This window comes from Streptococcus sp. V728, assembly GCF_052077995.1.
GTDB classification, from domain to species: Bacteria; Bacillota; Bacilli; order Lactobacillales; family Streptococcaceae; genus Streptococcus; species Streptococcus infantis_B.
In genome coordinates this window covers 113,201-170,871 of record NZ_JBQJJH010000003.1, presented here as the reverse complement: position 1 = coordinate 170,871, position 57,671 = coordinate 113,201, and the positions used below count along the sequence as shown (strand labels likewise).

Annotated in this window: 47 protein-coding genes, 6 tRNA genes, 3 rRNA genes and 1 other RNA gene (2 of these 57 running past the window's edge); 33 read left to right on the top strand and 24 right to left on the bottom strand. The window is 37.3% G+C overall.

Going from position 1 to position 57,671, the window contains the following annotated elements:
* From ACTO1Y_RS06510 to yfmF, 15 genes are all read right to left on the bottom strand, one after another.
* On the bottom strand, window positions 1-3,646 hold the 5' portion of the coding sequence (locus ACTO1Y_RS06510; RefSeq protein WP_441348704.1) for a phosphoribosylformylglycinamidine synthase. 80 nt of this gene lie to the left of the window's left edge; the window shows 3,646 of its 3,726 coding nt (coding positions 1-3,646); it begins with the start codon at window positions 3,644-3,646; the stop codon falls past the left edge of the window.
* A 63-nt stretch (window positions 3,647-3,709) separates the two neighbouring features.
* On the bottom strand, window positions 3,710-4,417 hold the full coding sequence (gene purC / locus ACTO1Y_RS06505) for a phosphoribosylaminoimidazolesuccinocarboxamide synthase (RefSeq protein ID WP_441348703.1): 708 nt from the start codon (window positions 4,415-4,417) through the stop codon (window positions 3,710-3,712).
* A 449-nt stretch (window positions 4,418-4,866) separates the two neighbouring features.
* A complete protein-coding gene (gene tsf, locus ACTO1Y_RS06500) occupies window positions 4,867-5,907 on the bottom strand; it encodes a translation elongation factor Ts (RefSeq protein ID WP_441348702.1) in 1,041 nt (346 codons plus the stop codon).
* A gap of 79 nt (window positions 5,908-5,986) precedes the next feature.
* Window positions 5,987-6,766, bottom strand: a complete 780-nt coding sequence (rpsB, locus tag ACTO1Y_RS06495) for a 30S ribosomal protein S2 (RefSeq protein ID WP_006150920.1) — start codon at window positions 6,764-6,766, stop codon at window positions 5,987-5,989.
* Between the two features lie 270 nt (window positions 6,767-7,036).
* The gene (locus ACTO1Y_RS06490) at window positions 7,037-8,248 is read right to left on the bottom strand and encodes an aminoacyltransferase (protein ID WP_441348701.1); all 1,212 of its coding nucleotides are present in this window, start codon (window positions 8,246-8,248) and stop codon (window positions 7,037-7,039) included.
* A 212-nt stretch (window positions 8,249-8,460) separates the two neighbouring features.
* Window positions 8,461-9,678 (bottom strand): peptidoglycan hydrolase PcsB, encoded by a 1,218-nt coding sequence (gene pcsB / locus ACTO1Y_RS06485; RefSeq protein ID WP_441348700.1) that lies wholly within the window; start codon window positions 9,676-9,678, stop codon window positions 8,461-8,463.
* 93 nt (window positions 9,679-9,771) lie between these two features.
* Complete coding sequence (gene mreD / locus ACTO1Y_RS06480; RefSeq protein WP_441348699.1) at window positions 9,772-10,266, bottom strand: rod shape-determining protein MreD; 495 nt, start codon at window positions 10,264-10,266, stop codon at window positions 9,772-9,774.
* Window positions 10,263-11,084: a rod shape-determining protein MreC gene (gene mreC, locus ACTO1Y_RS06475; RefSeq protein ID WP_441348698.1), complete on the bottom strand. Its 822-nt coding sequence runs from the start codon at window positions 11,082-11,084 to the stop codon at window positions 10,263-10,265. Before mreC ends, mreD begins: the two co-directional genes overlap by 4 nt.
* Before the next feature lie 31 nt (window positions 11,085-11,115).
* Complete coding sequence (locus ACTO1Y_RS06470; protein ID WP_441348697.1) at window positions 11,116-11,910, bottom strand: energy-coupling factor transporter transmembrane component T family protein; 795 nt, start codon at window positions 11,908-11,910, stop codon at window positions 11,116-11,118.
* Window positions 11,903-12,742 (bottom strand): energy-coupling factor transporter ATPase, encoded by an 840-nt coding sequence (locus ACTO1Y_RS06465; RefSeq protein ID WP_441348696.1) that lies wholly within the window; start codon window positions 12,740-12,742, stop codon window positions 11,903-11,905. Before ACTO1Y_RS06465 ends, ACTO1Y_RS06470 begins: the two co-directional genes overlap by 8 nt.
* The gene (locus ACTO1Y_RS06460) at window positions 12,727-13,554 is read right to left on the bottom strand and encodes an energy-coupling factor ABC transporter ATP-binding protein (protein ID WP_235083577.1); all 828 of its coding nucleotides are present in this window, start codon (window positions 13,552-13,554) and stop codon (window positions 12,727-12,729) included. Before ACTO1Y_RS06460 ends, ACTO1Y_RS06465 begins: the two co-directional genes overlap by 16 nt.
* Before the next feature lie 2 nt (window positions 13,555-13,556).
* Complete coding sequence (pgsA, locus tag ACTO1Y_RS06455; RefSeq protein ID WP_006150908.1) at window positions 13,557-14,096, bottom strand: CDP-diacylglycerol--glycerol-3-phosphate 3-phosphatidyltransferase; 540 nt, start codon at window positions 14,094-14,096, stop codon at window positions 13,557-13,559.
* Between the two features lie 11 nt (window positions 14,097-14,107).
* Window positions 14,108-14,935 (bottom strand): cytoskeleton protein RodZ, encoded by an 828-nt coding sequence (gene rodZ, locus ACTO1Y_RS06450; RefSeq protein ID WP_235083578.1) that lies wholly within the window; start codon window positions 14,933-14,935, stop codon window positions 14,108-14,110.
* Window positions 14,936-14,975: 40 nt separating this feature from the next.
* Window positions 14,976-16,256: an EF-P 5-aminopentanol modification-associated protein YfmH gene (yfmH, locus tag ACTO1Y_RS06445; protein ID WP_441348695.1), complete on the bottom strand. Its 1,281-nt coding sequence runs from the start codon at window positions 16,254-16,256 to the stop codon at window positions 14,976-14,978.
* Entirely contained in the window at window positions 16,253-17,503 is a 1,251-nt protein-coding gene (yfmF, locus tag ACTO1Y_RS06440) for an EF-P 5-aminopentanol modification-associated protein YfmF (protein WP_441348694.1), read from the bottom strand. The genes yfmH and yfmF overlap by 4 nt, the downstream gene beginning before the upstream one ends.
* 159 nt (window positions 17,504-17,662) lie before the next feature.
* On the opposite strand from yfmF, the gene yaaA reads away from it, so the two are divergent.
* Both yaaA and recF read left to right on the top strand, forming a co-directional pair.
* Complete coding sequence (yaaA, locus tag ACTO1Y_RS06435; RefSeq protein WP_235083580.1) at window positions 17,663-18,031, top strand: S4 domain-containing protein YaaA; 369 nt, start codon at window positions 17,663-17,665, stop codon at window positions 18,029-18,031.
* A 2-nt stretch (window positions 18,032-18,033) separates the two neighbouring features.
* Window positions 18,034-19,125, top strand: coding sequence for a DNA replication/repair protein RecF (recF, locus tag ACTO1Y_RS06430; RefSeq protein WP_441348693.1), 1,092 nt, complete (start codon window positions 18,034-18,036; stop codon window positions 19,123-19,125).
* A gap of 55 nt (window positions 19,126-19,180) precedes the next feature.
* Here recF and guaB read toward each other — a convergent pair whose 3' ends face one another.
* Together guaB and trpS are read right to left on the bottom strand one after the other, a co-directional pair.
* The gene (guaB, locus tag ACTO1Y_RS06425; RefSeq protein WP_441348692.1) at window positions 19,181-20,659 is read right to left on the bottom strand and encodes an IMP dehydrogenase; all 1,479 of its coding nucleotides are present in this window, start codon (window positions 20,657-20,659) and stop codon (window positions 19,181-19,183) included.
* 162 nt (window positions 20,660-20,821) lie between these two features.
* Entirely contained in the window at window positions 20,822-21,847 is a 1,026-nt protein-coding gene (gene trpS, locus ACTO1Y_RS06420) for a tryptophan--tRNA ligase (RefSeq protein WP_441348691.1), read from the bottom strand.
* Window positions 21,848-22,052: 205 nt separating this feature from the next.
* Between trpS and ACTO1Y_RS06415 the strand changes: the two genes are divergently transcribed.
* Complete coding sequence (locus tag ACTO1Y_RS06415; RefSeq protein ID WP_441348690.1) at window positions 22,053-23,675, top strand: ATP-binding cassette domain-containing protein; 1,623 nt, start codon at window positions 22,053-22,055, stop codon at window positions 23,673-23,675.
* A gap of 90 nt (window positions 23,676-23,765) precedes the next feature.
* Here the strand turns inward: ACTO1Y_RS06415 and ACTO1Y_RS06410 are convergent, their stop codons facing one another.
* Window positions 23,766-26,408: a YhgE/Pip family protein gene (locus ACTO1Y_RS06410; protein WP_441348689.1), complete on the bottom strand. Its 2,643-nt coding sequence runs from the start codon at window positions 26,406-26,408 to the stop codon at window positions 23,766-23,768.
* A 128-nt stretch (window positions 26,409-26,536) separates the two neighbouring features.
* Between ACTO1Y_RS06410 and ACTO1Y_RS06405 the strand changes: the two genes are divergently transcribed.
* The gene (locus ACTO1Y_RS06405; RefSeq protein WP_303943431.1) at window positions 26,537-27,079 is read left to right on the top strand and encodes a TetR/AcrR family transcriptional regulator; all 543 of its coding nucleotides are present in this window, start codon (window positions 26,537-26,539) and stop codon (window positions 27,077-27,079) included.
* A gap of 39 nt (window positions 27,080-27,118) precedes the next feature.
* Here ACTO1Y_RS06405 and ACTO1Y_RS06400 read toward each other — a convergent pair.
* From ACTO1Y_RS06400 to rlmH, 6 genes are all read right to left on the bottom strand, one after another.
* Window positions 27,119-27,192: transfer RNA gene (locus ACTO1Y_RS06400), tRNA-Asn, on the bottom strand.
* A 5-nt stretch (window positions 27,193-27,197) separates the two neighbouring features.
* A tRNA-Glu gene (locus tag ACTO1Y_RS06395) sits at window positions 27,198-27,269 on the bottom strand.
* A gap of 51 nt (window positions 27,270-27,320) precedes the next feature.
* Window positions 27,321-28,073, bottom strand: coding sequence for a competence system response regulator transcription factor ComE (gene comE, locus ACTO1Y_RS06390; RefSeq protein ID WP_006150540.1), 753 nt, complete (start codon window positions 28,071-28,073; stop codon window positions 27,321-27,323).
* Window positions 28,070-29,389: a competence system sensor histidine kinase ComD gene (gene comD, locus ACTO1Y_RS06385; protein WP_303942965.1), complete on the bottom strand. Its 1,320-nt coding sequence runs from the start codon at window positions 29,387-29,389 to the stop codon at window positions 28,070-28,072. The genes comE and comD overlap by 4 nt, the downstream gene beginning before the upstream one ends.
* A gap of 169 nt (window positions 29,390-29,558) precedes the next feature.
* Window positions 29,559-29,632, bottom strand: a tRNA-Arg gene (locus tag ACTO1Y_RS06380).
* Between the two features lie 41 nt (window positions 29,633-29,673).
* On the bottom strand, window positions 29,674-30,153 hold the full coding sequence (gene rlmH, locus ACTO1Y_RS06375) for a 23S rRNA (pseudouridine(1915)-N(3))-methyltransferase RlmH (protein ID WP_006150541.1): 480 nt from the start codon (window positions 30,151-30,153) through the stop codon (window positions 29,674-29,676).
* A 183-nt stretch (window positions 30,154-30,336) separates the two neighbouring features.
* Between rlmH and ACTO1Y_RS06370 the strand changes: the two genes are divergently transcribed.
* The 29 genes from ACTO1Y_RS06370 to radA all read left to right on the top strand — a co-directional run.
* Window positions 30,337-31,512 carry a S1C family serine protease gene (locus tag ACTO1Y_RS06370; protein ID WP_006150556.1) on the top strand — a complete coding sequence of 392 codons (1,176 nt, stop codon included), beginning with the start codon at window positions 30,337-30,339 and terminating at the stop codon, window positions 31,510-31,512.
* 56 nt (window positions 31,513-31,568) lie between these two features.
* On the top strand, window positions 31,569-32,330 hold the full coding sequence (locus ACTO1Y_RS06365; RefSeq protein WP_441348688.1) for a ParB/RepB/Spo0J family partition protein: 762 nt from the start codon (window positions 31,569-31,571) through the stop codon (window positions 32,328-32,330).
* A gap of 211 nt (window positions 32,331-32,541) precedes the next feature.
* Window positions 32,542-33,900 (top strand): chromosomal replication initiator protein DnaA, encoded by a 1,359-nt coding sequence (gene dnaA, locus ACTO1Y_RS06360; protein ID WP_025170009.1) that lies wholly within the window; start codon window positions 32,542-32,544, stop codon window positions 33,898-33,900.
* Window positions 33,901-34,058: 158 nt separating this feature from the next.
* A complete protein-coding gene (dnaN, locus tag ACTO1Y_RS06355; RefSeq protein WP_006150546.1) occupies window positions 34,059-35,195 on the top strand; it encodes a DNA polymerase III subunit beta in 1,137 nt (378 codons plus the stop codon).
* 66 nt (window positions 35,196-35,261) lie between these two features.
* Window positions 35,262-35,456 carry a DUF951 domain-containing protein gene (locus ACTO1Y_RS06350; protein ID WP_006150549.1) on the top strand — a complete coding sequence of 65 codons (195 nt, stop codon included), beginning with the start codon at window positions 35,262-35,264 and terminating at the stop codon, window positions 35,454-35,456.
* A gap of 84 nt (window positions 35,457-35,540) precedes the next feature.
* Window positions 35,541-36,656, top strand: coding sequence for a redox-regulated ATPase YchF (gene ychF / locus ACTO1Y_RS06345; RefSeq protein ID WP_006150542.1), 1,116 nt, complete (start codon window positions 35,541-35,543; stop codon window positions 36,654-36,656).
* 72 nt (window positions 36,657-36,728) lie between these two features.
* Window positions 36,729-37,298 carry an aminoacyl-tRNA hydrolase gene (pth, locus tag ACTO1Y_RS06340; protein WP_006150544.1) on the top strand — a complete coding sequence of 190 codons (570 nt, stop codon included), beginning with the start codon at window positions 36,729-36,731 and terminating at the stop codon, window positions 37,296-37,298.
* A complete protein-coding gene (gene mfd / locus ACTO1Y_RS06335) occupies window positions 37,291-40,794 on the top strand; it encodes a transcription-repair coupling factor (RefSeq protein WP_441348687.1) in 3,504 nt (1,167 codons plus the stop codon). Before pth ends, mfd begins: the two co-directional genes overlap by 8 nt.
* 63 nt (window positions 40,795-40,857) lie before the next feature.
* On the top strand, window positions 40,858-41,124 hold the full coding sequence (locus ACTO1Y_RS06330) for an RNA-binding S4 domain-containing protein (RefSeq protein WP_006150557.1): 267 nt from the start codon (window positions 40,858-40,860) through the stop codon (window positions 41,122-41,124).
* Entirely contained in the window at window positions 41,117-41,485 is a 369-nt protein-coding gene (locus ACTO1Y_RS06325) for a septum formation initiator family protein (protein WP_006150553.1), read from the top strand. The genes ACTO1Y_RS06330 and ACTO1Y_RS06325 overlap by 8 nt, the downstream gene beginning before the upstream one ends.
* A gap of 6 nt (window positions 41,486-41,491) precedes the next feature.
* On the top strand, window positions 41,492-41,614 hold the full coding sequence (locus tag ACTO1Y_RS06320) for an SP_0009 family protein (RefSeq protein ID WP_006146040.1): 123 nt from the start codon (window positions 41,492-41,494) through the stop codon (window positions 41,612-41,614).
* Entirely contained in the window at window positions 41,607-42,875 is a 1,269-nt protein-coding gene (locus ACTO1Y_RS06315; protein ID WP_441348686.1) for a serine hydrolase, read from the top strand. The genes ACTO1Y_RS06320 and ACTO1Y_RS06315 overlap by 8 nt, the downstream gene beginning before the upstream one ends.
* The gene (gene tilS, locus ACTO1Y_RS06310; protein WP_441348685.1) at window positions 42,872-44,149 is read left to right on the top strand and encodes a tRNA lysidine(34) synthetase TilS; all 1,278 of its coding nucleotides are present in this window, start codon (window positions 42,872-42,874) and stop codon (window positions 44,147-44,149) included. The genes ACTO1Y_RS06315 and tilS overlap by 4 nt, the downstream gene beginning before the upstream one ends.
* Before the next feature lie 4 nt (window positions 44,150-44,153).
* Window positions 44,154-44,696 carry a hypoxanthine phosphoribosyltransferase gene (hpt, locus tag ACTO1Y_RS06305; RefSeq protein WP_006150551.1) on the top strand — a complete coding sequence of 181 codons (543 nt, stop codon included), beginning with the start codon at window positions 44,154-44,156 and terminating at the stop codon, window positions 44,694-44,696.
* A 16-nt stretch (window positions 44,697-44,712) separates the two neighbouring features.
* Window positions 44,713-46,671, top strand: coding sequence for an ATP-dependent zinc metalloprotease FtsH (ftsH, locus tag ACTO1Y_RS06300; RefSeq protein ID WP_441348684.1), 1,959 nt, complete (start codon window positions 44,713-44,715; stop codon window positions 46,669-46,671).
* 161 nt (window positions 46,672-46,832) lie between these two features.
* A tRNA-Glu gene (locus ACTO1Y_RS06295) sits at window positions 46,833-46,904 on the top strand.
* Between the two features lie 227 nt (window positions 46,905-47,131).
* Window positions 47,132-48,677 (top strand): 16S ribosomal RNA (locus ACTO1Y_RS06290).
* A gap of 50 nt (window positions 48,678-48,727) precedes the next feature.
* A tRNA-Ala gene (locus tag ACTO1Y_RS06285) sits at window positions 48,728-48,800 on the top strand.
* A 125-nt stretch (window positions 48,801-48,925) separates the two neighbouring features.
* Window positions 48,926-51,827 (top strand): 23S ribosomal RNA (locus ACTO1Y_RS06280).
* A gap of 77 nt (window positions 51,828-51,904) precedes the next feature.
* A 5S ribosomal RNA gene (rrf, locus tag ACTO1Y_RS06275) occupies window positions 51,905-52,020 on the top strand.
* The 16S, 23S and 5S rRNA genes sit together here with 3 tRNA genes alongside, the layout of an rRNA operon.
* A 5-nt stretch (window positions 52,021-52,025) precedes the next feature.
* Window positions 52,026-52,099 (top strand) — tRNA-Asn (locus tag ACTO1Y_RS06270).
* Window positions 52,100-52,294: 195 nt separating this feature from the next.
* Window positions 52,295-52,528 carry a sigma(X)-activator ComW gene (comW, locus tag ACTO1Y_RS06265; protein WP_303942261.1) on the top strand — a complete coding sequence of 78 codons (234 nt, stop codon included), beginning with the start codon at window positions 52,295-52,297 and terminating at the stop codon, window positions 52,526-52,528.
* Window positions 52,529-52,770: 242 nt separating this feature from the next.
* Window positions 52,771-54,057, top strand: coding sequence for an adenylosuccinate synthase (locus ACTO1Y_RS06260; protein ID WP_235083595.1), 1,287 nt, complete (start codon window positions 52,771-52,773; stop codon window positions 54,055-54,057).
* A gap of 199 nt (window positions 54,058-54,256) precedes the next feature.
* Window positions 54,257-54,724 (top strand): tRNA adenosine(34) deaminase TadA, encoded by a 468-nt coding sequence (gene tadA, locus ACTO1Y_RS06255; RefSeq protein ID WP_303942257.1) that lies wholly within the window; start codon window positions 54,257-54,259, stop codon window positions 54,722-54,724.
* A 32-nt stretch (window positions 54,725-54,756) separates the two neighbouring features.
* Window positions 54,757-54,855: signal recognition particle sRNA small type (ffs, locus tag ACTO1Y_RS06250), an RNA gene on the top strand.
* 54 nt (window positions 54,856-54,909) lie between these two features.
* A complete protein-coding gene (locus tag ACTO1Y_RS06245) occupies window positions 54,910-55,353 on the top strand; it encodes a dUTP diphosphatase (RefSeq protein WP_000701979.1) in 444 nt (147 codons plus the stop codon).
* Entirely contained in the window at window positions 55,304-55,870 is a 567-nt protein-coding gene (locus ACTO1Y_RS06240) for a histidine phosphatase family protein (protein WP_441348683.1), read from the top strand. The genes ACTO1Y_RS06245 and ACTO1Y_RS06240 overlap by 50 nt, the downstream gene beginning before the upstream one ends.
* A gap of 16 nt (window positions 55,871-55,886) precedes the next feature.
* Window positions 55,887-56,378 carry a hypothetical protein gene (locus ACTO1Y_RS06235; protein WP_441348682.1) on the top strand — a complete coding sequence of 164 codons (492 nt, stop codon included), beginning with the start codon at window positions 55,887-55,889 and terminating at the stop codon, window positions 56,376-56,378.
* Between the two features lie 40 nt (window positions 56,379-56,418).
* Window positions 56,419-57,671 carry the 5' portion of a DNA repair protein RadA gene (gene radA, locus ACTO1Y_RS06230; RefSeq protein ID WP_303942265.1) on the top strand. It continues 112 nt past the right edge of the window, so only the first 1,253 of its 1,365 coding nucleotides appear in the window; the start codon lies at window positions 56,419-56,421; the stop codon falls past the right edge of the window.

The window sequence follows — 57,671 nt, the reverse complement described above, 5'->3', positions numbered from 1 at the left end:
CTTCGAAACGTTCTGAGTGACCCATCTTACCAATAATTTGACCGTTCTTACTTGTGATACCTTCGATCGCATTAACAGAACCATTTGGATTGTATTTAGAATCCATGCTTGGTTTACCATCAAAGTCAACATATTGGGTAAAGATTTGACCATTGTCACGAAGCTCTGCAAATTCCTCAGCTGTCACGACAAACTTACCTTCACCGTGTGATACTGGGATAGCATGGATGTCACCAATTTCTACTCCCGCAAGCCATGGTGAGTTCGTGTTGGCAATACGTGTTTCCACCATCTTAGCCACGTGTTGGTTAGCATCATTGTAGAAGAGGGTTGGACTCGTGCTACTTGCATCTTCAAAGTTACCATATGGAAGAAGGCCTGATTTGACAAGAGCTTGGAATCCGTTACAGATACCGATGATCAAGCCACCACCTTCGATGAAGCTATCAATGGCTTCACGTACTTTTTCATTGAGCAAGATGTTAACGATAAATTTAGCGGATCCATCTGGTTCATCGGCTGCTGAGAATCCACCTGCAAAGAAGATAATGTTAGCTTTTTCAATATTGTCAACCATGGTGTCAACAGACTTGACAATCGCTTCTTCGTTGAGTGTTACAAATGGTACCAAGTTGACTTTGGCACCTTCTTTTTCAAAGGCCTTAGCTGAATCGTACTCAGAATTAGTACCTGGGAATACTGGGATGTAAACCACTGGTGTCTCAACTGTTTCTTTAGCTTTGATCACAGCATCTGATGCCACAGCAGGTACTTCTTCCAAATCAGTTGCTTGTGCAAATTCCGTTGGGTAAACTTCTTCCAATTCACCTTGGAAAGCATTGTCAAGTTTGTGTCCATCAAGCGTTACACCATTGACAGTAAGTGTAAAGTCAGCTACTGTTTGTCCGATCTTGGCAATCCCTGAAATTTCTTCAGGCGATGTGAAGACGAATCCACCCAATTGAGCTGTCAAGGCAGTCTCAAGATTTTCAAGGGTTACAGTGGCACCAATATGGTTACCAAATGTTGCAAGGGCAAGAGCTTCAACCACACCACCATATTTGACAGCCGATGCAGATGTGACTTTATGGTCAGCTTGGATGGCTTCAAATTGAGCAAAGTTAGATTTGATAAGATCGAAGTCAATTTCTTGTGCCAAAGCTTGACCAGGAATGTAGTAAATATTTTCACCAGCCGCTTTGAATTCTGGAGAAAGAACCTTACGGCTATCTGCAGTTGTTACCCCAAAAGCAACCAAGGTTGGGGGTACTGTCAATTCTTCAAAGGTACCAGACATCGAGTCTTTACCACCGATAGATGGCAACCCAAGTTGAATCTGAGCTTCGATTGATCCAAGGAGAGCTGCTACTGGTTGACCAAAACGCTCTGCTTGTTTATCCATACGCTCGAAGTATTCTTGATAAGAGAAACGAGCCTTAGACCAGTTGGCACCAGCAGCGACCAAACGAGCAGTTGCTTCAATGACCGCATAAGCCGCACCATGATATGGAGACCATTCTGCTACATAAGGGTTGAATCCTTGCGCCATGACAGAAGCAGTTGTAGTCACGCCATGTTGGACTGGCAATTTCTGTACAGAAGCTTCCGTTGGTGTGATTTGGTAGCGACCACCGAGTGGGTGATTGACTGTTGAACGACCAACTGAGCTATCAAAGATGGTTTGTAAACCTTTTTGACTGGTATGGTTAAGGTCAGCCAAAACTTCAAGAGTATCAGCTTCAAGGGTTTCAGCAGATGTTTGACGTTCTTCTGGAAGCTTGACATCCTTGTCAACCACCTTAGCATCTACAACCACACGTACACCGTTTGTATCAAGGAAACGACGTTCCAAATCAACGATTATTTCGCCATTCCAGTGCATGACAAGATTTGGTTTTTCAGTCACTGTAGCAACGACAACAGCATCAATATTTTCTTTATTACATGCTGCAATGAAGGCATCTACATCTTCTGGACGGACCACTACGGCCATACGTTCTTGAGATTCAGAGATAGCAATTTCTGTACCGTTCAAACCTTGGTATTTCAATGGTACTTTGTCTAGATCAATTTCAAGACCATCTGCCAATTCACCAATAGCTACACAGACACCACCGGCACCAAAGTCATTTGATTTCTTGATAAGACGTGTCACATCGCCATTACGGAAAAGACGTTGAATCTTCCGTTCTTCGATGGCATTCCCTTTTTGAACTTCAGCACCAGCTGTTTCAACAGATTCAACTGTTTGAACTTTAGATGAACCTGTCGCACCACCGACACCATCACGTCCAGTCTTACCACCGAGCAAGATAATCACATCACCTGCTTCAGGTTTTTCACGGACCACATTTTCCTTAGGAGCAGCACCGACAACGGCACCTAGCTCCATACGCTTAGCAACGAAACCTGGGTGGAAGTACTCACGAACATAAGTTGTCGCAAGACCAATTTGGTTCCCATATGAAGAATAACCATGAGCCGCTGTTTTAGAAATCACTTGTTGTGGCAATTTACCAGCGCGAGTTTCTGAAATTGGAGCTGTAATATCACCAGCACCTGAGATACGCATGGCTTGGTAAACGTAGGAACGACCTGACAATGGATCACGAATGGCACCACCGATACAAGTAGCCGCTCCACCAAATGGTTCGATTTCCGTTGGGTGGTTGTGGGTTTCATTTTTGAACATGAGAAGCCATGGTTCTTTGACACCATCGACATCTACTTCAATTTCAACAGAGCAGGCATTGATTTCATCAGACACTTCCATGTCATCCAAACGACCATTGGCACGCTCATAACGACCAAAAATAGTCGCCATATCCATCAAGGTTTGAGGTTTCTCGGTACGTCCCAACTCATCACGCATGGCAATATACTTGTCATAAGTCGTTTGCAATTGTTTTTCAAATTTAGAAGCTGAGAAGTCGATATTTTTCAACTCAGTCTCGAAAGTGGTATGACGGCAGTGGTCAGACCAGTAAGTATCCAACACCTTCAACTCAGTCTCAGTTGGCACACGTCCAATAGACTTGAAATAGTCTTGAATGAAGAGAAGGTCATCCACTTCCATGGCCAATCCTTGCTCCGCCTTATACTGTGCAAAATCTTCTGCCATATAAGTTTCAAAGAAATCCAAAGTCGGAATAGTTTTGTCGGACTCAGAGAAATCCTGTTTCGCAATGCCGACAGTGATATCTTTGAAACGAGAATCCACTGGGTTCAAAAGGTAGTTTTTGACAGCCGCCAACTCATTTGCATCAATATCCTTGTTAACCAAGTACAATTGTGCTGTGTTCACTGTTACATCATTTGAACTCCCAAGCAAAAGCAAAGCTTCTTGCGAAGATGCTGCACGTTGGTCAAATTGACCAGGCAAGCTTTCGATCGCAAAGAAAGCATACTTCTCAAGATCGGCCTTAACCGCAGCCTCGTCCAAAACAGTATCAGTCACTTGCTCAGAGAAGATATGTTTTTCCGCACGCGCAAACAAGTCCTCTGCCAAACCAAAAACATCGTAAACCTGAACAATACGAAGATCCTTCAACGTTTTCAACTGAAGATTATGCTGCAATTCTTTTACTAAAGAGTCAGATTTTACACGAAAATCAGCTTTTTTCTCAACGAAAATACGTTTATCCATTTTATTTCCTTTATTTCTATTCAAATAGGTTATCGAAGACGAAGGTTTTCCGTTTCAATCAAGTTACTTCAAGCCCTGCAATTTCTCCAACACAACCTGATATACATCCGTTAAACTGCCCAAATCTCTACGGAAAACATCCTTATCCATATGGTGCCCTTCCGCATCCCAAAGACGGCAGTTGTCTGGTGAAAATTCATCTGCCAAGATAATCTTACCGTCCTTATCAAAACCAAATTCCAATTTGAAGTCAATTAAGCGAAGACCAATTTGTGCAAACCAATCTTTCAGCAATTCATTGATACGACGCGTTTCTTCCTTTATATAAGCAATTTGCTCATCATTGGCAATATCCAAGAACTTCACATGCTCATCATTGATGAATGGATCATCCAAATCATCGTTCTTGTAGTAAAATTCAACGATTGGAGTTTTTAAGTCCAAACCTTCTTCAACGCCAAAACGTTTAGAAAAAGAACCCGCAGTCACATTACGGAGAACAACCTCCAAAGGAATAATTTTTACTTTCTTGTTGAGTTGTTCTGTATCAGAAATACGTTCGATAAAGTGAGTAGCTACACCAGCAGCATTCAATTTTTCAAAAATAAGAGACGAAATCTGATTATTCAGCACACCTTTCCCCTTAATAGTCTCTTTGCGAGCTCCATTCAGCATGGTGGCCTGGTCCTTGTAGACCGACTTAATCACATTTTCGTCTTCTGTAGTATAGATATCTTTAGCTTTTCCCGTATAAATAAGTTTACTGGACATTTTCTTGTTCGCCTTTCGTATTACTTTACATCATTCTAACATAACAAATACCAAAAATCAAATATTTCACGAACTATATTTGATACCATATTTGAAAAAGTACAGAAAAATCGCAAACGATTTTTCATTTGCGATTTTCTAATATTGATTTGAGTTAAAATGAGAACTTTATTCTTGTTTCAAAAAAACAAAATATGTATTCAAAATCACAACGTGGATATCAAGAAAATATTTTAACCTATTTTTCAATCCACTGCTTAATTCTTATAATTTCTTTTCGGTAGCGTATGTCAATCTCACCATTACTCACTATTAAAATCTAAATTGAAACAAATTACTACTAATCAATTTATCTTAATCAATTAAGGAAAAAATAAAAATTGCACTCTAAAAGTTAGATATAAAAATCTAATACTTAGAGTGCAATTCATTTACTTTGTTTTTAATTTTTAGTTATTCAAAGCTGCTGCCATTGTAGCTGCAACTTCTGCTTCAAAGTCATTTGCAGCTTTTTCGATACCTTCACCAACTTCAAAGCGAGCAAACTCAACTACTGTAGCGTTAACTGATTCAAGGTATGCTTCAACTGTCTTGCTGTCATCCATGATGTAAACTTGTGCAAGAAGTGTGTAAGCTTGGTCAACTTTAGTGTTGTCAAGCATGAAACGATCCATTTTACCAGGAATAATTTTATCCCAGATTTTTTCTGATTTACCTTCTGCAGCCAATTCAGCTTTAATATCTTCTTCAGCTTGAGCGATGACTTCATCAGTCAATTGAGCTTTAGAACCATATTTAAGGTGTGGAAGAGCTGGTTTACCAACCATTGCACGGCTTTCGTTATCTTGGTCGATAACGTGGTTCAATTGTGCCAACTCATCTTTAACAAATTGCTCATCCAATTCTTTATATGAAAGAACTGTTGGTTTCATTGCAGCGATGTGCATTGAGATTTGTTTAGCAAGCGCTTCGTCTCCACCTTCGATTACAGAGATAACACCGATACGTCCACCATTGTGTTGGTATGCTCCGAAGTGTTGTGCATCTGTTTTTTCAAGCAAAGCAAAACGACGGAATGAGATTTTTTCACCGATTGTAGCTGTTGCAGATACATATGCAGCTTCAAGAGTTTCACCTGAAGGCATTGTCAAAGCAAGTGCTTCTTCGTTGTTAGCTGGTTTACCTTCAGCGATTACTTTAGCTGTAGCATTTACCAACTCAACGAATTGAGCGTTTTTCGCAACGAAGTCAGTTTCAGCATTTACTTCAACTACTGCTGCAACGTTACCGTTAACAAATACACCAGTCAAACCTTCTGCAGCAACACGGTCTGCTTTTTTAGCTGCCTTAGCCATACCTTTTTCGCGGAGCAATTCGATCGCTTTTTCGATATCACCTTCAACTTCAACCAATGCTTTCTTAGCGTCCATAACACCAGCACCAGATTTTTCACGCAACTCTTTTACAAGTTTAGCTGTAATTTCTGCCATTTTGATTCTCCTATATTTTTTTAAAAATAGGAGAGCTGGGCTAAGCCCCGCCCTCCTAGGTAATAATTACTTATTTGAATTAAGCGTTGTCGCCTTCTACAACTTCAACGATTTCTTCGATTGAGTCTGCTTGAGCTTCTGAAGCTGCAAATTCAGCTTCAACTGCCGCTGCGTCTTCACCTTGACGACCTTCGATAACAGCGTCAGCCATTTTCGCAGTGATCAATTTAACAGCGCGGATAGCGTCATCGTTAGCTGGGATGATTACATCGATATCATCTGGATCAGTGTTTGTGTCGACCATCGCTACAACTGGGATACCCAATTTTTTAGCTTCTTTAACAGCGATTTGCTCTTTATGTGGATCAACTACGTACATTACGTCTGGGATACGAGGCATATCTTCGATACCACCCAAGAATTTTTCAAGACGTGCACGTTGTTTATTAAGAAGTGCAACTTCTTTCTTAGGAAGAACGTCGAAGATTCCTTCTTCTTCCATACGTTTGATTTCTTTCAAACGAGCGATACGTTTTTGGATAGTTCCCCAGTTAGTAAGAGTTCCACCCAACCAACGGTGGTTGATGTAGTATTGACCTGAACGTTCTGCTTCTTCTTTAACAGCGTCAGCAGCTTGTTTCTTAGTACCAACGAACAATACAACTGCATCGTTAGCTGCAGCATCACGCATAAAGTCGTATGCTTGGTCAGCGTATTTTACAGTTTGTTGCAAGTCGATAACGTGGATTCCGTTACGCTCAGTGAAGATGTACTTAGCCATCTTAGGGTTCCAGCGACGAGTTTGGTGACCAAAGTGTACACCAGCCTCAAGAAGTTGTTTCATTGAAATTACTGCCATGAGTATTTCTCCTTTTTTGTTTTTTCCTCTTCTTGATTTCAACTTGCAAAACAACCAAAAGGCAACAGTTTCACAATTCATCAAGAATGAGTATTATCGTTCACACGACAAGTTTCATTTTATCATAATTGGAGCTTTATTTCAAGTAATTTTGTTATTTTCTCCTTATTAAATTACTATTTAAAAGCTCTAAATTTAAAACATCTCAACATATACTGCTGAGATGTTCTAATAGATAATTTTTTAAAATTTAATGTAGGGGTGTTTATGCTATCTACTTCGAAGTTTCTTACGAATCTTATAAGCTAGATTAAACAAGAAATATAATGAACTAGTTGGATAGTTAAACTCACCAGCAAACTCCTCAATAGTGGGATTAAACTTAGATTTAAAATTAAATAACCCGCCTTCTAAGTTGTTTTCAATTCCACCCATATTATGAGTCTCTGCCCCACGTTCAAATGAATGTTGAGCTGTCTCAAACCATGTAGGAATAGCAGGTTGATAATGTCTAAATTCCTCATTCATTCCAGCATATAAGTTCTCAGAAGTTTTCCCAAATTCGATGGTTAAAGTTCCAGACAATGGAACGACACTGTACCCTCTATCAATATGGCTCTTAAGAAAAGAAATTTCTTCCTCTAATCGTTTTCTCTCTTGCTGATTCTCTGTTATTTTGCCTTCTTTCGTTTTATCAGTAAATTTCTGCGCTATTTTAAGATTCTTTTCGAGTTGCTGCTCAACTTCTTTCAGTCTATTAGGTAAATCTAAGTAGCTCAGTGTGATAAAAGAGTGATTAGGATAAGTAGTCAGTAACTTTTGATAATAATCTTTGCCTCGTAAACTGATATTCTTACGAGACTCTGTTTTCTTCATTAAAAATGAAAATTCATCTAATAAATCAATTCCACCGAATTTCACTTCCAATCCTTTATTCCTTGCAGTTCGGATTGCCTGTCTAGTGGACTTGGATAGTTGATCCAACGAGAAGTTCTCTTTGTGAATATTAGCTTGAAAACGTGGTTGTATATTTTCTGCCATATCCTTTGTTAAGCCTGTCCAATAAACTTTATTTTTTTTCAGTTCTTCAATAGTTTCTAAAGTCCTAGAATTTTGGACAGTTTCTTGCCCAATAAGGCCTCTACTGATAAATAAACTTGGATCAAATTTAACCATTATTGCATGGCTTTTTTTAGCAAGTTTTTTCAATGTTAAAAGCACAAATTTCAGAAGTTCTTTATCTTTATAATCAATAACTGGACCTCGTGGAATATAGAACATAGAAAGTCCTAATGGTAGTGGCTGAATTAAGATATTCGCCACTCCAACTAGTTGATCCTCTTTATAAAAGCCAACTCTTTCATTCCCCCAAGCATCCTTTATCTTGGACCAATCACTACTCTGCAATAAATTTCCTTGAGGATGATTTTGTAAAAATAAATCCCACTCTTTGACATCAACATTTGTTTTATAAGTAAACATAATTCCAGTACCAATTCCCTTTAGAAACCATTTTTTATTAACAAGCTACACTCGTACTAAATCTCTAAATTTCATCTAACTTTAACTAAATAATTATTAAGAATAGAATACAAAATAAGTTCAAGTAATTATATAATGAAATTTATTTTTCAGCACTATACAAAGGGTGAGATTAATAAAACCTCACCCTAAATTTAGTAATAATCAGTATATTAGTTTGGATAAATGTATCTTACTGTACCACGTGATGCTGTAGGATTAAACCATCCACGATAATTTCCAATTGGTTGAGTTCCACTACCATCATAGTTACACTCAGAAACTTGAATACGCGTTGTTGATTCAACAGCTGTAACAACCGCTACGTGCCCATAGCCACCATCATCCCAACAAGCAATCGCACCAACTTGTGGTGTAGAACCTGTACGGAAACCTGCTGCTGCTGCACTAGTAGCCCACTGACCACCATTACCCCAATAATCACCAGCCCATGGAGCCAAGGTCTTAGCACCCCATGTACATTGACCTGTAGGGTAACTTGAAGCATTTGAACTATAAGTTGGTCGTTGACTTACAGTAGTTACTGCAGGTGTGTAGCTTGAATCATCATCTGATGATGAAGCTGATGAAGAACTTGAAGTTGCTTGTACTTGTGCAGCAAAAGTTGTGTTGGCTGAAGCTGCAAGTGTTTGTTGTTGACTTGCTTGTTTAGCTTTATAAGCCGCCTCAGCTTCTGCTGCTGCTTTCGCTTCAGCTTCTGCTGCTGCTTTTTGTTCTAACAAAGTAACTTTTTCACTCTCTGCTGATGCTTTTTCAGCTGCAAGATTCAACTCAGCTACTTTCAATTCAGCTTGTTTTGTTGTCAAAGCTTGTGCATCGTCAGCAAGCGTTTGTTGATTCGCAATAACTGTGTTGATTGCATCATTGTTTGCAACTTGTTTTTCAGAAATAGCTTGCTTATCTTCTTTTTGTTGTTGCAACATTTTATTGTTTGCTGACACAATCTCACTCATAGCTGCTACACGAGAAATTGCTTCTGTGATTGAGTTAGAGTTAATAATTGTGTTAATGTAGCTTGTAGCAGTTCCGTTAGTTTGAGCACTACGCGCTTGATTTTCAAGTGATTCATTACGTGCTACGATATTTTTTGAAAGCTCTGCAATTTCACCTTCAAGTTTTTTAGATTCTTCTTGAAGTTTTTCGTTTTCAGATTGTAATTTTTCTTGTTCTGATTGAATAGCTGAAACTTTAGTTTGAATTTCATCTACTTGTTTTTGAGCTTCTTTCTGTTGAGCTGTCAAGTTACTAATTTTACTATCTTGAGCAGCAATTTTTTCATCTGTTGTATTGGCTTGAACACTTGAAAGAACAGCTCCTTGTGAAACTAATACTGTACTTAATAAAAGTGATGCTAGAATTTTTTTCTTCATAAGTGTAAATACTCCTTCTTTAAAAAGACAATACTAGTATATCAAAAAAAGGCCTAATAAATATTACGCCTTTATTACAGTTTTGTTTCTTTCTTATAGATATATTTTTTCAAAAATATATTGGAAAACCAACATCCATAAACAGTTCAATATCATAGTAGGCACAAGACTATAAACCATAAAAACGGATAGATTTTCAGCAGTTAGCCCGACCACCCCTGCCAACATAAAGCTACCAAACTCAAAAATGAAAGTCATCATTAAGACAGCTAGCGATCTGGTCCATCTATTTAACAAAATGACAGAGTTACTTTTATAGACAATTGCTCCAATAATCACAAAAAGGAGACTTGCTATTCCAATCAAATGGAAGAAGTAAATATCGTATACAAGTCCTAGAACCAAACAATAAGCTAAAAACAGATACTCAGATACTTCTATCGTTTCAAATAATAAGAAGATAAAGATAAAGTGGCTAACAATTTGTATATGTGGGAAAAAGCTATTTACAAGCTGCCCTAAATGGCTATCGATCAAGACAATCAAGGGTAAGAGTAAGAACATTCCTATCTGCTTAACAAGTCTCATGACGCATTCCCCACTAACTCTACAACCTTAAGATTCATTGGATCAGCGTGTAGCTTAACCATAACTTCTCTAGTTAGATAGTCAGTACTATGTGTCACTGATACGACTTCTCCTACAGGGATATCTGTAGCATTAAAGTTTCCCAAACCTCCAGTTACCACTTTGTCTCCCTGACTAATGTCGCCATTGCTATTTAATTGACTAATTTTTAGAAGATCCTTTTCCTTATCATAACCGATAATAATACCATAAATGCTACTAGAACCGTGCTGGATTTTAACGGAAATCTTCTCTGTATTCTCAGCGTTTGTCAATAAATTGACCACAGTTGAGTTGTCTTCTACTTTTTCAACACTTCCAACCAATCCTCCACCAGCAACAACAAGCATGCTTGTTGTTGCTCCTTGTTGAGAACCAATGTTAACTGTTAATTCTTGTTTCCAGGTTGATGGAGTTCTCATGATGACATCCGCAGCAATTAACTTGGTCGCATTTAATTTGGACTTCATATCTAATAACTTACGTAATTGCTCATTTTCTTCCTTCAGACTGTCTGCTTCATTCGTTTCTTTTTCCATTTGATAGAGTTCTTTTTTAAGAGTTTCATTCTCATTATAAGCTCTCGTCAAATTTCCTAAATCAGACTTTGTAGATTCTAACCATTGGAATGGCTTTTGAACAACTCTATCTATCAAAGAAATGCCATCTCCAACTTTTGTCACAACCGCACTTGATTTCGTCATCACTAAAAAAACTGAAACCACTAATACAACGACAAATAGAACAATGATATATTTTGATTTTTTAAAACGGTTCATACCTTTACCCTATCTTATTCTATACTTCACTCTAGGATTTTAACAAAAATAGAATACCGCCCAAGACACAAATAAGTAATAGAGCTACACTATCTTTATTCATCCATTTCAACTGTCGATACTGACTACGTCCATTTCCGCCTTGATACCCTCTAGCTTCCATAGCTGTAGCAAGAGAATCCGCTCTTTTCAAACTGGTAGCGAACAAAGGTATCAAAATAGGTATCATAGCCTTGACTTTTTGGATTACATTCCCTTCTCCAAAATCAACACCACGCGCCTTTTGAGCATTCATAATGCGAATCGTATCATCCATCAAGGTTGGTACAAAGCGCAAACTCATAGACAACATAAGCCCAATTTCATGAACAGGAACCTTGAATCTTTTCAAAGGTCCAAGCAAGGATTCAACTGCTGTTGCCAAACTTAGTGGCATGGTCGTCAAAGTAAGCAAGGTTGAGAAAAAGATAATCAACACAAAGCGACAAAAAATGATCCCTGCCTGTTCAATACCATGACTCGTGATTTTTATAAATCCCATCTCGAACAAGACATCTCCACCTGAGATAAAGAACAGTTGAAAAAGGGTTGTAAAAGCAATTAGAAAAAACATAGACCGCAAACCTTTTATGAAAAAGGATAAGGGAACCTCTGATAAAGCTACAAATATACCTGTTGCAACGAAAAGGATCAAGTTTGTTATTGGATTATTGGCCCAAAAAACAATCAGAATTAATAAAATCATTGCCACTAACTTACTACGAGGATCCAGACGATGAACAATCGAATTTCCTGGTATGTAACGACCTAAAATCATATTATCCATTGATGAACTCCTTAAACTCCTCTATCGTTATCGGCAATTGTTTAAAAGAAACTCCTCTGTTAGCTAGTCTTTGAGCAAATCTTGTAATTTTTGGAACACCCAATTGGATTTTTTCCATAAATTCGACATTTTGAAAGACAAGACTTGGTTTCCCACTCTTAACTAATTTCCCTTTTTCCATTACGTAAACTTGGTCAGCAAATTCTGCTACATCATCCATAAGGTGAGTCACCAAAACAATCGTGATACCATCTTGATGAAGCTTTTTAAACAAGGTCATCAACTCTTTTCGGCCAATTGGATCCAAGCCCGCGGTTGGCTCATCTAAAACCAAGATTTTAGGTTCCATTGCTAAAATCCCAGCAATAGCAACCCTTCTCATTTGTCCTCCTGAAAGTTCAAATGGACTACGTTCAAAAAGTGACTCGTCAATTCCCACTAAAGCTAGTTTTTCACGCGCGATAGCTTCTGCCTCTTCTACAGAAACTCCAAAATTTTGAGGTCCAAATGCTACATCTTTTAAGACTGTTTCCTCAAAAATTTGATTTTCAGCAAACTGAAAAACCAAGCCTACTTGTTTGCGAATTTGACGAATTTGCTTATTGACTGATGTTGATGTAATCAATGTATCAAAGACACGAACACTTCCCTCTGTAGGAACTAGCAAACCATTCAAAAGTTGAAGGATTGTAGACTTTCCGCTTCCTGTATGCCCAATAATCGCAGTATAAGAGCCATCCTCTATTGTCAAACTGACATCAGACAAGGCAACTGAGGCAAACGGCGTTCCTTCTTGATACGTATAACTAACATTGTCTAGAATAATTCCCATAAAGCCTCCTCAAGTTCCTCTTCTGTAAGATAGAACTCTGGCAAATTCAAACCACTAGTACGTAATGATTCTTTCAATTGGTTGACAAAGGGTTGATCTAAACCAATTTGATCTAAATCTGACCTAGAAAATAATTCTCTAGGAGTGCTTGTTGACTCGACTTTCCCTTTTTTCATTACTAAAACACGGTCACTCATAGCAACCTCATCTAAATCATGCGTAATAGAGATAACTGTCATCTGGTGGTCTTGGCGAATCTTCTGGACTATCTTAATCAACTCTAGTCGCCCTTCTGGATCCAACATACTTGTAGCCTCATCCAAGATTAAAATATCTGGTCGCAGAGCTACAACTCCTGCAATTGCCACTCTCTGTTTCTGACCTCCAGACAAGCGAGCTGGTTCTTTTTTTGTAAATTCCGCCATCCCAACTAATGACAGTGCTTCAGAGACTCGTTTCTTCATCTCTTCAAGTGGAATCCCTTGGTTTTCTAGGCCAAAAGCTACGTCATCTTCAACAGTTGCTCCTACGAACTGATTATCGGGATTTTGAAACACCATACCAATCTTACGTCTTTTCTCCCAGACATTTTCTGGTGTTAGGCAATCACCATCTATCCAAATTTCTCCAGATTCAGCCTCGAGTAAGCCATCAATCAAGCGAACTGTCGTTGATTTCCCACTCCCGTTGTGACCAACGATTGACAACCATTCTCCACGTTTCACGTGAAACGAAATGTTATGAACATCATAATGTTCTTGATCTGCCTGGTATCGAAATGACAGATCCTTAATTTCAATAATCGATTCCATATCTAGCGAAAGGTTCCTTTAAATAAATATGCGCTTCCCTTGAAGTAATCATAACCAGAATAAACTGTGAAGAACAAGGCAATATAAAGAGTTATCTGACCGAGCAAATTCCAATGGAATAACAAGAAGATAATCGCGAACATCTGACTAAATGTCTTGATTTTTCCTGGCATTGCTGCAGCTAAAACAGTACCTCCGGTTTCAACTAAAAGCAAGCGCAAACCAGTAACTGCAAGTTCACGACAAATGATAACAGCCACCACCCAAGCAGGAGCCATATCGAGGCCAACTAGCATAATAAAGGCCGACATTACCAATAGCTTATCCGCCATTGGATCAGCAAATTTCCCAAAATTGCTAACTACTTGCCACTTTCTAGCTAAATAACCGTCTAAATAGTCAGTGATACTTGCAATGGCAAAAATAATTGCTGCTATTTTATGTAACACAGGAGATGGGCCAAATGATAGAAGGAGAACAAAAATCGGAATAAATAAAATTCTACCAAGCGTAAGTATGTTAGGAATATTTTCTTTTTTCATATTATCCTTCCTTAGTTTGAACTCACTGTTAGTCTAATCCAACCAGTTTGACCAGTTAATTTTGCAGTGTCAATTTCTTGATTATCAATTTTAATTTTAACGCCTTTTACAACGCCTAATGTGATTGTTACCGGAGAGCCTTTAGAAATTGTTGTTTTAGCTGTTTTGTTATTTGGCTCGAGAGTAGTTCCTCCAGCTAGATCCGTATCTGATACACTTATCCAACTTGTTGCATCCGTCACAGATAATTGAAGTTCAGCAGTATCTTTAGAAGTTTTATACTCTACTGATATCACATCTCCCTGACCTGAAACAGTCACAGTTGATGCTTCACTCGAACTTGATGGACTAGTGGTTTGGTTGCTAGTTGTTGTTTCACTAGTTGTTGCATTTGTAGTAGTAGTTACAACATTATAGTTAGCTGAAGTTGTTTCTGTTGGTTGTGTTTGAATATAATTCCAAACATAATAGGTTACGAATACTAAAATTGATAAGGAGAATAAGACGAAGTAAAAAAGTGGAAGCAGGGAACGTTTCTTTCGATTAGAACGTCTACGACCTGATAATTCTATCTCATCAACATCAACTTCTTCATAGGTAATCATACTACCTGAATCATAAGCATCTAGAACTATACTTTCATCCAATTCAACTGCCCAAGCATACTTTCTCAAAAAAGAGCGAACATAAAAGGGACTAGGTAATTTATCAAAATCATCTGACTCTAAAGCTTCTAGCATATCCAGTTGAATATCTGTCTTGCGCTGCAACTCCTCTAAACTCAACCCCTGGTTTACTCTTGCTAAACGTAATACTTCACCGATTGTTTTTTTTCTCATACTTATCATTCCTTCTTTCTAGTCTCATTTTTTTCAATTATTATAGCGGAAAAATCGTAAACTCAACCATTTCACTATTATCAATAAAATGATGACCTACCTCAAGAACATCTTCTAAGGTCATTTCCTGTATAATCTTTGGCAAATCAAACAAGGTTGATTCATCAACGTTCGACTGATATTGAGTCGCAATAAATTCTAAAGAATTCAGATTATGGATAAACTCTCCATAAATTTCACTTTTTATTAAATCAAGATGCTCCTCTGACACATCCGGATCAGTTACAAAATTTTTTATTGCCTTTCGAAATTGGTGTGAAATGGCAACAGGTTCTTTTGTATCCATTGTCAGCATCAAAAAATTAAAACGATGATTGATTTCAACCTCCATAGATAATGAAGAATCTAGTTTCCCAGTTTCATACAAACTTTGAAATCTTTTTGAGGTCCATCCAAACATCATCGAAAACAAGGCCTTCAACAAAACACCGTATCGATAGCAGTCTTTACTCTCCATCTCAGCATTTGTTCGAACTCCAATAGCTAATTTAGGAGAAGCCACATCCATACGAATACTCTCAACCTTCTTTACAGGGTGTAAAGCAATTGTTTCTCGTGGATTTTGAACTATACAAACTCCAACATCCTTTTGCAAGAAATAATTCTGTATCAACTCTAAATCAAAATTTCCAACGAGAAAAATATGGCTATTGACAGGTGTGTAAAATTCATCAAAATTATCTCGTAAATCCTCTAAACGAATATCTTCTATCGAATTTTCAGTACCAACAATATCCGAAGCTAAAGGACTTTCTGGATAAAGATTTGCAAGAGTTTTAAAGAACAAGCAAGAATCAGGATCATCCTGATACATTTCGCGCTCTTGTTGAATGATGTCCTTTTCTCGTTCAATAGATTCTTCAGTAACGTTAAAGCAAGTAACAAGCTCGTCAAGCAAGTCTAAACACTCAGCGACATTGTCAGAGGTTGAAAAAAGATAACTTGTATTTGTAAAGCTTGTAAAGGCGTTACTATCTGCACCTAATTTGGTAAATGCAGCCATGATATCTTCAGAATTTTCTCTTTCAAAAAGTTTATGTTCTAAAAAATGAGCAATCCCACTAGGATATTCTTCCTTTTTACCATTTCTAGCTGTAAACTTTGTATCAACTGAACCAACTTGGACAGTGGCTACCCCGTAAACTTCGTTAAAGTCATTTTTCGGAAGTAAAGTAACTGTCAAGCCGTTTTTTAATGTTGCTTGATAAAGAGTTTCCTTTACAGCAGGATAAAATTTCTCTTGAAAAGTAACTCTAGTCATTCTGCTCCTTCCGTAAAATAGATTGCCTGCAATTTTAGACTAGATGCAGCTTTACAAATCGCATCCTTGTCAACTTGTTCTAGTTTTTCTATCAAAGTCTCTAGGTCTAAAACTGACTTACCAAAAAAGATAGTTAAGTATTCTCTATCTATAATCGAGTCTTGATTATCTTGACTTAACAACATATTTCTGCGAATCATTTCCTTAGTCTGATTGATTTCAGCATCTGCAAATCGACCATTTTTGATATCGAATAATTGATCATTCATCAGTTTCCGCACTCGATTTCGGTCTTGATGGTTAATACCAGCAAAGAGTCGCAAAAAACCACTAAAAAGATCTAAATGACTAGATACTGTATAAGCCAAGCTTTCCTTTTCCCTTACTTGAGTAAACAGTTTAGAATGTGGAAAAGCCCCAAGTAGACCATTTACAAGAAGTAAAGCCATTTTTTGATCATCCCCATAACCAATCGTGCTATGGTAACCCATCTCTAAAATGGACTGACCTAGGTTTCTCCTGATAATTCCTTCTCTAAGAACATTTGAATACTCTTGCCGATATTGAATGTTTACAGTTTCTTTACGACCTGTCAACTTATATTTCTTCAGGTTTTCTAGAACTTCAATTTCATTAAAGGCTCCTAAAAAGAATAAATCAATCCTATCTTCTTTCAGCATTTTTTGAAAACTTGAATAGCAAGATTTAGAAGTCTCTTCGGAAATTCTGGCAATCAAATCTTTAGGAACTAACTGCATTGATTCATCTTGGAAAAACAACTGGTCTAATTCTTTATGTGCAAAGAAGAAAGGATCTTCTAATTCTGATTCCAGTCTAGCTAACAATTGTTTTTTCTCAATTTCAAAAGTATTTTTATCAAATCCATCCTCATCCAACAAAGGATTAAATAAAACTTGATGCAATAATTCTAAAATCTGCGCAGTCAATACGTTTTTCTTACTTAAAAATTCATCTCGAACATATGTCAAACTCACGTCTACTAAATGACTTTGACCTCTTCGATATACATGAGTTGACAAATCTGCTCCATACAATGCTGCCAGATGTTTTCTAAGAACCTGGGCAGTTGGATAGCCTTTATTAGCAGTTTCAAGCATACTGGCACTTAGCATGCGACCAGAGATTAAATCCAGAGATAATGGAGCTGTGAAACGCATGGTTATTTTATTTGTCTTAAACTTTTTAGATTGGATAAAATGCACTGCAATTCCTGGGAATAGCTCCATCTTTTACCTCCTTTTACATAGAGTTCTATTATACCATGAAAATGAAAATTTTTCTTGTTCTCTTTGACTTTTTTGAAATTAAAATCGTTTTTACTCAACGGGTTTCTTCTCCACTATTTTAAGCAAAATATGGTATAATACCAAAGATTGAGGTGAACTATGGAATACAAATTATTTGAAGAATTTATTACTCTCCAAGCTCTTTTGAAAGATCTTGGAATCATCCAAAGTGGAGGTGCTATTAAATCTTTTTTAGCGGACCATCTTGTATATTTTAATGGAGAATTAGAAAATCGTCGAGGCAAAAAAATTAGAGTCGGAGATTCTATTGAAATCCCTGATTTAAAAACTCAAATTATTCTAGTTCAACCAAATCCTGAAGAACTTGAGGAATTTAAACAAGATAAAATCGAGAAAGAGCGTGTAGCTAAACTTGTTAAAGAAATGAATAAAAAGGTTCAAAAAAAGCCAGACAAAAAGAACCAGCCACCAAAAGTAAAAAGTGCACCACGTTTCCCAGGTAGGTAAATATGTGGCTGAAAAACTTATGCATTAAACAATTTCGTAACTATCGTAATACAGAAATTGATTTTAACCCAAAATTAAACGTATTTGTTGGCCGGAATGCTCAAGGAAAAACAAATCTTCTTGAAAGTATTTATTTTTTAGCTCTAACAAGAAGTCACAGAACAAAGACCGACAAAAATTTAATTCAATTTGAAGAAGAGCAACTACAAGTCTCTGGAATCTTGCAGAAAAAAACGGCAACTATACCACTTGAAATAGACCTCACACAAAAAGGTCGAATTACAAAAGTAAACCATTTAAAGCAAGCTCGTCTTTCTGATTATATCGGACATATGAACGTTGTCTTATTTGCTCCAGAAGATTTACAACTTGTCAAAGGTGCTCCGGCCATTCGTCGTAAATTCATTGACATGGAGTTAGGCCAAATCAAACCAATTTACTTGTCAGACCTGTCAAGTTATAACCACATCCTTAAACAGAGAAATAGCTATCTAAAATCTACACAAAATATTGATGACACTTTTTTATCTGTCCTTGATGACCAACTTGTAGAGTACGGATGTCGTGTAATGATTCATAGGGATGACTTCATACAAAAAATGGAACTCTTTGGAAAGAGGAAACACTTTGATATCTCAGACCAGTTAGAAGAGCTGTCAATTTGTTATCAACCTTCTGTAAACTTCGTTGACAAAGAACTTTTATCTGATTCTTTCCGTATAGCACTTCAAAAAAGTAGATCCAGAGATTTATTTAAGAAGAATACGGGAGTTGGACCTCATCGGGATGATATGACTTTCTTAATCAATGGAATAGACGCAAATTTTGGTAGTCAAGGACAGCATCGTAGTCTAGTTCTTTCTATAAAACTTGCTGAAATCGAATTGATGGAGAGCATTACTAAAGAATCTCCAATTCTTTTACTTGATGATGTTATGAGTGAGCTTGACAATACCCGTCAACTTAAATTGTTAGAAACGATTTCTCATAACATCCAAACCTTTATTACAACTACTAGTTTAGACCATCTTCAAAACTTACCTGATACTCTCAGTGTATTTACAGTAAACAACGGTCAAATAGTTGTAAATTGAAGTTTACAGTTTTGTCAAAACAAAAAAATCTCCTGTTTAACAGGAGATTTTTTGTTTACATTGAGTAATTTGGTGCTTCATTAGTGATTTGCACATCATGTGGATGGCTTTCTTTTAGACCAGCACCAGACATTTCGATAAATTGAGCATTGTCATGCAATTCTTTAAGGTTAGCTGCACCACAATAACCCATACCAGAACGAATACCACCAACCATTTGGAAGACGATATCAGCTGCTGCTCCTTTATAAGCAACACGTCCTTCAATTCCTTCTGGAACGAGTTTGTTTGCTTCATTAACAGAACCTTGGAAGTAACGGTCGCTTGAACCTTTCTTCATTGCGGCAATTGAACCCATACCACGATAAGTCTTGAACTTACGTCCTTGGAAGATTTCAGTTTCCCCTGGAGCTTCATCTGTTCCTGCAAACATTGATCCAAGCATTACTGCATTTCCACCAGCAGCAAGAGCCTTAACAATATCTCCAGAATACTTGATTCCACCATCAGCAATGATTGTTTTGCCATATTCACGCGCCACTGCTGCAGCATCGTAAATAGCTGTAACTTGAGGAACTCCAACACCTGCGATTACTCGAGTTGTACAGATTGAACCTGGTCCAATACCAACTTTAACAACGTCAACACCCGCATCATAAAGGGCACGTGCACCTTCAGCCGTCGCAATATTCCCAGCAATTAGTGTACGATCTGGGAAGTGAGCACGAATCTCAGCGATTTTGCGAAGAACACCTGCTGAGTGACCGTGAGCAGTATCGATAACAATGGCATCCGCACCTGCTTCAAAAAGTGCTTCTGCACGTTCAAATGTATCTGAAGTAACCCCTACAGCACCCGCAACAAGGAGACGACCAAATTCATCTTTAGCTGCGTTTGGAAACTCAATTACTTTTTCAATATCTTTAATAGTAATCAAACCAGAAAGACGACCATCTTCGTCAACCAAAGGAAGTTTTTCAATACGGTGTTCTTGAAGAATACTTTCAGCTGTTTCAAGATCTGTTCCAACAGGAGCAGTAACGAGGTTTTCGCTGGTCATATGGTTTGAGATTGGTTGATTGTAATCTGAAATAAAACGAAGGTCTCGGTTTGTTAAAATACCAACCAATTTACGATTTTCAAGTGTTTCAACTACTGGAACACCACTGATACGGTAACGACCCATGAGTTCATCTGCTTCAGCAATGGTATGTTCTGGAGTCAAGAAGAATGGATCAATGATAACACCATTTTCAGAACGTTTTACCTTACGAACTTCATCTGCCTGTTGCTCAATAGACATATTTTTATGGATAACTCCAAGTCCACCTGCACGCGCAATAGCAATCGCCATTTGGCTCTCTGTTACAGTGTCCATCGCAGCGGTAATAATTGGGATATTTAAAGTCAAATTATCTGCCAATTTTGTAGTTAAATCCGCATCATTAGGCAACACATGACTCTCTGCCGGAATAAGCAATACATCATCAAAGGTAAAACCTTTTTTCAAAAATTTAGTGTCCCAATTAGACATTGAAGTTCCCTCTTTTCTTTCTTTTTGAGCTTAACGCTTTTTGTATTGTATCTATCATACCATTCTATGAAAATTTGTCAATTAAATTTATAAGAGAACATATAAAAAAACTATCCCTCTTATTTTAAAGAAGAAATAGTTTTATAGTTCATATTTTATCTATTAATGAAAGTAATTAAGACCCATTGCAGCTTTTACTTCTGATAAGGTCTGACCAGCAACTTCACGAGCTTTTTCACTACCTTTTTGAAGCATATTATAAACCTCACCCATGTCTTTGGCATATTCAAGGCGTCGTTCGCGAATAGGAGCAAGCTCTCTTTCCAAAATTTCAAGGAGGTAACGCTTAGTCTTAACGTCCCCAAGACCCCCACGTTGGTAGTGTTCTTTCATTTCAGCAATTTCTTGAGCATCCTCTGGACGTCCAAATACATCTAAATAATGGAAAACCATATTTCCTTCAATCTTACCTGGATCCTCGACACGAATGTGATCTGGATCTGTATACATACTCATCACTTTTTTTCGTAAAGTATCAGCATCGTCTGCTAGGTAAATACCATTATTGAGTGATTTCGACATTTTCGCATTTCCATCAAGTCCTGGTAGACGTCCTGCACCTTCATGCTCAGGGTAAATTCCTTCTGGTTCTACTAAAACATCACAGTTATAGGCATGATTGAAAGAACGTACAATTTCACGTGTTTGTTCAATCATCGGTTTTTGATCATTCCCTACTGGAACCAAGTTTGCTTTAAAGGCTGTAATATCCGCTGCTTGTGAAATAGGATACACCAAGAATCCAGTTGGAATGCTTTCTCCAAAACCTTTCTGTGAAATTTCTGTTTTTACAGTTGGATTTCGTTCCAAACGAGCTAATGAAACTAGGTTCATGTAATACATAGATAGCTCTGCCAATTCTGGAATCTGACTTTGAATAAAAATTGTTGATTTATTAGGATCTAATCCCACTGCAAGATAGTCCAAGGCAACATTCCCAATTGATTCTACAATTGTTTGAGGATCTTTTGCATGGTCAGTTAAGGCTTGCTGGTCAGCTAAAAAAACAAACATGTCATATTTATTTTCTTCTTGTAGTAAGACACGATTTTTCAAGCTACCAACGTAGTGCCCAATATGTAATTTCCCCGTTGGACGATCTCCTGTTAAAATAATGGGTTTACTCATAATATTCTCCTTTGATATGGTCCTTTCAATTATAGCATTTTTTTGATAAAAAGACAGATAATTTTTTCAATCAAACAATAGTTTTCTAGCCATATATCCGTAAAGAAACTGTCAACTTACTTTACAAAAAATTGACAAATAAAAATTTGAATATTTACTAATTTTCTAGTAGAATTAGAGTATTACATATAATAGGAGAAAAACATTGCTAACAGTATCTGATGTTTCACTACGTTTTAGTGATCGCAAACTTTTTGATGATGTCAACATTAAATTTACAGAAGGAAACACCTATGGTTTGATTGGTGCTAATGGTGCCGGAAAATCAACCTTTTTGAAAATTTTAGCTGGTGATATTGAACCAACAACTGGTCATGTCTCTCTAGGACCAGACGAACGTCTTTCAGTTCTTCGTCAAAATCACTTTGACTATGAGGACGAACGTGTTATTGATGTTGTCATCATGGGAAATGAAAAACTTTACAACATCATGAAAGAAAAAGACGCCATTTATATGAAGGAAGATTTTTCAGATGAAGATGGCGTTCGTGCTGCTGAACTTGAAGGAGAATTTGCTGAACTAGGTGGTTGGGAAGCTGAGAGTGAAGCTTCACAACTTTTACAAAATTTGAATATCCCAGAAGAACTTCATTATCAAAATATGAGTGAACTTGCAAATGGTGACAAAGTGAAAGTACTCCTTGCTAAAGCTCTATTTGGTAAACCAGATGTCCTTCTTTTGGATGAGCCTACCAACGGTCTTGATATCCAATCTATTGCTTGGTTAGAAGATTTCTTAATTGACTTTGATAACACCGTTATTGTCGTATCTCATGACCGTCACTTCTTGAACAAAGTATGTACACACATGGCCGACCTTGACTTTGGAAAAATCAAACTCTACGTAGGTAACTACGATTTCTGGAAAGAATCCTCTGAACTAGCTGCTAAATTACAAGCTGACCGTAATGCAAAAGCAGAAGAAAAGATCAAACAACTTCAAGAATTCGTTGCTCGATTCTCTGCCAATGCTTCTAAATCAAGACAAGCAACTTCACGTAAGAAAATGCTTGACAAGATTGAACTTGAAGAAATTGTACCTTCTAGCCGTAAATATCCATTTATCAACTTTAAAGCTGAACGAGAAATTGGTAATGATCTATTGACAGTCGAAAATCTATCTGTCAAGATTGATGGTGAAACTATTCTTGACAACATCAGCTTCATCTTGCGTCCAGGTGATAAGACAGCTCTTATTGGGCAAAACGACATCCAAACAACTGCCTTGATTCGTGCGATTATGGGTGATATCGACTATGAAGGAACTGTCAAGTGGGGAGTTACAACTAGTCGCTCTTACTTACCAAAAGACAATTCTGCTGATTTTGCAGGTGGCGAGTCGATTCTTGACTGGCTCCGTCAATTTGCAAGTAAAGAAGAAGATGACAATACCTTCCTTCGTGGATTCCTCGGACGCATGCTCTTTTCTGGAGACGAGGTTAACAAGCCTGTAAACGTCTTGTCAGGGGGGGAAAAGGTGCGCGTGATGCTTTCAAAACTCATGCTTTTGAAATCAAATGTCCTTGTACTTGATGATCCTACTAACCACTTAGATTTAGAATCTATCTCAAGTCTGAACGATGGATTGAAAAACTTCAAAGAATCTATCATCTTTGCCAGTCACGACCATGAGTTTATTCAAACTTTGGCTAATCATATTATTGTCTTGTCTAAAAATGGCGTCATCGACCGTATCGATGAAACCTACGATGAATTCCTTGAAAATGAAGAAGTTCAAGCAAAAGTCAAAGAACTTTGGAAAGATTAAGTATAACTTTAAAAAAACTCAGTTGGTTAAACCAACTGAGTTTTTTTATTAATTACTTGTAAATCATTCATTGTTTCACGTGAAACTTTATTAATCTTCGTCCATTTTTTTAGGTTGATAAGCTAGCATACCTAATCCTATGAATAGAACTAAAGTTACGAGAAGGAAAATTATCTGACTATGAATATTCCCTGTCATAGAAATCGTTTGTCTCAATCCTGAAACTGAATAACTCATTGGCAACCAAGGATTAACAGCTCTAAAGAAATCATTTGTCAAAGCAAGTGGATAAGTTCCTGCACTTGATGCTAATTGCAATAATAGCAAAATAAGTGAGAAGAAAGCACCTAATCGACTATTCCATGTTGTTAATGCCGTCACCATAGACATAAATGTTAAACTTGCGATAATAATTAAGAATAAAGTTCTCATTTCATGATTTGCAGTTAAACCAATAAGATGAACGCCACCATAGACTAAGACAGCGGCTAAAACAGCTATAACTCCATTTATCTCAAAGCGAGATTTGAACCAAGCCCAGCGAGTTTCAGGATGACGACCTGAAGGTAATTTAGCAAAAATCATATTTGTTGATAATGCAGCAACAAAAAGTGCAACTGATATCATGTAAGGAGCCATTGCAATCCCATTTACAGGAACCTGATCATTATCTGTCTTTGAAAGACTTAAGGGTTCCGCTAATGTTTCTGCATTTTTTGACTCTGTTGATGCTGATTTTAATTGATTGCTTGCGTTACTTAATCCTTGTCCTAGGTCAGTAGTTCCTATTTGTAAACTTTCAATACCAGCAGTTAACTTTGTTCCACCTTCTGCAAGTTTCCCAGATCCATCTGCCAATTTATTAGCTCCATTCTCTAATTGAGAAGCACCTGAAAGTAACTGACTGGATTTGTCTGCTAATTGACCAGATCCTGATTGTAATTTATCAACTCCTGCCATTAATTCTTGACTCTTTTGATTCAATTGGTTAGAGCCAGTTGATAATTTTTCAATACCAGATACTAATTCTGGAGTTTTTTCAACTAATTGACCAACTCCCGCTGTCAAGCTAGAAGATTTTTGTGTCAAGGTAGTTGAGCCTGAAACTAGTTGATCCAAACTACCTGTCAAGGTGGAATTTTTTTCACTTAGTTGACTTGCGCCCTGAGAAATTTTATCAACACCTGCAGTATATGCATTTACACCTGATGCAATCGACTGACTAGCAGGAACTAATTTACTCGTCACTGCTCCCTGCATTTCTGTTAATCCACTTGACAATCCTGTCAAAGAAGTAGAAGCAAGCGGTAATACTTGATTGGCTTGATTTTGTAATGTCGAAAGATTTGAAGATTGATTTTGTAAGTTTTCTAAACTTCCCTGTAAACCTTGTACTAAAGCTATAATTGACTGAGCCGATTGAATACTATCAGTCGAATTTTGAGATACAGAAGCGCTTATCTCAGCTTGTTGCTCACTTGTCAATGATTGATAAGCTGCTGTCGATTGAATATTGGCTAATGTAGTTGCTTTTTCAGACTGAGCACTTGCTAGCATTTGATTAGAAAGAGAAACTATACTTGATAAAACAGAAGATAATTGTTTTGTATCTCCAACATCAATATTTTGAATGGCTTGATTTAACTGATTTAGACCAGAAGATAATTGATTAATTTGATCTTTTTGCTCAGACGAAGTATCTAACTTGCTAGAAAGTTGTTGAATCCCTTCACTTAATTGCTCCACACCCATTCGAAGTGTAGCTGATTGACTAGATAACTGATTTGCACCTGTTGCAAGATTTCCCACTCCATTTGTATAGGCACTAACACCAGATGAAAATTGATTAAGACCAGTATTGAGCTGAGAAACACCGCCAGTATAGGCCTCTACACCAGTATATAATTGATTGATTCCTCCTACTAATTCAGGACTTTTAGAAGCTAATTGACCTAATCCGCTATCTAATTTACTTACTGCACCAGTATATGTAACTAAACCACTATTAAAAGTCCCTAAGCCAAGATGAAGTTGTTCAACACCAGAAACATAAGAGGATAATCCTTTAGTAAACTGCTCCGTTCCATTTGAAAATGTTAAACTTGAATCTGCTAAAGAGTGTAGGTTAGTAGTCAATGTCTGACTTCCTACAGCTAACTGACTGGCCCCGTTAGCCAATTGTTCACTTCCATCGGCTGCCTTCGTTAAACCGGATTTTAAATCACCCATCTTTTGAAATAAAGCTTTCGTGTAAGTCTCAGTTACACTGGCAGAAACATTTTGTTTTAACTGTGTCATAGCAGAATCACTCATCTTACTTGCAATGAAGCTATGCCCACTAGAAGTTTGATAGTCAATGTTCATTTGTTCTGGGTGATCTGTTAAAATAGAAGCAGCCTTTTCAGACAAATCACTTGGCAAAGTCACTACCATATAGTAATCGCCATTCTCTAGTCCTTTTTTTCCTTCTTCCTCATTTACAAAATGAAAATCCAAGGATTTATTATTTTCTAAATTAGACACCATGTCTTTTCCGATAGCCATTGTATTTCCATTGTAAGTCGCTTCCTTATCATTATTTACAACCGCTACAGGCAACTCTGATAATTGACCATATGGGTCCCACATGGATGATAAAAATATGATATTGTATAAAGCTGGAATAAGAGAAATCCCTATCATTACAATGATAAAGGTTGGTTTTTTAAAAATTGCTTTCCATTCTTTAAACATATTGTCTCCTTTTTTTACACATATTGTCTAAATTTTGATATAATAGATTATACATTAAAAAATCAAAATTACAAGGTAAAAACTTATTTTTTAGACATTACGTCTATTTTTGTTCACAAGGAGGAACTATGACAGAGAGTAACAAACGCTTAAAAACAAAACGTATTATCGAGAATGCTATGGTTCAATTATTAATGGAACAACCATTTGATCAAATTTCTACTGTTAAGCTAGCTGAGAAAGCCGGAATTAGTCGCTCTAGCTTTTATACACATTACAAAGATAAGTATGATATGATTGAGCACTACCAAAGCAAACTTTTTCATACCTTTGAGTACATTTTCCAAAAACACGCCCATCATAAAAAAGACGCTATTTTAGAAGTATTTGAGTATCTGGAGTCTGAACCATTGCTAGCTGCTCTTTTATCTGAAAATGGTACAAAAGAAATACAAAACTTCCTAAGAAATAAACTTCATATCATGCTTAGCACTGACCTCCAGAAACGCTTTATGCAATTAAATTTAAACGACATTGAGTTAGAATATAGTAGCATCTATCTAACCAATGCACTATTTGGTGTTTGCCAGACTTGGATTGCACATGGAAAAAAAGAAAGTCCGCAAGAAATGACAGACTTTCTAATGAAAATGTTAGGAGATTCAAATTAAAAACAAAAAAGAACACCATTGGTGTTCTTTTTTGTTTGACTCCGCCAGTAGGACTCGAACCTACGACATCATGATTAACAGTCATGCGCTACTACCAACTGAGCTATGGCGGATAATATAGTCCGTACGGGATTCGAACCCGTGTTACCGCCGTGAAAAGGCGGTGTCTTAACCCCTTGACCAACGGACCATCTATCTGTAGCAGATATAACCATTATATCAATTTCTTACTAATTGTCAATCACTTTTTAGATTTTTTCTCCAGAATATCTTTTAGTTTACGGACTTTCAGACGAGTAATTGGACAACGATGATTTTCATAGAAAACTACTTCTAAATTTTTTCGATCAATTTCTCTAATATTTCCTACATTGACAAGAAATGATTTATGAGCGGAATAAAATCTTTGGGTTTCTTTATCTTTTTCTTGGATATCCGTCATGGTTCCATAAAATTCTTTAGCGAAATTCTTACCAATAATCCGTAACTTATGAGAAACACCTGTTGTTTCAATATACAAAATATCATGGTAGGGAATCTTCAAATCATTCCCCTTATAGTTATAGTCAAAATAATCCACAACATCTTTATTTTCAAGCAGCATATTTTTGGTATACAAGATACTCTGCTCGATGCGTTTTTTAAACAATTCATCATTGATATCTTTATCAACAAAATCCAAGGCGGATACTTGATATTTGTAAGTTAAGGTAGCAAATTCTGATCTACTAGTGATAAATACGATAATTGCATAGGGATTGTGGTGACGAATAAACTGTGCGACTTCAAATCCTTTTTTCTCAACTCCATGAATATCAATATCTAGAAAATAAAGCTGGTTTACTTCGTCATTTTCGATATATTCCTTAAATTCTCGTTCTTTACCTGTTGTTTTATAAGAAATAGGAATATTTAATTCCTTTGAAATTTCATCCAAGGTTCTTTCTAGTCTGACTTGATGTTGAATAACATCTTCTAAAATTAATACTTTCATTCAAACTCTCTCTTAAATCTAATAATCTGTCTAAATGTACTATCTTCCATCTCTGTTTCTAAAATGATATTTTCATACTTATCCAAAATTTCTTTAACATTATTAAGACCTATTCCTCTATTTCTACCCTTTGTAGAAAAACCTAGCTCAAATAAATCTTCCGAAGGATTCATAGCGATATTACATGAATTTTGAATCACGATAACTGTCTCCAAATCCATCTTAATCACTGCAACTTCCATTTGTTTCAAATAACTTTCTGCAGCACCTTCAACAGCGTTGTTTAGCAAAACACTCATAATCCGAACAAGATCGAGTAAATCGATTGACAATCTTGTAACAACATCCTTTACCTCAAGTGTAAACTCCACATCATTATTTTGTGCATATACAATGGATTGAGCAATCAAACTTCGTAAAGCTGAATCTTCTATGTTATTTAAATCAAAGTAGGTATATTTATCTGAACGCAATTTCTGATTAGCTTTCACTAAAACTTTATTGTAAATTCTGTCAATTTCCTGTAAATCACCGCTGTCAATCGCCATTTGCATACTGACAAGCATTCCTGCATAGTCATGACGAAAACCGCGAATTTCATTATACAAACTAACAATTTCATCAGTGTAAGTCTGTAAATGTTCTTGTTCAAATTTCTTCTGTTTTAGAGCGATCTCTCTTTCAGCTTGAACCTTATGAGCGTTCATTGCAAAGAAGATTAGTAATAAACAAATAAAGACAATTGTTGCTAAAATACTACTGAAATTATTAAAATGAGCATGAATACCCACCATATCTGAAATGAATAATAGAACTTGTAAAGTAAAGAAAATTAAAATGACCTTTTTGAAAAATGGATAAAGGTAATCTTTATCAAAATAAGTAAGTTCAAGATGAAAATAAGTAATAATTTTTTTAGTGATAAAATACGTCAGCATCAAAACCACTACAAAAAATAAATCTTCATATTTTATTAAGAAAGAATCACCTGTTATAGAGGATATGATTACTGCTATAAATGTATGAGTACTTTGATATAATAAAGACAATAATAAACTAATAAAAATAGCTTTGAACTTATTATATTTTTTAAATCCTATTAAATAAGCAAAGATAATACAGGTAAATGAAATTTTTTCCATTCCTAATCCATGTAAAGAAGTTAAATAGAATAAAATTTCAACAATAGACTGTAATATAAATACCCAAGAAATAAACAGATATCTTTCTTTTTTTGTTGCCTTACAAATGAGTTCATAGCTATTTGTTAGAATAAGAATATGAAGAATAACTATGAGTATTTTCAATAAATCCATTATATCTCCCTATAATGTTTTCTCTTTTTTCTTATAAATGAACTTACAAATCTATTATACAAAATGTGATTTATATTATAAACAATCATTCTCAACTGTACATTTTTGTACCTGAACTGTCATTTTTTTACAAAAAACGCTGGGTTACCCCAGCGTTAAATCTAGTATATGATCCCAGCAGGATTCGAACCTGCGACCGTTCGCTTAGAAGGCGAATGCTCTATCCAGCTGAGCTATGAGACCTAACTAGTTTATCTTATCAAAATAATTAAGAATAGTCAATCCTATTTATGATAAGGAGAGCCTTGTTGAATGGTAAAAGCTCGGTATATCTGCTCTGTTAATACGAGACGCATTAATTGATGTGGGAGAGTTAAACGGCCAAAACTTACTGATAGGTTAGCTCGTTTTTTCACTTCATTAGATAATCCTAAACTTCCACCGATAACAAAGGTTAAGGTTGAAAAACCATTAATAGATGCTTGTTCTAGCTGTTTACTGAATTCTTCAGAAGACAAAGTTTTCCCTTCAATAGCTAAAACAACAACAAATTCTCTATCCCCAATTTTGGAAAGAATTCGATTCCCTTCTAAATCCAAGATTTTTTCGTTTTCAGAATCACTAGCACGATCTGGTGTCTTCTCATCAGCTAATTCAACCATTTCGACAGTAGCAAAACGAGAAATTCTCTTAGAATACTCAGCAATTCCATCTTTTAGATACTTTTCTTTTAGTTTTCCAACTGTTACAATTTTAATTTTCATGCTTCTATTTTATCACAATCGTATTTTATTCACATCTTATTCACAAATAAAAACAGGGAAAATAGTGATAAATTCACAAGTTTTTAACAATTTTCCACAGATTGTGAAAAATTTAAACTTTTTTAAGTTAGGATTAAGTTAATAATTTTATAATTTTATAAAATAAATTTGGAGGATTCTTCTATGAAGAAAAACTTAAAAAAATGGGGACAACTTTTATTAGTCATTCTCATTAGCTTTTTTAGTGGTATTTTAGGTACTTTTACAACATTACAGCTCAGTCAAAAACAAAATAGTGGTACGACAACTACCACTACTGTCAGTAAAGCAGCTGTAAAAAATGAAAACTCAACTACACAAGCAGTCGATAAAGTTAAAGATGCTGTTGTATCTGTCATTACTTACTCATCAAACTCTCAAAACAGTTTAATCACATCTGATGAAACTGATACGGATACCAATGCTGAACAAGTATTCAGTGAAGGTTCTGGTGTCATTTATAAAAAGGAAGGGGATACTGCTTATATTGTAACAAATACTCACGTTATTAATGGCGCTAAAAAAGTTGATATTCGTTTAGCAGATGGTACAAAAGTTCCTGGTGATATTGTGGGTTCTGATACTTATTCAGATATTGCTGTTGTAAAAATTGCTGCAGATAAGGTCACAACAGTGGCCGAATTTGGTGATTCTAATCAACTAACAGTTGGAGAAACAGCTATTGCAATCGGAAGTCCCCTAGGTTCTGAATATGCCAATACTGTGACACAAGGGATTGTATCAAGTTTAAATAGAAATGTCTCTCTAAAATCCGAAGATGGACAAGCTATCTCAACCAATGCTATCCAAACAGATACAGCTATTAACCCTGGTAACTCAGGTGGTCCTTTGATTAATATCCAAGGCCAAGTTATCGGTATTACATCAAGTAAGATTGCCTCTAATGGTGGAACATCTGTCGAAGGTCTTGGTTTTGCAATTCCTGCAAACGACGTAATCAACATTATTAAACAATTAGAAAAAGATGGAAAAGTAACTCGACCTGCTCTTGGAATCCACATGGTTAACTTATCAAATCTTAATACAACTGATCTTCAAAAACTAAAACTTCCTGGAAATGTTACTTCTGGTGTAGCTGTTCGTTCTGTTCAAAAAAATATGCCTGCCAATGGACATCTGCAACAATATGACGTCATTACAAAAATAGATGATAAAGCTATTTCTTCCACTACTGAATTACAAAGTGCTCTATATAGCCACTCTATTGGAGATGAAATGACTGTAACTTATTACCGTAATGGTAAAGAAGAAACAACTAAAATCAAGTTGGACAAGAGTACTAGTGATTTAAATCAATAGTTTACAGATTTGTAAACTTACTTTACAGAATATCAAAGTTGTGATACTGTAGAAACATGGAAGAATTTAAACTCATTCGTATAAGTGATATTCAAAAAAATCCCTATCAACCACGTAAAGAATTTTCAGAAGAAAAAATAAAAGAACTTGCTCAATCTATCAAAGAAAATGGATTAATTCAACCCATTATCGTCCGTCAATCTCCAGTTATTGGATACGAAATTCTAGCTGGAGAAAGACGGTATCGTGCATCCATAGCAGCTGGACTTTCAGAGGTACCTGTAATCATCAAAAAACTTTCTGATCAAGATATGATGATTCACTCAATCATTGAAAATTTGCAGCGGGAAGACTTAAATCCGATTGAGGAAGCAAAAGCTTATCAATCTTTAATTGATAAAGGGTATACTCATGCAGAAATTGCTGATAAAATGGGAAAATCACGTCCCTATATTACTAATCTTGTTCGCTTACTTACGCTCCCTGATTTTATTCTAACGGAAGTAGAAACTGGAAAATTATCTCAAGCACATGCTCGACTCCTAATCCAGCTACCTGTTGAAGAACAAAAAAAATTACTTCATCGTATTCAGACAGAGGATTTATCAGTTCGGCAAGTAGAACATCTGCTTCAAGAGAAAAAAAAGAAGAAGAAAATCAGAGAAAAAGATTACTTTATCAAAGAAGAAGAAGAAAATTTAAAAAAATTGTTGGGATTAGATGTCCAAATTGTCCTTCAAAAAAAAGAGGCAGGAAAAATAACTATCTCTTTTCATAATCAAGAAGAGTACCAACGTTTTATTAACAGCCTGAAATAAGGCTGTTATTTTATTTTTCTCAACTCACAGACTTATCCACTAAATCAGTATGTGAAAAGTCAATTAAATCACAGATAAAACTTCTTATCCACAACTTGTGGATAAATCTTTTAAACATTGTGGATTGTTTTTCACAAGTTGTGGAAAAAATACTTGCTATATGATAAAATAGGTGTAAGATTATACCTTTTAGAAAAGGAGGAGTTTGTTGTTGAAAGAAAAACAATTTTGGAATCAGATTTTAGAATTAGCTAAAGAGCGATTAACACGATCAATGTTTGATTTCTACGCAACACCTGCTGAATTAATAAAGGTCGAGGGAAATGTAGCTACCATATTTTTGCCAAGATCTGAAATGGAAATGGTTTGGAGTACAAAACTCAATGATATTATTGTAGCTGTCGGTTTCCAAATTTATGATACTGAGATAAAAGCGCAATATGTATTGACTAAGGAATATTCTGACTCCTCCAATACAACAACAACTGTTGAAAACAGTAGTCATCAAGAAGAACAAACTATAAAATCTATCCCTTATTCAGAAACAGGATTAAGAGATATCTATACATTTGATAATTTTATCCAAGGTGATGGAAATATTTGGGCTAAATCCGCTGCTTTAGCTGTATCAGAAGATCCTGGACTAACTTATAATCCACTGTTTATATATGGGGGACCTGGTTTAGGAAAAACGCACTTACTCAATGCTTTAGGGAATGAAATTCTCAAAAAAAATCCTAATGCGCGTGTAAAATACATCCCTGCTGAAACTTTTATTAATGAATTTTTAGATCATCTAAGACTTAATGATATGGATAATTTTAAAAAAACATATCGAAGTATAGATCTCCTTCTTATTGATGACATTCAATCTCTTAGTGGAAATAAAGTGCAAACTCAGGAAGAGTTTTTCAACACATTTAACAACCTTCATAGTAATAATAAACAGATCGTTTTAACAAGTGACCGTAGGCCAGAACAACTAGAAAATCTACCTGAACGACTTGTCACGCGCTTCTCATGGGGATTAACAACGGATATTACTCCACCTGATTTCGAAACTCGTATCGCTATCTTAAACAGTAAAACAGAGGATTTAGATTATCATTTTCAACCTGACACAATCGAATATTTGGCTGGCCAGTTTGATTCAAATGTACGTGAATTAGAAGGTGCCCTCAAAGACATTAGTCTCATGGCTAAAGTCAAACAAATCAACACTATAACTGTGGATATTGCATCTGAGGCTATACGTGCTAGAAAACAAAGCGTCAGCACCATGATCGTCATTCCGATTGAAAAAATCCAAGAGGAAGTCGGAAAATTTTATGATGTGAGCGTTAAGGAGATGAAGGGAACTAGACGTGTTCAGAATATTGTTCTAGCTCGCCAAGTTGCTATGTACCTAGCTAGAGAATTAACTGATAACAGTCTTCCAAAAATCGGAAAAGAATTTGGTGGTAAAGATCATACAACCGTCATTCATGCTCATGCAAAAATCAAATCTATGATTGAAACTGATGATAAATTACGTATAGAAATCGAAACCATCAAAAAGAAAATCAAATAACTTGTGGATAAGTGTTTAAAATGTTACTAATTTATTAACAAATTTTAAACAAGTATAACTTCTTGATTTTTCTAAACTAAACTTGGTTTTCCACAGATTTCACACAGCCTACTATTACTATTAACCTTCTAATAATAAAAATAAATAAAGGAGATGCCATGATTCATTTTTCTATTAATAAAAATTTATTCCTGCAATCATTAAATATTACTAAACGTGCTATTAGTTCAAAAAATGCTATTCCTGTTTTATCAACAATCAAAATCGATGTTACAAGCGAAGGAATTACATTAATTGGATCAAATGGTCAAATTTCAATTGAGAATTTCATTTCTCAAAAAGATGAAAATGCAGGTCTTCTGATTAACTCTTTAGGTTCTATCCTTTTAGAAGCTTCATTCTTTATCAATGTTGTATCTAGTCTTCCAGATGTGACTCTTGACTTCAAAGAAATTGAACAAAATCAAATTGTATTAACAAGTGGAAAATCAGAGATCACGCTTAAAGGAAAAGACAGCGAGCAGTATCCACGTATCCAGGAAATTGCAGCAAGTAATCCTTTAGTTCTTGAAACAAAGCTTCTTAAAAAGATTATCAACGAAACTGCCTTTGCAGCTAGTGTTCAAGAAAGTCGTCCAATCTTGACTGGTGTACACTTTGTCTTGAGTAATCATAAAGAATTAAAAACAGTTGCGACAGACTCACACCGTCTCAGTCAGAAGAAATTGACGCTTGAGAAAAATAGTGATGATTTTGATGTTGTCATCCCAAGTCGCTCTCTACGCGAATTTTCAGCTGTTTTTACAGATGATATCGAAACAGTAGAGATTTTCTTTGCAAATAACCAAATTCTCTTTAGAAGCGAAAATATTAGCTTCTATACACGTCTCTTAGAAGGTAATTATCCAGATACCGATCGTTTGATTCCAACAGATTTTAATACGACAGTGACTTTTGACGTTGTGAATCTACGTCAATCTATGGAACGTGCTCGTCTTTTATCAAGTGCAACTCAAAACGGTACTGTAAAATTAGAAATCAAACAAGGAGTGGTTACAGCACATGTAAATTCTCCAGAAGTTGGTAAAGTAAACGAAGAAATCGATACTATTGCTGTATCTGGTGAAGATTTGACGATTAGCTTTAACCCAACCTACTTGATTGAAGCACTAAAAGCCTTGAACAGCGAAAAGGTTACAATCAGCTTTATCTCATCAGTTCGTCCATTTACTCTGGTACCAGCTGATACAGATGAAGATTTCATGCAGCTGATTACACCAGTTCGTACAAATTAATGGAAAGAGGTTGAGCTTAGCTCGCCTCTTTTATGATATAATCGAAAATAGAAAAGGAGACTAGCTATGTATCAAGTTGGAAATTTTGTTGAAATGAAAAAACCACACGCTTGTACAATCAAATCTACAGGCAAAAAAGCAAATCGTTGGGAAATTACTCGTTTAGGTGCAGATATTAAAATTAAATGCAGTAATTGTGATCATGTAGTCATGATGAGTCGCTATGATTTTGAAAGAAAAATGAACAAAATTATCGACTAGAAACACTGAATTGGAGGGTTAGCAAGTTTTCCCTTTTTGTGTTATAATATTGAAGATTGAAATGTGAACGGAGAATGAGAAACTATGGCTTTAACAGCAGGTATCGTGGGTTTGCCAAACGTTGGTAAATCAACCTTATTTAACGCAATTACAAAAGCAGGAGCAGAGGCTGCAAACTATCCATTTGCAACCATCGACCCAAACGTCGGGATGGTAGAAGTTCCAGATGAACGCCTACAAAAATTGACTGAAATGATTACTCCTAAGAAGACAGTCCCAACAACCTTTGAATTTACAGATATTGCAGGGATTGTAAAAGGTGCATCAAAAGGAGAAGGTCTTGGAAATAAATTCTTGGCCAATATTCGTGAAGTTGATGCCATTGTCCATGTAGTTCGTGCCTTTGATGATGAGAATGTCATGCGTGAGCAAGGACGTGAAGATGCTTTTGTAGATCCATTAGCAGATATTGATACCATTAACCTAGAATTGATTCTTGCTGACCTAGAATCTGTCAATAAACGCTATGCGCGTGTTGAAAAGATGGCACGTACGCAAAAAGATAAGGAATCAGTTGCAGAATTTAATGTTCTCCAAAAGATTAAACCAGTTCTTGAAGACGGTAAGTCAGCACGTACCATTGAATTTACAGATGAAGAGCAAAAAGTAGTCAAAGGACTCTTCCTTTTGACTACTAAACCAGTTCTTTATGTAGCAAATGTGGATGAGGATGTTGTTGGAGACCCAGAATCTATTGATTATGTGAAGCAAATTCGTGAATTCGCAGAAACAGAAAACGCAGAGGTAGTGGTGATTTCTGCGCGTGCTGAAGAAGAAATTTCTGAATTAGACGATGAAGATAAAAAAGAGTTTCTTGAAGCTATTGGTTTGACAGAATCAGGTGTGGATAAGTTGACTCGTGCAGCTTACCATCTACTTGGACTTGGAACTTACTTCACAGCTGGTGAAAAAGAGGTTCGTGCTTGGACCTTTAAACGTGGTATGAAAGCTCCACAAGCAGCTGGTATCATCCACTCTGACTTCGAAAAAGGTTTTATTCGTGCAGTAACTATGTCTTATGATGATTTGATTAAATACGGATCTGAAAAGGCTGTAAAAGAAGCTGGACGTTTGCGTGAAGAAGGAAAAGAATATGTCGTTCAAGATGGCGATATCATGGAATTCCGCTTTAACGTATAATCAACATTTTTAATAGTGTCAATTAGGTTGGAAAAAAATTCCAACCCTTTTGGGTTTTGAAAGGAAATTTTAATGACAAAATTACTTGTAGGATTGGGAAATCCAGGGGATAAATATTTTGAGACAAAGCATAATGTTGGTTTTATGTTGATTGACCAACTAGCAAAAAAACAGAATGTATCCTTTACACACGATAAAATATTCCAAGCTGAATTAGCTTCATTTTTCCTTAATGGTGAAAAAATTTATTTGGTGAAACCAACAACTTTTATGAATGAAAGTGGGAAAGCAGTTCATGCTTTATTAACCTACTATGGTTTAGATATTAAAGATTTACTGATTATTTACGATGATCTTGACATGGAAGTAGGAAAAATTCGTCTTCGCGCTAAAGGATCAGCTGGCGGTCATAATGGTATCAAGTCAATTATTCAACATATTGGGACGCAAGTTTTCAATCGTGTAAAGATTGGTATTGGGAGACCTAAAAAAGGAATGTCGGTTGTTCATCATGTTTTGAGCAAGTTTGACAAAGAAGATTATATTGGTATTTTACAGTCTATTGACAAGGTTGACGATGCTGTAAATTATTATTTACAAGAGAAAAACTTTGAAAAAACGATGCAGAAATATAATGGGTAAGGAAATGGCATTAATCGATTTCTTTCTAGAAAATAAGCAGATACAATCATGGAATGAGCATTTATCTCTTAAACAAAGACAATTATTACTAGGTCTTTCTGGTTCAGCAAAGTCTTTAGCAATTGCAAGTAGTGTTAAAAATCATAACAAGATTTTAGTGATGACATCTACTTATGGAGAAGCTGAGCGTTTAATAAATGATTTAATTTCTATCCTAGGTACTGATATGGTCTATCCATTCTTGGTAGATGATTCACCTATGGTAGAATTTTTGGTGTCGTCTCAAGAAAAGATATTTTCAAGAGTCGAAGCTTTACGTTTTCTAAGGGATAAATCTCAAAGAGGGATTTTAATTTGTAACGTCGCAGCAAGCCGTTTATTTTTACCAGATCCTCAAGTTTTTGACAATAGTATCTTAAAACTTGAAGTTGGTCAAGAATGTGAACAAAGAAAACTAAAAAATCAGTTGATTTCTCTTGGTTATAAGAAAGTTACACAAGTTCAAAGTCAAGGTGAGTTTAGTCTTCGCGGAGATATTTTAGATATCTTTGAAACTTCACAAATATCTCCTTACCGAATAGAATTTTTTGGTGATGAGATTGATGGTATTAGAGAATTCGATGCAGAGACACAGTTATCAAAGGAAAGTCTTTCTGAAATTTTTATATATCCCGCTAGCGATATTTTACTAAGTATTGAAGATTACAATCGTGGACAACAATTTTTAGAGCATGAGATTGATAAGGCACTTTCTCCAACTTTGAAGTCATATCTAGAGGAAGTCTATAGTAGTGCTAAGCAACAGAGTATCCCTTCTGATATTCGCAAGTTTTTGTCTGTTTTTTATAAAAAACAATGGACACTGTTAGATTATTTACAAGAAGTACCTCTCATTTTTGATGATTATCAAAAAATCATGAACCAGTATGATACTTTCGATAAGGAAACAGCTAGCTACTTTACAGAAAATTTACATAATAGTAAAGCAGTATCAAATTTACAATACTTTGCTGACGTAGAAAGTCGATTCAAAAAATATTTACCAGTGAGTTTCTTTTCGAATTTTCAAAAAGGTCTTGGAAATCTAAAATTTGATCATCTTTATCAATTTAATCAGTATCCAATGCAAGAGTTCTTCAATCAATTTTCTTTTTTGAAAGAAGAAATTGAACGTTATAAAAAATTAAAATATACCATTGTTCTTCAGTCAAGTAGTAAAACTGAACTCAAAAAACTGTCAACAATTTTAGACGAATACGAAATTAAGGTTGATAATAGTAATGGAAGTGAAATCTGTAAAGGAACTGTCAATCTTATTGAAGGAAATCTTCGTCATGGCTTTCATTTTGTAGATGAAAATCTTGTATTTATCACTGAATATGAAATTTTTAAGAAGAAGATTAAGCGTAAATATAGAAGACAAAATATCAGTAATGCTGAGCGGTTAAAGGATTATAATGAGCTCCAAAAAGGAGACTATGTCGTTCATCAAATTCATGGTATTGGTCAATATTTAGGAATCGAAACGATTGAAATCAAAGGAATTCATCGAGATTATGTGAGCATCCAATATCAAAATGGAGATCGTATTTCTATTCCTGTAGAACAAATCCAAACCTTATCTAAATATGTTTCAAGTGATGGAAAAGCTCCAAAGTTAAATAAACTAAATGATGGACATTTTAAAAAGGCTAAGCAAAAAGTTAAAAATCAAGTTGAAGATATTGCGGATGACTTAATTAAACTGTATGCTGAGAGGAGCCAACTGAAAGGATATGCATTTTCAAAAGATGACGAAGACCAGGTTGCTTTTGATGAGGCTTTTCCCTATGTTGAAACAGAAGATCAACTTAGAAGTATAGAAGAAATCAAAAAAGATATGCAAGCACCTCAACCAATGGATCGACTCTTAGTTGGAGATGTTGGTTTTGGTAAGACAGAAGTTGCCATGCGAGCTGCATTTAAGGCTGTTAATGATCATAAACAGGTGGTCGTTTTAGTACCGACTACCGTTCTTGCGCAGCAACATTACAGTAATTTCAAGGAAAGATTTGAGCAATTTGCTGTAAACGTAGATGTTTTAAGTCGTTTTAGAAGTAAAAAAGAGCAAACTGAAACACTTAAAAAATTGAAAAAAGGGCAGGTAGATATCTTGATAGGAACTCATAGAGTTTTGTCTAAAGATGTTGAATTTGCAGATTTAGGATTAATCATCATCGATGAGGAACAACGTTTTGGTGTAAAACATAAGGAAGCTTTGAAGGAATTAAAAAAGAAGGTTGATGTCTTAACTTTGACAGCTACACCAATTCCTCGAACTCTACATATGTCTATGCTAGGTATTCGAGATTTATCTGTCATCGAAACTCCCCCAACCAATCGATATCCTGTACAAACCTATGTCCTTGAACAGAATGATCGTGTCATTCGAGATGCTGTATTGAGAGAAATGGATCGTGGTGGTCAGGTTTACTATCTTTACAACAAAGTTGACACGATTGAAAAGAAGGTTTCAGAGTTACAAGAATTGATTCCAGAAGCTTCTATTGGTTTTGTTCATGGTCAAATGAGTGAAATTCGTTTGGAGAACACATTACTTGATTTTATTGAAGGCGAATATGACATTTTAGTAACTACGACAATCATTGAAACAGGTGTAGATATTCCAAATGCTAATACCTTGTTTATTGAAAATGCAGATCACATGGGTCTGTCAACCTTGTATCAATTAAGAGGTCGGGTTGGTCGTAGTAATCGAATCGCTTATGCTTATCTCATGTATCGACCAGACAAATCTTTGACAGAAGTTTCAGAAAAGAGATTAGAAGCCATAAAAGGTTTTACCGAATTAGGTGCTGGTTTCAAAATTGCTATGCGTGATTTATCCATTCGTGGAGCGGGTAATCTTTTGGGAAGTTCGCAGTCAGGTTTTATCGATTCAGTTGGTTTTGAATTGTATTCTCAGTTACTTGAGGAAGCAATTGCTAAGAAAAATGGAACTGATAAGAAACGTGAAAAAGGAAATGCTGAGTTAATTCTACAAATTGATGCTTATCTTCCGGATGAGTACATTTCAGATGAACGACATAAAATTGAAATTTACAAGAGAATTCGTCAAATTGACAACCGTGTCAACTACGAAGAATTACAAGATGAGTTGATAGACCGATTTGGAGAGTATCCAGATGTAGTTGCTTATCTCTTAGAAATTGGATTAGTTAAAGCTTATCTTGATAAAGTTTTTGTCAATCGAGTTGAAAGAAGAAATAATAAGCTTGTCATTCAATTTGAAAAAATATCCCAACAGCTATTTTTAACACAAGATTATTTTCAGGCTCTTTCTCAGACAAGTTTGAAGGCTAATATTTCTGAAAATCAAGGTTTAATCGAAGTTGTTTTTGATATTCGAAATAAAAAAGATTATGAGATTTTAGAAGGTCTTTTAACTTTTGGAGAATCGTTAGCAAAGATAAAAAAATCAAAAGAGTCACATTAGGAGTTACCTTTTTTCTTCTATAAAAGGGATAAAAATGGTACAATAATAATTTGAGGTATTAAGATGAGATTAGATAAGTATTTAAAAGTATCACGAATTATAAAGCGTCGTACGGTGGCTAAGGAAGTTGCAGATAAGGGGCGAATCAAGGTAAATGGTATCCTTGCTAAAAGTTCAACAGATTTAAAACTCAATGATCAGGTTGAAATTCGCTTTGGAAATAAATTGTTGCTTGTAAAGGTGCTGGAAATGAAAGATAGCACTAAAAAAGAAGATGCAGCTGGAATGTATGAAATTATTAGTGAAACAAGGGTAGAAGGCGATGTATAAAAAAATAGTCCAAATGAATAACTCTTTTATTCAAAATGAACACCAACGACGTAAATACATGATGGAAGAACGTCAAAAACGCAATCGTTTTATGGGATGGGTTTTGATTTTGATAATGTTGTTATTTATCTTGCCAACTTATAATTTAGCACAAAGTTATCAACAATTACTAACACGTCGTCAGCAATTAACGGATTTGAAAAAACAATACCAGGATTTGAGCGATGAGAAGGATAAAGAAGCTAGTTTAGCAACTAAGTTAAAAGACGAATCCTATGCAGCTAAATATTCCCGTGCAAAATATTATTATTCAAAATCATGGGAGGAAGTTTATACAATTCCGGACTTGCTTCCTAGGTAATGTGAAATGGAAAATTTATTAAAGATTGTTGAACAATTTTTAAGTCAATCAGATGAAAAATTGGAGGAATTATCTCAAAAAAATCATCTGTTACGACTGCAAGAAGAAGAGGGGAAAAAGAATGCGTAAATTTTTAGTGATATTACTACTTCCAATTTTCCTAAAAAGTGTTCAAGTAGTAAGCACTGAGAATCCAGTTATCATTCCAAACCAAGAAGTTTATTCCTTAACCCACACTTCGTATCATTTTTATTATCAAGATGTTATAGAATCTCCAAAATTTTATGGTGAAACACCTGTTTATTCTACAGAAGACTTGATTAAAGAATCAGGAAAAGTCAATGCAGATACAAAATTATCTATTTTAGAATGGCGATTAAATAAACAAGGACATCCTGTCTTTAAATTGTCTAATAATCAATTTGTGATGGCTGATAAACGACTTTTATACGATAGTTCAATCGTCAACAATTTCTCTAAACGAGTGTGGTTAGAACCTGGATTTGTTGTCTATAATAGTCCTTATGATAAACAAGAATTAAAATCTACTTTGGCACCTTATCAAGAGGTTGAAGCAGACATGTCTGTTTTTGCTGAAGGTCGTGAATTCTTACATATCAAACAAGCTGGTTGGATTTTGACGGATTATATTTCTAATGATGATAATAGAATCCAGAAAGTACAGGAGTTACTATCTGCAAATTATCAAAATGAACAGTTTTCTATTTATGTTAAACAATTGAGTACAGGCAAGGAAGCTGGGATTAATGAAGAGCAAAAAATGTACGCTGCTAGTGTTATGAAATTACCTTATCTTTATTATGTTCAGGAAAGAATCAATCAAGGTGATTATCAACTTGACACGAAATTAAAGTATGTTTCTGAAGTTAATGATTTCCCTGGTTCTTATAAACCGGAAGGAAGTGGAAGTCTCTCTAAAACAGCTGATAATAAAGAATACACTATTAAAGATTTAATTACAAAAACAGCGAAAGAATCTGACAATGTGGCTCATAATATTCTTGGTTATTATATTACGAATAAATCAGATGACGTCTTCAAAAAAGAGATGACTAGGGTTGCTGGTAATGAATGGGATGTAAATGATAAGTTAGCTTCAGCTAAAATGGCTGGGCAAGTTATGGAATCTATTTATAATCAAAATGGTTTTGTTTTAGAATCGCTATCGCAGACTTCTTTTGATAATCAACGTATTGCTAAAAATATTTCTGCTAAGGTAGCCCATAAAATTGGGGATGCAGATGAATTTAAACATGATGTGGCAGTAGTCTATACAGATTCTCCTTTCATTATTTCGATTTTTACTAAAAATTCTGATTATGATACCATTTCTAAAATTGCTAAGGATGTCTACGAGGTCCTAAAATGAGAGACCGAGAATTTTTAAATCATTTTTTAGAAAAAGGTTATTTTAGACATCATTCAAGAGTCCTACTAGCCTTGTCTGGTGGGTTGGATTCGATGTTTCTCCTTCATCTCCTTTCAACCTATCAAGAAGAACTTGGGATTGAATTATTTTTAGCTCATGTGAATCATAAACAACGACCAGAATCAGATATTGAAGAAAATGAATTAAGAAAACTGGCAGAACAAGTTGGAGTTTCAATTTATGTAGCTTGTTTCACTGGAAATTTTTCAGAAGCAAATGCTCGTCAATTTCGCTATGAATTTTTTAGAGAGGTAATGGCGAAAACGTCATCTACAGCTCTTGTGACAGCTCATCATGCAGATGATCAAGTTGAGACAATCTTTATGCGATTGATTAGAGGTGTTAGACTACACCATTTATCAGCTATTAAAGAAAGACAAACGTTTAATAAGGGAGAGTTAATTCGTCCTTTGTTGTCTTTTTATAAGAAGGATTTTCCTAAAATTGAGCATTTTGAAGATCCAACGAATAAAGAAAATCACTATCTTCGCAATCGTATTCGCAACCTCTATCTGCCACAGTTAGAAAAAGAAAATGTTCAGGTAAAAAAAGCAATTTTAGAGTTTGGAAAAGAAGTTTCTGATTATCAAATTGCTCTGGCTGAATTCTCTAAAACGGTTGATGTAGAAGATTTAACTCAGTTTTTATCTTTTAGTGAAGCAACGCAACGAGTTTTACTACAACAATACCTTAGTCGTTTTGCTGATTTAAATGTAACAAGAGAACAATTCCGACAGGTCCATCATATTTTAAGAACCAAGAGTCAATATCGTCATCGATTAAAAAATGGATATGAACTTATAAAAGGATATCAACACTTTCAAATTTGTAAAATCAGACCAAAGTCTGATGAAAAAAGTAATGAGTGTGTGTTAAACTATCAAAATCAAGTTCATTATGAAGGTTATTTATTTTCATTTGGAATCCCTCTAAAAGGGGAAAATGTTCAAAAGATAAATGTTTCTCGTGAAACATCGTTGATTTTAAGGCATCGAAAGTCCGGTGATTATTTGATAAAAAATGGTCATCGAAAAAAATTAAGACGACTTTTTATTGATTTAAAAATTCCTACAGAAAAACGGGAAAATGCTATTATTGTTGAGCAATTTGGACAAATTTATTCAATTTTAGGAATTGAACTCAGTGATTTGAGTATAAAAATGAAAAATGATATAATGAACACTGTACTTTATATAGAAAAAATAGATAGGTAAAATCATGTTAGAACAAGATATCAAGAAGATTTTGATTTCACAAGATGAAATTACAGAAGCTGCTAAGAAATTAGGTGCTCAATTAACAAAAGATTATGAAGGGAAAAATCCAATTTTAGTTGGAATTTTAAAAGGATCTATTCCTTTCATGGCAGAATTAGTTAAATATATTGATACACATCTTGAAATGGACTTTATGATGGTTTCTAGCTATCATGGTGGTACTGTAAGTAGCGGTGTTATCAATATCAAACAAGATGTAACTCAAGATATTAAAGGTAGACATGTTGTTTTTGTGGAAGATATTATCGACACTGGTCAAACCTTGAAAAGTTTGAGAGATATGTTTACTGCTAGAGAAGCGGCATCTGTTAAGATTGTAACTATGTTAGATAAACCAGAAGGCCGTACTGTAGAAATTGAAGCAGATTATACATGTTTTACAATTCCGAATGAATTTGTTGTAGGCTATGGTTTAGACTATAATGAAAATTATCGTAACCTTCCTTATGTAGGTGTATTGAAAGAGGAAGTTTACTCAAAATAGAAGGGTAAGTTATTGAATGCAAAAACAAAATAATGGTTTTATAAAAAATCCATTTCTTTATTTGTTGATGATATTCTTGATAGTCACTGGCTTCCAGTACTTCTTTGCTGGAAGAGCTGCAGGTCATAGTCAACAAATTAAATACTCAGAATTGGTGCAGGAAATCACCAACGACAATGTAAAAGAAATGACCTATCAACCAAGTGGTAGTGTCATCGAAGTGTCTGGTGTATATAAAACTGCTAAAACAGAACAACCGGAAACAGGTATTCAGTTTTTCACACCTTCTGCAACCAAAGTAGAGAAATTTACTAGTATTATCCTTCCATCAGATACTACTGTAGCGGATTTACAAAAACTGGCTGGCGAACATCAAACACAAATTGAAGTGAAACATGAAAGTTCCAGTGGTATGTGGATTAATATCCTGGTTTCAGTAGTACCATTTGCCATTTTATTCTTCTTCCTATTTTCTATGATGGGCAATATGGGTGGAAATAGTGGACGCAATCCGATGAGCTTTGGACGCAATAAAGCTAAGGCTGCTAATAAGGAAGATATCAAAGTACGCTTTTCAGATGTAGCAGGAGCTGAAGAAGAAAAACAAGAACTTGTTGAAGTTGTTGAATTCTTGAAAGATCCAAAACGCTTTACAAAATTAGGTGCTCGTATCCCAGCTGGTGTTCTCTTAGAAGGACCTCCGGGAACTGGTAAAACATTACTTGCTAAAGCAGTAGCAGGAGAAGCTGGAGTACCATTCTTTAGTATTTCAGGTTCTGACTTCGTAGAAATGTTTGTCGGTGTCGGTGCCAGCCGTGTACGTTCACTTTTTGAGGACGCTAAAAAAGCAGCACCAGCAATTATCTTCATTGATGAAATTGATGCCGTTGGTCGCCAACGTGGTGTCGGTCTTGGTGGAGGTAATGACGAACGTGAACAAACCTTAAACCAACTCTTGATTGAAATGGATGGTTTTGAAGGAAATGAAGGGATCATTGTCATTGCGGCAACGAACCGTTCAGATGTTCTAGACCCAGCCCTTCTTCGTCCAGGTCGTTTTGATAGAAAAGTATTGGTTGGTCGTCCAGATGTTAAAGGACGCGAAGCAATTCTGAAAGTCCATGCTAGAAATAAACCTTTAGCTGAAGATGTAGATTTGAAATTGGTAGCACAACAAACCCCAGGCTTTGTTGGTGCCGATTTGGAAAATGTATTGAATGAAGCAGCCTTAGTTGCAGCTCGTCGTAATAAATCAGTGATTGATGCTTCTGATATTGATGAGGCAGAAGATCGTGTTATAGCTGGACCATCTAAGAAAGACAAGACAGTTTCACAAAAAGAACGTGAATTGGTTGCCTACCATGAGGCAGGACACACCATTGTCGGTCTAGTATTGTCAAATGCCCGTGTTGTTCATAAAGTTACCATAGTACCACGTGGACGTGCAGGTGGTTACATGATTGCTCTTCCAAAAGAAGATCAAATGTTGCTATCTAAAGAAGATATGAAAGAACAATTAGCTGGTTTAATGGGTGGACGTGTTGCTGAAGAAATTATCTTTAATGTCCAAACAACAGGTGCATCAAACGACTTTGAACAAGCTACACAAATGGCGCGTGCAATGGTTACAGAGTATGGTATGAGTGAAAAACTTGGACCTGTTCAATATGAAGGAAATCATGCAATGTTTGGTGCTCAAACTCCACAAAAATCTATTTCAGAGCGTACAGCTTATGAGATTGACGAAGAAGTTCGAGCATTGTTGAATGAAGCACGTAATAAAGCAGCTGAAATTATTCAATCAAATCGTGAAACGCATAAATTGATTGCAGAAGCCTTATTAAAATATGAAACATTGGATAGTACACAAATCAAATCTCTTTATGAAACAGGGAAAATGCCTGAATCAGTAGAAGAGGAATCACGTGCCCTATCATATGATGAAGTCAAATCAAAAATGGCTGAAGAAAACTAAAATATTAGTGTGCTAGATACAAGAGAGGATTACATATATCCTCTCTTTCTTGTTATAAAAAATAACATATGAAAAAATAGTAAAAAATTTCAGAAAAAATAAACCCAATATCTTGACAAGCGTCAAAAAGTAGGTATAATAGAAAGAGTTGAAAAGCTCAGGGTCCGTTGGTCAAGGGGTTAAGACACCGCCTTTTCACGGCGGTAACACGGGTTCGAATCCCGTACGGACTATGGGTGTATCGCGGTTAAGGTTGATAGGATTTTAAAAAAGTTAAAAAAACCTGTTGACAGAGAAAAATGACTGTGATATACTAATATAGTTGTCGCAAGCGCGACAAAGACCTTTGAAAACTGAACAAGACGAACCAATGTGCAGGGCACTATAACGGAAGTTATAGTACTGAACAATGAAAAAACAATAAATCTGTCAGTGACAGAAATGAGTGAGAACTCAAACTTTTAATGAGAGTTTGATCCTGGCTCAGGATGAACGCTGGCGGCGTGCCTAATACATGCAAGTAGAACGCTGAAGGAGGAGCTTGCTCTTCTGGATGAGTTGCGAACGGGTGAGTAACGCGTAGGTAACCTGCCTGGTAGCGGGGGATAACTATTGGAAACGATAGCTAATACCGCATGACAACAGTTATTGCATGATAACTGTTTAAAAGGGGCAACTGCTCCACTACCAGATGGACCTGCGTTGTATTAGCTAGTTGGTGAGGTAACGGCTCACCAAGGCGACGATACATAGCCGACCTGAGAGGGTGATCGGCCACACTGGGACTGAGACACGGCCCAGACTCCTACGGGAGGCAGCAGTAGGGAATCTTCGGCAATGGACGGAAGTCTGACCGAGCAACGCCGCGTGAGTGAAGAAGGTTTTCGGATCGTAAAGCTCTGTTGTAAGAGAAGAACGAGTGTGAGAGTGGAAAGTTCACACTGTGACGGTATCTTACCAGAAAGGGACGGCTAACTACGTGCCAGCAGCCGCGGTAATACGTAGGTCCCGAGCGTTATCCGGATTTATTGGGCGTAAAGCGAGCGCAGGCGGTTAGATAAGTCTGAAGTTAAAGGCTGTGGCTTAACCATAGTACGCTTTGGAAACTGTTTAACTTGAGTGCAAGAGGGGAGAGTGGAATTCCATGTGTAGCGGTGAAATGCGTAGATATATGGAGGAACACCGGTGGCGAAAGCGGCTCTCTGGCTTGTAACTGACGCTGAGGCTCGAAAGCGTGGGGAGCAAACAGGATTAGATACCCTGGTAGTCCACGCCGTAAACGATGAGTGCTAGGTGTTAGACCCTTTCCGGGGTTTAGTGCCGTAGCTAACGCATTAAGCACTCCGCCTGGGGAGTACGACCGCAAGGTTGAAACTCAAAGGAATTGACGGGGGCCCGCACAAGCGGTGGAGCATGTGGTTTAATTCGAAGCAACGCGAAGAACCTTACCAGGTCTTGACATCCCTCTGACCGCTCTAGAGATAGAGTTTTCCTTCGGGACAGAGGTGACAGGTGGTGCATGGTTGTCGTCAGCTCGTGTCGTGAGATGTTGGGTTAAGTCCCGCAACGAGCGCAACCCCTATTGTTAGTTGCCATCATTCAGTTGGGCACTCTAGCGAGACTGCCGGTAATAAACCGGAGGAAGGTGGGGATGACGTCAAATCATCATGCCCCTTATGACCTGGGCTACACACGTGCTACAATGGCTGGTACAACGAGTCGCAAGTCGGTGACGGCAAGCTAATCTCTTAAAGCCAGTCTCAGTTCGGATTGTAGGCTGCAACTCGCCTACATGAAGTCGGAATCGCTAGTAATCGCGGATCAGCACGCCGCGGTGAATACGTTCCCGGGCCTTGTACACACCGCCCGTCACACCACGAGAGTTTGTAACACCCGAAGTCGGTGAGGTAACCATTTGGAGCCAGCCGCCTAAGGTGGGATAGATGATTGGGGTGAAGTCGTAACAAGGTAGCCGTATCGGAAGGTGCGGCTGGATCACCTCCTTTCTAAGGATAAGGAAAGCACATTGGTCTTGTTTAGTCTTGAGAGGTCTTGTGGGGCCTTAGCTCAGCTGGGAGAGCGCCTGCTTTGCACGCAGGAGGTCAGCGGTTCGATCCCGCTAGGCTCCATTGGTGAGAGATCACCAAGTAATGCACATTGAAAATTGAATATCTATATCAAATAGTAACAAGAAAATAAACCGAAAACGCTGTAGTATTAATAAGAGTTTATGACTGAAAGGTCAAAAAAGTAAGGTTAAGTTAATAAGGGCGCACGGTGGATGCCTTGGCACTAGGAGCCGAAGAAGGACGTGACAAACGACGATATGCCTTGGGTAGCTGTAAGTAAGCGATGATCCAGGGATTTCCGAATGGGGGAACCCAACAGGTACTACCTGTTACCCATATCTGTTAAGGATATGAGGAGGAAGACGCAGTGAACTGAAACATCTAAGTAGCTGCAGGAAGAGAAAGCAAAAGCGATTGCCTTAGTAGCGGCGAGCGAAACGGCAGAAGGGCAAACCGAAGAGTTTACTCTTCGGGGTTGTAGGACTGCAATGTGGACTCAAAGATTATAGAAGAATGATATGGGAAGATCAGCCAAAGAGAGTGAGAGCCTCGTATTTTAAATAGTCTTTGTACCTAGCAGTATCCTGAGTACGGCGGGACACGTGAAATCCCGTCGGAATCTGGGAGGACCATCTCCCAACCCTAAATACTCCCTAGTGACCGATAGTGAACCAGTACCGTGAGGGAAAGGTGAAAAGCACCCCGGGAGGGGAGTGAAATAGAACCTGAAACCGTGTGCCTACAACAAGTTCGAGCCCGTTAATGGGTGAGAGCGTGCCTTTTGTAGAATGAACCGGCGAGTTACGATATGATGCGAGGTTAAGTTGAAGAGACGGAGCCGTAGGGAAACCGAGTCTGAATAGGGCGCATTAGTATCATGTCGTAGACCCGAAACCATGTGACCTACCCATGAGCAGGTTGAAGGTGCGGTAAGACGCACTGGAGGACCGAACCAGGGCACGTTGAAAAGTGCTTGGATGACTTGTGGGTAGCGGAGAAATTCCAAACGAACTTGGAGATAGCTGGTTCTCTCCGAAATAGCTTTAGGGCTAGCGTCGACATAAAGATTCTTGGAGGTAGAGCACTGTTTGGGTGAGGGGTCCATCCCGGATTACCAATCTCAGATAAACTCCGAATGCCAATGAATTATGGTCGGCAGTCAGACTGCGAGTGCTAAGATCCGTAGTCGAAAGGGAAACAGCCCAGACCACCAGCTAAGGTCCCAAAATAATTGTTAAGTGGAAAAGGATGTGGGGTTGCACAGACAACTAGGATGTTAGCTTAGAAGCAGCTATTCATTCAAAGAGTGCGTAATAGCTCACTAGTCGAGTGACCCTGCGCCGAAAATGTACCGGGGCTAAAACAATTTACCGAAGCTGTGGATACCTTTATAGGTATGGTAGGAGAGCGTTCTATGTGTGGCGAAGGTGTACCGTGAGGAGCGCTGGAACGCATAGAAGTGAGAATGCCGGTATGAGTAGCGAAAGACAGGTGAGAATCCTGTCCACCGTAAGACTAAGGTTTCCAGGGGAAGGCTCGTCCGCCCTGGGTTAGTCGGGACCTAAGGAGAGACCGAAAGGTGTATCCGATGGACAACAGGTTGATATTCCTGTACTAGAGTATGTAGTGATGGAGGGACGCAGTAGGCTAACTAAAGCAGACGATTGGAAGTGTCTGTCTAAGCAGTGAGGTGTGAACTGAGTCAAATGCTTAGTTCTATAACATTGAGCTGTGATGGGGAGCGAAGTTTAGTAGCGAAGTTAGTGACGTCACACTGCCAAGAAAAGCTTCTAGCGTTAAACATACTCTACCCGTACCGCAAACCGACACAGGTAGTCGAGGCGAGTAGCCTCAGGTGAGCGAGAGAACTCTCGTTAAGGAACTCGGCAAAATGACCCCGTAACTTCGGGAGAAGGGGTGCTGACTTTAAGTCAGCCGCAGTGAATAGGCCCAAGCAACTGTTTATCAAAAACACAGCTCTCTGCTAAATCGTAAGATGATGTATAGGGGGTGACGCCTGCCCGGTGCTGGAAGGTTAAGAGGAGTGCTTAGAGGTAACTCGAAGGTATGAATTGAAGCCCCAGTAAACGGCGGCCGTAACTATAACGGTCCTAAGGTAGCGAAATTCCTTGTCGGGTAAGTTCCGACCCGCACGAAAGGCGTAATGATTTGGGCACTGTCTCAACGAGAGACTCGGTGAAATTTTAGTACCTGTGAAGATGCAGGTTACCCGCGACAGGACGGAAAGACCCCATGGAGCTTTACTGCAGTTTGATATTGAGTGTCTGTACCACATGTACAGGATAGGTAGGAGTCTATGAGATCGGGACGCCAGTTTCGAAGGAGACGTTGTTGGGATACTACCCTTGTGTTATGGCCACTCTAACCCGGATAGGTGATCCCTATCGGAGACAGTGTCTGACGGGCAGTTTGACTGGGGCGGTCGCCTCCTAAAAGGTAACGGAGGCGCCCAAAGGTTCCCTCAGAATGGTTGGAAATCATTCGCAGAGTGTAAAGGTATAAGGGAGCTTGACTGCGAGAGCTACAACTCGAGCAGGGACGAAAGTCGGGCTTAGTGATCCGGTGGTTCCGTATGGAAGGGCCATCGCTCAACGGATAAAAGCTACCCTGGGGATAACAGGCTTATCTCCCCCAAGAGTTCACATCGACGGGGAGGTTTGGCACCTCGATGTCGGCTCGTCGCATCCTGGGGCTGTAGTCGGTCCCAAGGGTTGGGCTGTTCGCCCATTAAAGCGGCACGCGAGCTGGGTTCAGAACGTCGTGAGACAGTTCGGTCCCTATCCGTCGCGGGCGTAGGAAATTTGAGAGGATCTGCTCCTAGTACGAGAGGACCAGAGTGGACTTACCGCTGGTGTACCAGTTGTCTTGCCAAAGGCATCGCTGGGTAGCTATGTAGGGAAGGGATAAACGCTGAAAGCATCTAAGTGTGAAACCCACCTCAAGATGAGATTTCCCATGATTTTATATCAGTAAGAGCCCTGAGAGATGATCAGGTAGATAGGTTAGAAGTGGAAGTGTGGCGACACATGTAGCGGACTAATACTAATAGCTCGAGGACTTATCCAAAGTAACTGAGAATACGAAGTGTGAAGGATTTCTTGGAATTTGATAGATATTCAATTTTGAGTAGGTATTACTCAGAGTTAAGTGACGATAGCCTAGGAGATACACCTGTACCCATGCCGAACACAGAAGTTAAGCCCTAGAACGCCGGAAGTAGTTGGGGGTTGCCCCCTGTGAGATATGGAAGTCGCTTAGCTGTTATCCGCCATAGCTCAGTTGGTAGTAGCGCATGACTGTTAATCATGATGTCGTAGGTTCGAGTCCTACTGGCGGAGTAGTAAACGTTCTAAGGAACGTTTTTTATTTTATTTATATAAATTTAATATTTTTGTATCATTTTTCTGATCTGTTTTTACTTATTTTTTTTGTTTTAAGTTCGTTTAGCTGAAAATTTTAACTTTACAGAGATATTTTTCTTTTTAGTTAACCTTTCTGATAAACTTATTTTATCAATAAGAAAGGTTTTTAATATGCTCCAAAAGTATTATGATTATTGTTTTCTTTTTCTAAAACAAGTTGAAAAAGAATATTCATTTTTAGTTCAATTTAGTGATGATTGGGAGTCGCTTCATTTAAGATTTTTACTTTATTACTTAGTTCGTTTTAGGATAAAAGATGAGAAGGATTTTCTTCTCTGTCATTTTAGGGCTGCTTATCGTATCTATCTTAATCATTTACTTGGACAAACATTCAATTATTGTTAGTAGATATAGTCATTTTCATTTATTACGAACGTTATTTTGTTGTTAATAAAGAATATATAGAATAATCTTAAATTTTTCTTTTTTTATTTTAAAATCTAGCGAAAACCCTAATCTTTTCTAGTGTTTATCCTTGATTAAATAGTTTTTTTTTCTTATAATGAATTGTAAGATATAATTGTGGGTGAGATTCCCACCATGTATATGAGAAAGGACGAGCCCTTAGGCTCAGACGAAAATTTATTATGACTTCAGTTGTTGTTGTAGGTACCCAATGGGGTGATGAAGGTAAAGGAAAAATTACAGATTTTCTTTCAGCTAATGCAGAGGTGATTGCTCGTTACCAAGGTGGTGACAATGCAGGTCACACGATTGTGATTGATGGAAAAAAATTTAAGTTACACTTGATTCCTTCTGGAATTTTCTTCCCAGAAAAAATCTCTGTAATTGGAAACGGAATGGTTGTAAACCCTAAATCTCTTGTAAAAGAATTGTCTTATCTCCACGAAGAAGGAGTTACAACAGACAATTTACGTATTTCTGATCGTGCGCACGTTATTTTGCCTTATCACATTGAGTTAGACCGTCTTCAAGAAGTAGCTAAGGGTGATAACAAGATTGGGACGACAATTAAAGGGATTGGTCCAGCCTATATGGACAAGGCAGCTCGTGTGGGTATCCGTATCGCAGATCTTTTGGATAAAGAAATTTTCCGTGAACGTTTAGAACGCAATCTTGCTGAGAAAAATCGTCAATTTGTAAAATTATATGATAGTGAACCAATTTCATTTGATGATATTTTTGAAGAATATTATGAATACGGGCAACAAATCAAACAATATGTGACAGATACTTCTGTTATTTTGAACGAAGCGCTTGATAATGGTAAACGTGTTCTCTTTGAAGGGGCTCAAGGAGTTATGCTTGATATTGACCAAGGAACTTATCCATTTGTTACTTCCTCAAATCCTGTTGCTGGTGGTGTGACAATTGGTTCTGGAGTAGGTCCAAGCAAGATTGACAAGGTTGTAGGTGTATGTAAAGCTTACACAAGTCGTGTTGGTGATGGTCCTTTCCCAACTGAGCTATTTGATGAAGTTGGAAATCGTATCCGTGAAGTGGGGCATGAGTATGGAACAACTACTGGTCGTCCACGTCGTGTAGGTTGGTTTGACTCAGTTGTGATGCGTCATAGCCGTCGTGTTTCTGGTATCACAAATCTCTCTTTGAACTCTATCGATGTTTTGAGTGGTTTGGATACAGTTAAAATCTGTGTGGCTTATGATCTTGATGGTCAACGCATTGATTACTATCCTGCTAGTCTTGAACAATTAAAACGTTGCAAGCCAATCTATGAAGAATTGCCAGGTTGGTCTGAAGATATTACTGGAGTACGTACTTTGGAAGATCTTCCTGAGAATGCACGCAACTATGTTCGCCGTGTTAGTGAATTGGTGGGTGTTCGTATTTCTACATTCTCTGTAGGTCCTGGTCGTGAACAAACAAATATTTTAGAAAGTGTTTGGTCATAGGAGATTTTTTAAGATTTGTTTAAGACAGGTCGGATATACTATAGACAGTTACAAGAAGACCTCCTAACTTGTTGTAACAAATTTCCTAAACTTTTCTTTTTCATAATAATCTCCCTATAAAGTCACCGCATTCGGTGGCTTTTTTTGTCTTCAAAAACGTGATATAATGATAGAATTGATAGCGAGGAAGAGAGAAGAGATGGATTATACACTTGAAGAAAAAGAAGCTTTTATGAGAGAGGCCTTAAAGGAGGCAGAACTCGCCTTAGAGCATGATGAAATCCCGATTGGTTGTGTGATTGTCAAGGGCGGGAAAATCGTAGGGAGAGGCCATAATGCGCGCGAGGAATTGCAACGTGCAGTCATGCATGCAGAAATTATGGCTATAGAGAATGCTAATCTGAGCGAAGAGAGTTGGCGCTTGCTTGATTGTACGCTTTTTGTGACCATCGAGCCTTGTGTCATGTGTAGTGGGGCAATTGGGCTCGCACGGATTCCAAAAGTGGTCTACGGAGCTAAAAATCAGAAATTTGGTGCTGCTGGAAGCTTGTATGATATCTTGACGGATGAGAGACTCAATCATCGTGTGGACGTTGAGACAGGCATTTTAGAGAGTGAGTGCGCAGAGATTATGCAAGACTTTTTCCGAAATCGACGTAAAAAATAATTTCTCTTTAAAAACAGAAGGGAATGTGGTATAATAACTAGTGGAGCAACAGTTCTGCGTGAAGCGGGTCAGGGGAGGAATCCAGCAGCCCTAAGCGAGTGTGAATTGTGTGCTCTTTTTTCGTGCTTTTTTCGAATAAATAAGATAAAATAACCTATAATATAAGATTTAAAAAGAGGGAAAATATGAAAATTCGTGGTTTTGAATTAGTTTCTAGTTTTACAGATGAAAATTTATTGCCGAAGCGCGAGACAGCACATGCAGCTGGTTATGATTTAAAGGTTGCAGAACGTACTGTGATTGCTCCTGGAGAGATTGTTCTCGTCCCAACGGGTGTTAAGGCCTATATGCAACCGACAGAAGTGCTCTATCTCTATGACCGTTCATCAAATCCTCGTAAGAAGGGATTGGTCTTGATCAACTCAGTTGGGGTCATTGATGGAGACTACTATGGCAATCCAGGAAATGAAGGCCATATCTTTGCTCAGATGAAAAACATTACTGACCAAGAAGTGATCCTTGAAGTTGGGGAACGTGTGGTTCAGGCTGTCTTTGCACCTTTCTTGATTGCGGATGGAGATGAGGCGGACGGCGTGCGTACTGGTGGATTTGGATCAACTGGGCACTAAGATGAAGATTATCTTTGTACGTCACGGGGAGCCAGATTATCGTGTGTTAGAGGAGCATGCTTATTCCGGATTTGGAATGGATCTAGCTCCCTTATCTGAGAAGGGAAGGAAACAGGCTCAGGACCTTTGCCAAAATCCCTTGTTCCAATCAGCTGATATGCTAGTAGCTTCTTCAGTGACACGAGCTTTAGAAACGGCTTCTTATCTTGCTAGTGCTATTGGATTTCCTTTGAGAGTGGAGCCATTATTGCATGAATGGCAAGTCTATGAAAGTGGCGTAGAGAATTTTGAAAAAGCTCGTACTCTGTTTCTAGAAAATAATGGATCCTTACCTCCTAATAGTCCTATTCAATATGAGACAGCTGAGGAAATGAGGTCTCGGTTTCTAAAATCTATGCGCAAGTATCGAAACTATCAGACAGTCGTTGTTGTCACTCATCGAATGCTCATGCGCCAATTTGTATCAGACGAGAAGATTGATTTTTGCCAAGTGATTGAGTGTGAGATAGAGATATAGAAAGAAGTACAATGAAATGAGTTATAAGGATTTTCAAGCTTTTACCGCCGATAATTGTCGAGGGTATAAGAAGATTTTTGAGATTAGTATTGGAGGATTTCTTTACCTAGCATTTCTCCCCGATGCCTATCATAAAATTCTGTGTATTTCTTCAGACTACATGTCAATCATTGATAGCGAAAATGGGCAAGTAACACCGATAGACGGAGATTACGATGAGGTAGAGTTAGTAGCCATGTGTGAGGGATATGATTCACCTATCCCTATCGCTGGTCAATACGGTGGAAATCTCCCTCTGGATAATGGCAAAGACATCAGAGTGACAATGGATAAAGACCAATCTGAAGATTATTCGATTTTAACTATTTATTGGGAAAAAGATAAGGAAGATAGAAGTCAAATCTATAAAGGTTATTTACCCTATATTTTTGGATTTAGCCCTGATGGTCAGTATTATATCCATGCTGATGATGGCGGGCTTACTGTTTTGAAAAGAAATAGTCATTAATATAAAAATTAATAAGAGATTTTAAAATGAGAGGATTAGAATTATAGCAAAGAAAAAAGCGACATTTGTGTGTCAAAATTGTGAATATAATTCACCTAAGTATTTAGGACGCTGTCCAAACTGTGGAGCCTGGTCTTCTTTTGTAGAAGAAGTTGAGGTCGCAGAAGTCAAAAATGCGCGTGTCTCCTTGACAGGTGAGAAAACCAAGCCTATGAAATTGGCTGAAGTAACTTCTATTAATGTCAATCGAACTAAGACTGAGATGGAGGAGTTTAACCGAGTGCTTGGTGGCGGTGTGGTGCCAGGAAGTCTCGTCCTCATCGGTGGGGATCCTGGGATTGGGAAATCAACTCTGCTCTTACAAGTCTCAACCCAGCTGTCTCAAGTAGGAACAGTTCTTTACGTTAGTGGGGAGGAGTCTGCTCAACAGATTAAACTCCGTGCAGAGCGCTTGGGTGATATCGACAGTGAATTTTATCTCTATGCTGAGACCAATATGCAGAGCGTTCGTGCAGAAGTCGAACGTATCCAGCCGAATTTCCTTATCATCGACTCTATACAGACCATCATGTCTCCGGAGATTTCAGGAGTGCAAGGATCTGTTTCTCAGGTGCGTGAGGTGACCGCTGAGCTTATGCAGCTGGCTAAGACCAATAACATCGCCATCTTTATCGTGGGGCATGTGACCAAGGAAGGGACCTTGGCAGGTCCTCGTATGCTGGAACACATGGTGGATACGGTACTTTACTTTGAAGGGGAACGCCACCATACCTTCCGAATCTTACGAGCAGTCAAGAACCGGTTTGGCTCGACTAATGAGATCGGAATCTTTGAGATGCAGTCAGGTGGATTGGTTGAAGTTCTTAATCCTAGTGAAGTGTTTTTGGAAGAACGCTTGGATGGGGCGACTGGATCGTCAATCGTGGTGACGATGGAAGGGACGCGTCCGATTTTGGCGGAGGTGCAGGCCTTGGTGACACCGACTATGTTTGGGAATGCCAAGCGTACGACGACAGGTCTTGACTTCAATCGCGCTAGTCTAATTATGGCTGTTTTAGAAAAACGTGCAGGGCTTCTCTTGCAAAATCAGGATGCCTATCTCAAATCGGCTGGTGGTGTCAAGTTAGATGAGCCTGCCATTGACTTGGCTGTTGCGGTTGCCATTGCTTCGAGTTACAAGGATAAACCAACCAACCCTCAGGAATGTTTTGTGGGAGAGTTGGGCTTGACTGGAGAGATTCGGCGTGTGAATCGTATCGAACAACGAATCAACGAAGCTGCTAAGCTTGGATT

Excerpts from the sequence above, each read along its gene's own strand:
- rodZ (WP_235083578.1), bottom strand. The coding sequence starts at position 14,935 with ATGAGAAAAAAAACAATCGGTGAAGTATTACGTTTAGCAAGAGTAAAC.
- rpsB (WP_006150920.1), bottom strand. The coding sequence starts at position 6,766 with ATGGCAGTAATTTCAATGAAACAACTTCTTGAGGCTGGTGTACACTTT.
- dnaN (WP_006150546.1), top strand. The coding sequence starts at position 34,059 with ATGATTCATTTTTCTATTAATAAAAATTTATTCCTGCAATCATTAAAT.
- ACTO1Y_RS06410 (WP_441348689.1), bottom strand. The coding sequence starts at position 26,408 with ATGTTTAAAGAATGGAAAGCAATTTTTAAAAAACCAACCTTTATCATT.
- mreD (WP_441348699.1), bottom strand. The coding sequence starts at position 10,266 with ATGAGACTTGTTAAGCAGATAGGAATGTTCTTACTCTTACCCTTGATT.
- ychF (WP_006150542.1), top strand. The coding sequence starts at position 35,541 with ATGGCTTTAACAGCAGGTATCGTGGGTTTGCCAAACGTTGGTAAATCA.
- ACTO1Y_RS06465 (WP_441348696.1), bottom strand. The coding sequence starts at position 12,742 with ATGGGAATTATTCTAGACAATGTTAGTTATACGTATCAAGAAGGAACG.
- guaB (WP_441348692.1), bottom strand. The coding sequence starts at position 20,659 with ATGTCTAATTGGGACACTAAATTTTTGAAAAAAGGTTTTACCTTTGAT.
- comE (WP_006150540.1), bottom strand. The coding sequence starts at position 28,073 with ATGAAAGTATTAATTTTAGAAGATGTTATTCAACATCAAGTCAGACTA.
- mreC (WP_441348698.1), bottom strand. The coding sequence starts at position 11,084 with ATGAACCGTTTTAAAAAATCAAAATATATCATTGTTCTATTTGTCGTT.
- rlmH (WP_006150541.1), bottom strand. The coding sequence starts at position 30,153 with ATGAAAATTAAAATTGTAACAGTTGGAAAACTAAAAGAAAAGTATCTA.
- pgsA (WP_006150908.1), bottom strand. The coding sequence starts at position 14,096 with ATGAAAAAAGAAAATATTCCTAACATACTTACGCTTGGTAGAATTTTA.
- ACTO1Y_RS06245 (WP_000701979.1), top strand. The coding sequence starts at position 54,910 with ATGAAAATTCGTGGTTTTGAATTAGTTTCTAGTTTTACAGATGAAAAT.
- ACTO1Y_RS06370 (WP_006150556.1), top strand. The coding sequence starts at position 30,337 with ATGAAGAAAAACTTAAAAAAATGGGGACAACTTTTATTAGTCATTCTC.
- ACTO1Y_RS06240 (WP_441348683.1), top strand. The coding sequence starts at position 55,304 with ATGAGGCGGACGGCGTGCGTACTGGTGGATTTGGATCAACTGGGCACT.
- tadA (WP_303942257.1), top strand. The coding sequence starts at position 54,257 with ATGGATTATACACTTGAAGAAAAAGAAGCTTTTATGAGAGAGGCCTTA.
- ACTO1Y_RS06365 (WP_441348688.1), top strand. The coding sequence starts at position 31,569 with ATGGAAGAATTTAAACTCATTCGTATAAGTGATATTCAAAAAAATCCC.
- pcsB (WP_441348700.1), bottom strand. The coding sequence starts at position 9,678 with ATGAAGAAAAAAATTCTAGCATCACTTTTATTAAGTACAGTATTAGTT.
- ACTO1Y_RS06470 (WP_441348697.1), bottom strand. The coding sequence starts at position 11,910 with ATGGATAATATGATTTTAGGTCGTTACATACCAGGAAATTCGATTGTT.
- ACTO1Y_RS06315 (WP_441348686.1), top strand. The coding sequence starts at position 41,607 with ATGCGTAAATTTTTAGTGATATTACTACTTCCAATTTTCCTAAAAAGT.
- mfd (WP_441348687.1), top strand. The coding sequence starts at position 37,291 with ATGGGTAAGGAAATGGCATTAATCGATTTCTTTCTAGAAAATAAGCAG.
- tsf (WP_441348702.1), bottom strand. The coding sequence starts at position 5,907 with ATGGCAGAAATTACAGCTAAACTTGTAAAAGAGTTGCGTGAAAAATCT.
- comW (WP_303942261.1), top strand. The coding sequence starts at position 52,295 with ATGCTCCAAAAGTATTATGATTATTGTTTTCTTTTTCTAAAACAAGTT.
- pth (WP_006150544.1), top strand. The coding sequence starts at position 36,729 with ATGACAAAATTACTTGTAGGATTGGGAAATCCAGGGGATAAATATTTT.
- ACTO1Y_RS06260 (WP_235083595.1), top strand. The coding sequence starts at position 52,771 with ATGACTTCAGTTGTTGTTGTAGGTACCCAATGGGGTGATGAAGGTAAA.
- ACTO1Y_RS06490 (WP_441348701.1), bottom strand. The coding sequence starts at position 8,248 with ATGTTTACTTATAAAACAAATGTTGATGTCAAAGAGTGGGATTTATTT.
- trpS (WP_441348691.1), bottom strand. The coding sequence starts at position 21,847 with ATGAGTAAACCCATTATTTTAACAGGAGATCGTCCAACGGGGAAATTA.
- recF (WP_441348693.1), top strand. The coding sequence starts at position 18,034 with ATGTGGCTGAAAAACTTATGCATTAAACAATTTCGTAACTATCGTAAT.
- yaaA (WP_235083580.1), top strand. The coding sequence starts at position 17,663 with ATGGAATACAAATTATTTGAAGAATTTATTACTCTCCAAGCTCTTTTG.
- ACTO1Y_RS06235 (WP_441348682.1), top strand. The coding sequence starts at position 55,887 with ATGAGTTATAAGGATTTTCAAGCTTTTACCGCCGATAATTGTCGAGGG.
- comD (WP_303942965.1), bottom strand. The coding sequence starts at position 29,389 with ATGGATTTATTGAAAATACTCATAGTTATTCTTCATATTCTTATTCTA.
- ACTO1Y_RS06405 (WP_303943431.1), top strand. The coding sequence starts at position 26,537 with ATGACAGAGAGTAACAAACGCTTAAAAACAAAACGTATTATCGAGAAT.
- ACTO1Y_RS06350 (WP_006150549.1), top strand. The coding sequence starts at position 35,262 with ATGTATCAAGTTGGAAATTTTGTTGAAATGAAAAAACCACACGCTTGT.
- ACTO1Y_RS06460 (WP_235083577.1), bottom strand. The coding sequence starts at position 13,554 with ATGGAATCGATTATTGAAATTAAGGATCTGTCATTTCGATACCAGGCA.
- ftsH (WP_441348684.1), top strand. The coding sequence starts at position 44,713 with ATGCAAAAACAAAATAATGGTTTTATAAAAAATCCATTTCTTTATTTG.
- hpt (WP_006150551.1), top strand. The coding sequence starts at position 44,154 with ATGTTAGAACAAGATATCAAGAAGATTTTGATTTCACAAGATGAAATT.
- tilS (WP_441348685.1), top strand. The coding sequence starts at position 42,872 with ATGAGAGACCGAGAATTTTTAAATCATTTTTTAGAAAAAGGTTATTTT.
- ACTO1Y_RS06330 (WP_006150557.1), top strand. The coding sequence starts at position 40,858 with ATGAGATTAGATAAGTATTTAAAAGTATCACGAATTATAAAGCGTCGT.
- ACTO1Y_RS06320 (WP_006146040.1), top strand. The coding sequence starts at position 41,492 with ATGGAAAATTTATTAAAGATTGTTGAACAATTTTTAAGTCAATCAGAT.
- yfmH (WP_441348695.1), bottom strand. The coding sequence starts at position 16,256 with ATGACTAGAGTTACTTTTCAAGAGAAATTTTATCCTGCTGTAAAGGAA.
- ACTO1Y_RS06325 (WP_006150553.1), top strand. The coding sequence starts at position 41,117 with ATGTATAAAAAAATAGTCCAAATGAATAACTCTTTTATTCAAAATGAA.
- purC (WP_441348703.1), bottom strand. The coding sequence starts at position 4,417 with ATGTCCAGTAAACTTATTTATACGGGAAAAGCTAAAGATATCTATACT.
- yfmF (WP_441348694.1), bottom strand. The coding sequence starts at position 17,503 with ATGGAGCTATTCCCAGGAATTGCAGTGCATTTTATCCAATCTAAAAAG.